The following is a 55,945-nucleotide window of genomic DNA, read 5'->3' on the forward strand; positions in this document are numbered from 1 at the left end:
TCGATCCAGTCAGGCCGCCGGTGCAACGCCAGCCTGCGGTTGCGGCGGTTGCCCGCCTGGGGCCGCATGGGCGGCCGGGTCCACTGCAGCCGCTTCGGCTGAAGGGTCTGTGGCAGCCGCTTCGGCTACCGTTAGAAGTGTTGCTGCGTGCGCCGCGAGATTCGCCTCGAGCCGCGCCGCCAGCGTGGCGGCCACATCGCGCCAACTCGCCGCCACACCCAGCGTGGCCATGTCGACGGTTTCGAGACCGGCGTATCCACACGGATTGATCGCGAGAAATGGGTTCAGATCCATCGACACGTTCAGGCTCACGCCGTGATAGCTGCAGCCGTTGCGGATCTTCAGCCCGAGGGCGGCGACTTTCGCGCCCGTGTGCGCGGCGCTCGCGCCGCTGGCGTCTTGCGGCACGTAAATGCCAGGCGCGCCGGCCTTGCGCTCGCCCGCGAGATTATACGCCGCGAGTGTTTCGATCACCGCGTCCTCGATGAGCGTGACGAGCTCGCGCACCATGAGCTTCCGGCGCCGCAAGTCGAGCAGCAGGTAGGCCACCACCTGGCCCGGACCGTGATACGTGATCTGGCCGCCGCGATCGATCTGCACGAGCGGGATGCCGCTGTTCTCAACCAGCAGGTGCTCGGGCTTGCCGGCCTGGCCAAGCGTGAACACTGGCGGATGCTCGACGAGCCAGATTTCGTCGGACGTATTCGCGTCACGGGCTGCCGTGAACTCGCGCATGGCATCGAAGCTCGTCTGATACGCCTCGTTGCCGCGCCAGCGCACGACGATGAGCGAATTTGCCGGTTGGCAGTCGGCCGCGGTTGTACCGGGGTCCGAAGGAATTTGCGAGGATGAAACCGGGGTGGCGCACATGATTCCGCGAGTTTACCGAATTCGGGACAAGCGCGCCGGGCATGCTGCGGATAACGGCGGCGGTGGGTTGCCCTCCCACCGCCGCGTTTGAACGATCGGCCATAAGGCCAAACCGAGGGTCAAACCGTGCGCCAGCCGTCGCCGATGTGAACGCCTGCGCGCTGTGCGGCGCGTGCGGCGAGATCGACCACGCGCTCACCCAGGCGCGCCGGCGCCGCGAACCCCACCCAGGCGGGCGCGCCGCCTTCTGCGCCGATCCACAGGCGCTCGCCGCGGCGCAGCCGCAGCGTGTGGCCGGGTTCGAGCCAGTAATCGGCGGTGTCGTCGCTGCGCGTGACCCAGACGGTGCCGCACTTCACGGTCAGCCGCGTGCTGCGCGTGACGCGCACAGAAGCCGTTTGATCGGCCGCCACTTCAAACGTGATATCCGAAGAAATTTCTCTCATTTTCGACTCCGAATGACCTGCTCCGATGGCTACAATCGTAGACACCATAAGGGGTCGAGCAAAACGATCAATTTTCACGGCTATGTGAGAAAAAATACGATATGGATCTGCGCCAGCTACCCGCGCTGAATGCGCTCAAGGCCTTCGAAGCCGCCGCCCGCCACGAAAGCTTCTCGCGCGCCGCCGACGAACTCTTCGTCACGCACGGCGCCGTGAGCCACCAGATCCGCGCGCTCGAGGCGGAGCTGGGCGTGGCGCTCTTCGCGCGCGACGGCAAGCGCGTGCGCGTGACCGACACCGGCCGCCGCTACGCCGGCCAGGTGCGCGACGCGCTCAACCAGCTCGCGCACGCCACCCAGGAAATTCGCGCAGGCGACCGCGACCGGCGGCTCGTGGTGTCGATGCTGTCGTCGTTCGCGGCGCGCTGGGTCACGCCACGCATCGGCCGCTTCATCGAGGCGCATCCGCAGTGGGACGTCGAGCTGCAATCCACGAATTCGCTCACCGACTTCGCGCGCGACGATGTCGATGTCGCCATCCGCTTTGGCTACGGGCACTATCCGGGGCTGCATGCCGAGCTGCTGCTCGACGAGATCTTCTTTCCGGCCTGCTCGCCCGATTTCAACGGCGGCAAGCTGCCGAGCGACCCGCGCGAGCTCGCGAAACTGCCGCTACTGCGCTCGGACGACGAACTCTGGCGCCCCTGGTTCGACGCCGCGGGCCTCGAGGACCTGCCCGAACCGAAGCGCGGCGTGCTCTACCAGGACTCGTCGAACCTGCTGCAGGCGGCCATGGACGGCCAGGGCATCGCGCTCGTGCGCCGCTCGCTCGCCATGCACGAGATCACGCTCGGACGCCTCGTGCGCCTCATCAAGGACGTCGACGGGCCGAGCCCTTGGCGCTACTACTTCATCTGCCCGCCGCAACGCATGCAGACCGAGCGCGTGCGGGCCTTTCGCGACTGGGTGTTCGACGAGGTCGCGCGCTTTCGGCGGCTCTACGAGGACGCCTGCGAAGCCGGTCCGCTGATGACGGCCGCCGCGGCGGCTCAACGCGCACGGTTGGGCGACGTGCCCTGAAACGCAAGCCCTGGAGGCAACGAGGGCCGCGTATGGCGGCCCTCGTCGTTCGAATCACTACCGGCGAAGCGCCAACGCTTACAGCACGATCTTCACCATCGGATGCCCAGTGAGGGCACGATAGATGTCGTCGAGGTGCGCCTGGCTTGTGGCGCGCACCGTCACGGTGAGGCCCGTGTAGTTGCCGCCGCTCGAGGGACGCGTCTCGATGGTCGTCGCGTCGAAGCCGCCGTCGAATTCGCGCAGCACCGTCACGATGGTGTCCTGGAATTCCGGATGCGTCTTGCCCATCACCTTGATCGGGAAGTCGCAGGGGAATTCGATCAGCGATTCTTTCGCTTCGGGGTTGCTTGTCTGCTGTGTCACGTTCGTCACGTTCATTTCTCCACTACCTGTAGCTCGGCGGCCGCTGCTCGCACAGCCTCCGCCTCGCGTTGCTTCGCGCGCTGATACGCCGCATAAAGCGCCGCGTAAACCGGGCCCGGCTTGCCGCCGCCCACCGGCTTGCCGTCGAGCGCGACGACCGCCAGCACTTCCTTCGTTGCCGAGGTCACGAGAATTTCGTCCGCTTGGCGCAGTTCGGCCTCGGCCACTTCACGGGCTTCGAAACGCACGCCGCACTCCGCGGCCAGTTCCTCGATCAGGCCGTACCGTATGCCTTCGAGAATGCGGTTGCTGCGCGGCGGCGCAAAGAGCGCGCCGCCCTTCACGACCCACACATTCGCCGACGATGCCTCGGTCAGCCAGCCGTCGCGCAGCTGGATCGTCTCGAACGCGTCGTTTTCCGCTGCGTGCTGCGCCATCAGCACGTTGCCGAGCAGCGAGGTCGACTTGATGTCGCAATTCAGCCAGCGTTTGTCTTCAGCGCTCACGCAGCGCACGCCGTGCTCGCGGTGCGCCTCGCCCGGCAGCTTGAGCGGATTGACCATCGCGAACACGGTGGGCGTGGCCGCTACGGGGAACGCGTGGCCGCGCGGCGCGACGCCGCGCGTGACCTGCACGTAGAAGTTGGCGTGAGCATCCCGCGCGAGCGCGCCCGCCGCTTCGTTCGCCTCGATCAGGCGCGCGACGAGCGCGCGCCAGCCCGCTTCGTCGAACGGATTCGCAATGCCGACCTTCTCGAGCGAGCGCTTGAGCCGCGCGAGATGGTGCGCCATGCGAAACGGCACGCGCATGTTGCCCTCACCACCGGCCGCGTTGAGCGCATAAACGGGCACGACCTCGTAGATGCCGTCGCCGAAGATGAAGCCGCGATCGAGCACGGGAATACGCGCTTCTGAAAGCGGCGTGAACTCACCGTTGAGCCAGACGAGCGGCTCGGCGGCTTGCGTCGCCGCTTGCGCCGCTGAAGTACCCGTCATCACTTCTTCTTGTTGACCATGAGCATGAGCGAATCCCACACGCGGCCAACGATACCGGCTTGGGGCACGGCTTCGAGCGCGACGAGCGGAATCTGCGCAAGCACCTTGCCGTCCGCGCCCACGAACTTCGCCGTGCCAACCTGCTGGCCAACCGCGAGCGGCGCGATCAGCGGGCTGTTGAGTTCGACCTGCGGCTTGGCCTTGTCGGCGGCGCCCTTGGGCAGCGTCACGTACTGGTCCTTCTGTACGCCGACCTTCACGGCGTCGAGCGTGCCCTTGTAGACGCGCGGCGTCGCGACTGCCTGGTTCGCCTGATAGATACGCGTCGTGTCGTACGCGCTATAGCCGTAGTTCAGCATCTTCAGGCTGTCCTGCACGCGGTCGTGTTCCTTCTGCTCGCCCATCATCACCGAGACGAGACGGCGGTTGCCGCCGCCCGCGAGCGGACGCTTGGCCGACGCGATCAGGCAGTAGCCCGCGGCTTGCGTGTGGCCGGTCTTCAGGCCGTCGACCGTCGGGTCGATCCACAGCAGGCGGTTGCGGTTCGGCTGCTTGATGTTGTTGTACTTGAATTCCTTGACCGAGAAGATGTCGTAGTACTCGGGAAAATCGCGGATCAGACGCGCGGAAAGCGTGGCGAGGTCGCCGGCCGTCGTGTAGTGATTCGGGTCGGGCATGCCGTTCACGTCGGCGAAGTGCGTGTGCGCCATGCCGAGCTTCTGCGCTTCGGCGTTCATCATGTTGACGAAGTTCGCTTCGCTGCCGCCCACCAGTTCGGCAAGTGCGATAGCCGCGTCGTTGCCCGACTGGATGATCATGCCGTACACGAGGTCGTGCACCGAGACGGGCTTGTTCGCTTCGATGAACATGCGCGACTCGTCGTTCTTCACGCGGCGCACGGCTTCGCTCGGCGTGACGATCTGATCCATCGTGATCTTCTTGCTCTGCAGCGCCTCGAACACGAGGTACGCGGTCATGAGCTTCGTGAGCGATGCGGGCTCGACGCGCTCATCGGCATTGCCGGATGCGAGGACCTGGTTCGCGGTGGCGTCGACGAGCACCCACGAGCGTGCATTCACGCCAGGAGGCGGCACCTGCGCGAACGCGCTCGCGCTCGCCAGGAGCGTGGCGGGCAAGAGCGCTGCGAGCGTGACATTGCGAACGATGGAAGAAGGAACGAAAGAAGACGGTTGGCCGGAGGAGAGAAAACGCATAGGTTCAGGTCGGGCTGAATGGGGACGGGATGAGCGTAGCGCGCCATGCGGCGCACGGTCGGAGAAAGCCGGAATGCGGGTGCCGTGCACGCGCCGATCGCAGCGCAGCAAGCACAAAATTGGCGAACATTATACGCGCCACGTCGTGGCGAATTTTCGCGATGTCACACGTTTGCGCATACCTGTCGTGCATTTTTCGCGCATTTCTCTCGCCGTACGCCAGTGACTGACGGCTTGCATCGGGCCCCGAAAGATAGACGAAACATCGGGGCCCGATGCGAATGAAATATCAGCGCCAGGCTTCGACGATGATGCGCTTCAGGATATGCAGCTTGCGATGCAGGAAGTGTTCTGCCCCCGGAATCACGACGATCGGCAATTCCTGCGGGCGCGCCCATTCGTACACCGAGACAATGGGCACGGTGTCGTCGAGTTCGCCGTGGATCACGAGCGTGTCGTCGCGCACCGGCGCGACTTCCCAACGGCTTGCAGCGGTGCCGACGAACACCATGCGCTCGATCGCGCCGCCGGCTTCCAGATAGCGCTTCGCAACGTGCGAAAGCACGAAGGTGCCGAAGGAAAAGCCCGCGAGCACGAGCGGCACGTCGGCCTGGCCCGGTTGCGCGCGCATATACGCGAGCAGTTCGAGCAGATCGTCCTGCTCGCCGATGCCGTCGTCGTGCGTGCCCGCCGTTTCGCCGACGCCGCGAAAGTTCGAGCGATATGTCGTGTAGCCGAGTTGCACCAGCGTGCGTGCGAGCGTTTGCGCGACCTTGTTGTCCATCGTGCCGCCAAAGAGCGGATGCGGATGCGCGACGAGCGCAATGCCGCGCGGCGTCGTGCCTGCGTCGGGCAAGTCGAGCGCGCATTCGATCTTGCCGACGGGACCGTCGATCTGGAATTTTTGTGTCTGGGCGTTCATCGTGCGGCAGTCCTTATTGGCCGTGCATTGGGTCGATCAGCGATCGATTTTCAGGCGCTCGACCACCTGCCCGTTCTGCAGATGCGAGACGACGATTTCGTCGATGTCGCTCTCGTCGATATACGTGTACCACGTGCCTTCCGGATACACGACGACGGCCGGGCCCTCCTCGCAGCGGTCGAGGCAACCCGCCTTGTTGATGCGCACCTGTCCCGGCCCTGCGAGGCCAAGCTGCTTCACGCGCTTTTTCGCGTACTCCTGCATGGCTTGCGCATTGCAATTCGCGCAGCTCGGGCGGTCCGCGCCTGGGTCGCGCTGGTTCAGGCAGAAAAAGACGTGGTACTTGTAGAACGAATCGGTCATGGCGTGGGGCACCGGTGAGTGTCGTGCAGTGAGCGCAGGCTTGCTGAAAGCGTGTGGCCCGCCAGAGGCATTGCATGCATTGCGTGTGCGCGGGCGTGGCTGCGCGGCGATCCGGTCGATTATAGCGAGCGCGGCGTGAACGCTCAGGCGAGCGCCGCGCGTCCTCACGCGTCGTGGCGAGCGCGCTTCGCGGCCCGGCGCGCGCGCCGCACGAGCCACGCGCGTTCGAGCGAGAACGCAGTCCACGCGAGCGCGGCCCAGGGCCACGTCCATGCGAGCCAGCGCGCGAGGCCGTTGAAGTGCAAATAGCGGCCCTGCCGCCAATCCGCGAGCACGACGTCGAAATACGGGTTCACGGGCAGCACATTCACGAACACGAGGGCCACAGCGAGCGCAAGCGTCGCCGCCGCAGCGCGCACAGCGCGCGGCAGACGCAATGCAAGAAACGCGAGCAACGTGCCCCACACGAGGCCCGCAAGCGCCCCCGGTGTCGCCCAGTCGAAGATGAGCCCGCTTTGCGACTGCAGAAAGGTCGCGCCCACCTTGACGATGAGCGTCACCGCAATGAGCGCGATGACGAGCCGCGCGCGCGGCGCGCGCGCTCGCATGGGGAGCGTCGCGAACGCCGCTGCGCCGAACAGGTTGAGCGTCGTGACGATCGCTTCCCAGCCGCTATCGGGCAGGCGCGCGGCGAGCATGTCGGGCAGCGTGCGCAGATGCCAGGCGGCGGGCGTCCAGGCGAGCACGACGTCCTGCATCGAGCCGTCGAGGCGCAGCCACAGCGCGCGCGCCCACTCACCCAGGCCAAAGAGCCGCGGCGTGGGGTACATCGTCGCGAACGGCCAGAGCGCCGCGAGCACCATCAAGACGGCCGCGTCGCGCTCGAACCAGCGAAAGCGCAGGCGGCGCAGGAAGCCGCGCTCTAGTAGCGCGCCGGTGGCGGGCGCCGCCACGAGCGCGCCGAGCAATGCGCCGAGTGCATTCGAGGCGAGATCGAGATTGGACGCCACGCGCGTGGGCAGCCAGGTCTGCACGGCCTCCATCACGCCCGAGAGCAGCGTGCCCGCAACCGCGGCGAGCAGCACCGCGCGCAAGCCTCGCCAGCGCGGCCACGCGGCAAGCACGACGAGCGCGCCGAACGGCATGTAGCCGAGCACGTTGGTGACGATGTCGAAAACTGTCCAGTAGCGCGGCCACGGATCGCCGAGATAGGCGAAGGGACCCAGGCCGAGCGAGCGCCAGCCGGAGAACGGATACCACGAGCCGTAGACGATCAGCGCCGTGTAAAGCGCGAGCGACTGGCGCGAGAGCGTCGAGGCCAGGCGCGGCAGGGGCTCGCGGGTGGCGGTCGGCGGTGGGGGTGTCGATGGCGTCGCGGGCGCGGGTGTAGCAGCGTCAGCGCGCGGAGCGGGCGTGTCGCCGCTGGCGATCGCGCCGCGCTCGTCGCCTGCGCTCTGACCACTGCTTTGGCCACCCTCGTCGCCGTCCGTCGCGCGCCGCCCGCCATGCGGGGCACGCAGCCGGAGCCGTCCCGCTTCGATCATGCCGCTATCCTGCCCTTGCCCCCAATGCCGCGCCGCGCGCCGCCATCGCGCAGCGCCGGTATGCGCCCCTCAATGTGCCGCTCAAGGCGTGCCCGCGAAGGACTGCGTGCTCAGCCACGCGCCCAGCTGGTTCGCAAAATCGTCGCTGGCTGCCTGCAACGCATGCACGCCGCCTGCGGCGTCCGGCGTGGCCGCCGGTGCGCGCGTGGCGAACGAGCGCTGCGCCAGCACCTTGCCGCCCTGCATGAGCGTTGCGCGCGCGGCCAGTACGCCTGCGCTTTGCGTCGGGCTCTCAAATACCTGTTCGAACTCATACAGTTCGACCTTGAGCACCGGCGCCTGCACGGCGTCCCCGCCCGCGAGCACCGTCGCATAGGCGCCAAGCGACGTGCGCAGGCGCTCCGTGAGCAACCGCGCGGGCGACATCATCCAGCGGCTGTTCGCGTAGCGCGCCGTGCGCTGAGAGTCGAAACTCATCCGGTAGAGGATGCCGTCGTTGTCGAGCGGCGGTGGCGCGTTGACCGCGAGCACTTTCAGCAGCGGCTTGGCGCCTGACGCGGCGGGAGCGGCTTGAGCACCCTGAGCACCCTGCGCCTCCTGCGACGACTGCAGCCCGAGGTCGTAGCGAACATCGTTGATCGAACCCGGATTGCCCGCGCAAGCGGCCAGAAGCGCACCGAGCGCAAGCGCCGCCAGCCAGGCTGAGCCGGCCGCTGCGGCGCGTTGCATCGATCGTGGCAGGCGTGATGTGCGTGACATTGCGTTTCCTTCTTTGGCGCGCGGCGGATGCGCCGCGCGTAAGTGCATCGAATGGTGTCGCGTACGGCCGTAAGACTGTGGCGCGGACTACCTCGCCCCCGCAGCGGACGGCCACGCAAAGCCCGGCTCGCCGGGCCCGGGCGCGGGCTGCGGCGCGCCGCCGAACAGCACACTGCGCGGGCTCGTGCTGAAGGTGCCCGCCGCGCGGTCCACGGCGCGCATGGCCGAGCGCACGTCGTCGGTGAGCGAATCGACGCGTGGCAGCGTGTCGTAGCCCACGCGCGCCGAAAGGTCCTGAATCGAGACATCGATCGAGCTGAGCGCCGCGCCCGCTTGGGCCGCCGCCGTGCCGGCCTTGTTCAGGTTGGTCTGGAACGGGCCATCCGGACGGTTCATGCTGGTGATGAGCGTGTTGGTCGATTGCAGCGTGTGCTGCAGCTCGGTCACCGCGCCGGGCAGTTGCTTCGTGGTGGGCTGGAGCTGCTGGGCGAGCACGTTCACGCTGCTCGCGGCCTGCTGCAGGCTGCTCACGGCCTGCATCACCTGCTTGCGGTTGTCTTCGGAGAGCATTGCGTCGATGTCGCTGGCGATGTTGTCGAGCTTGCGCAGGAGCGCGTCGCCGCGGCGCTGGAGCTGGTCGAGCAGGCCCGGGCGCAGCGGCAGCTCGGCCACATGCGCCGCGTTCGAATGCAGCGGCGAGAGGTCCACGCCGTTGTCGTCGAGTTGCACGAAGGCGATGCCCGTCACGCCCTGCAGCGCGAGCGAGCCGAAGGTGGAGCGCGTCATCGGCGCCTTCTGGTCGACGAGAATGCGAATGCGGATCTGGCCCGGATGCTGGGTATCGAACTTGATCGACTGCACCTTGCCCACGTCGATACCGCGAAAGCGCACCGCCGCATCCTGATACAGGCCCGTCACACTCGAGCGCGAGATGAGGTCGTACGGCACGCGCACGGTGTGGTCAGCGCTGAAGAAGATGACGACAAGCGCGATCACGATGAGCAGACCTATCGTGAACATGCCCGCCCAGAACGCATGCGGTTTGTTTTCCATCTTCAGATTCCTTCTTTGGCGGCCGCGAGGCGCTGGTTAAGCCGGTTGAGCCGGTCAAGCCGGATACAGGCGTGCGTGGCCCCTACCACGGCTTGTACCCCACGGCTGCGGGGGCGAGCGCCGCCGGCGGCAGCTTCGCGCGCCGATCGGGCGGCAGCGCCTGGAGCGCGCGGCGACCGCGCATGCCCAGGAAGTACTCGCGGATAAACGGATGATCGACGCTCGCCGCTTCCTCCACGGGCGCCGCCACGAGCACCCTGCGCTCGGCGAGCACGGCCACGCGCGTAGAGAGCGCGACCATGGCGTCGAGGTCGTGCGTGACGAGCACGACGGTGAGCCCAAGGGCCCGATGCAGCATGCTGATGAGCTCCACCACTTCGTCGGACGAGCGCGGGTCGAGTCCGGCCGTGGGCTCGTCGAGAAAGAGCAGCTCCGGCTCCAGCACGATCGCGCGCGCGAGGCCCACGCGCTTGATCATGCCGCCCGAGAGCGCGGCCGGCATTTTCGAGGCGTGCTTGCACGGCAGCCCGACCATTTCGAGCTTGAGCATCACGATGTCGCGCAGCAGCGCGGTCGGCACCTTGCCAAGCTCGCGCACCGGCTGGGCGATGTTGTCGAACACCGTGAGCGACGAAAACAGCGCGCCTTGCTGGAACAGCATGCCGGTGCGCGTGCGCATCAGGCGGGCGTGTTCGGGGTCGATGGTCGAGATGTTTTCGCCAAACATCTTGATGGTGCCCGAGGTCGGCTTTTCGAGCCCGAGGATCTGGCGTACGAGCGTGGTCTTGCCGGAGCCCGAGCCGCCCACGAGCGTGACGATCTCGCCGCGGCGAATTTCGAGGTTCAGATGCTGGTGGACGATGTTGCGCCCGTAGCGCTTCGAGAGGTTATGGACCTCGATCACCGGCTCGCCGATGGTCGGCAGCGGCAGATCCTGCGCGACCTCCTTCAGCGGCGTGGTCATCGTGCCGGTCGTTTTCGTCTCGATCGTCGTTACCGTCGTGCCAGTCGTGCTCATGAAAGCCCCACGTTCTGGAACAGGATCGCGAACACGGCGTCGGCGAGGATCACGATCGTGATCGACGTGACGACCGACGTGGTCGTGCCCTCGCCCAGGCTCTGCGAGTTCGCCTTGATGCGAAAGCCGAAGTGACAGCCCACGATCGCCACCAACATGCCGAACGCCACCCCTTTGCCGAGGCCGATCCACACGTTGGCGATCGGCACGACGCTGGGCAACGAGCGCATGAACCACGAAATGTCGATGCCCAGTACGATCTTCGCCGCGATCGCGCCGCCTAGCAACGCAATGATGTCGGTCCAGATCACAAGCAGCGGCATGGCGACGCCGAGCGCGATAACGCGCGGCAGGATGAGCCGCAGGCCGTGCGAGATGCCCATCACGCGCATGGCGTCGAGTTCTTCGGTTACGCGCATCACGCCGATCTGCGCGGTGATGGCCGAGCCCGAGCGCCCCGCCACGAGAATCGCCGAGAGCACAGGCCCCAGTTCGCGGATCACCGCGAGACCCAGAATGTTGACGATGAACTGGTTCGCGCCGAAGAGGCGCAATTGCTGCGCCGAGAGGTACGACAGCACGATGCCGATCAGAAACGCGACGAGCGCCGTGATGGGCAGCGCGCGCGCGCCGGCGTTGTAAATGTTCGCCGAAATCTCGATCCATGGCGTGACCTTGGGCTTGCGTAACACCAGCAGCAAGTCGAGGATCACGCGCCCGAACATGGCGATACCGCCATACAGGTGGTCGAAGAACGAGAAGATCGCGAGGCCGAGCTGCGTGACCGGGTCGATGCGCACGACGCGCTCCGCCGGCTCGCGCACGGAATCGAGCAGCGCGATGCGCTCGAAGATGTCGCGCTGCGTTTGCGTGAGGTCGACGAGATCGGCGGGCAGCTTGTGGCCCCAGGCGCGCCAGAGCGCCTGACCGCCCACGTGGTCCATGCGCTCCACGCGCGACAGATCCCAAACGCCTACCCGCTCTTCGGCGAGCGCCCGCAGACGCCCGGCCGCGCCGCCCTGGTCGCGGTCGCGCGCGAGCGCGAGCGCCGTCCACTGGCCAGACAGGCGCACGGTCTTTCCGTGGGTGCCGGCCGAGACTTCAAGGCCGGGCGGCGTCTCTTGATTCAAGGGTAAGCACTCGACGGGCAGGGTGAGCGAACATTGTAGCGAACGCGCCCCGTTTCGTCGGTCCGAAAGCGCATGGCCGGCATTCAGACTCGGGGCGAACTGTGGACAACTCTCTGGATAACTTGTGAACTGCCTGTGGGCGGCCTGTGAATTGCCTAAAGATTAAGCAAATTGCGCGGAAATCGGCGGCGAGATGATCATCTTCGGGCACCCTGGGTCCTGTGGATGATTCGGTGGATAACCTGTGGGCTGCCTGTGGGCGGCTTGTGGATACCCCGCATTTTGGGTCGAAACCGGCGTTGCGTCCTGCTGTTCACGCCCCAGCCACTACAATATGAGACATGAATGCGACGCCCCCCACCCCCGATACTCCGAGCGCCGGCGACTGGCGCATCGACCGCAACCGCGCGATCACGCTGTTCGGCCCGGCCGCGCACGACTGGCCCATCGAAATCGTCGAGGAAACCGGCTCGACCAACGCCGACCTCATGGCGCACCTGAAGGCGCTGCCGCAAAAGCGCGACGCGCTCGCGCGCCCGATCGTGCGCGTGGCCTATCTGCAAACGGCCGGCCGCGGCCGGCGCGGCCGCACCTGGGTCGCGCAGCCTGGCGACGCGCTGCTGTTCTCGATCGGCTGCGTGCTGCCGCGCCCGATCGAAGGGCTTGCGGGCTTGAGCCTCGCCATCGGCGCGGCGCTGGTGGACGGCCTGCGCACGCTGCCCGTGACCGCGCCGGGGCAAATCGCGCTCAAGTGGCCCAATGACGTGCTGCTCGAAGGTGACAAGCTGGTGGGGATTCTCGTGGAGACGGCCTGGACGACCGCCGACGCCACGGCGGTCGTGATCGGCATCGGCACGAACGTGCGCGGCGAAGACGCCCTCGCCGCCAAGGTCGAGGCGCTCAACGCCGCCCGCGGCAGCGCAGCGATCGTGCCCGGCACGACGCCCACGGCGCTCTCGCGTGCGTGGCCGAACGCCAACCTCACCGACACGCTCGCCGCCGAACTCAACGCGCTCGAAGCCGCACTGCAACGCTTTGGCGCCGCGGGCTTTGCGCCCTTCCAGGCACGCTGGAACGCGTGCCACGCGTACGCGGGCCGCGAGGTCGCCATCTACGAGCAAGGCAAGGAACTGCTGCGCGGCACAGCGGCCGGCGTGGACGAGCTCGGCCAGTTGCTCGTCGATACGCCGAACGGGCGCGAGACCGTCACGGCGGGCGACGTATCGCTGCGGCTCGCGGACAGCGGCGCATGAGCCGCGGCCCCTTACTCCTGATCGACGCAGGCAACAGCCGGATCAAATGGGCGCTCGTCGCGCCGGACGGGTCGCGCCTGCACGCGGGCGCGATGGATCATGTGCGCGATGACGGCGCGCAATCCACGCGCGCCGCTCGTGAAGCCGGGTGGGAGGAATGGGCGGCGCTGCCCCGGCCCGCTGGCGCGTGGATCTCGAACGTCGCGGGCGCGGCGGTCGGCGAGCGGCTCGACGCGCTGGTCGAGGCGCACTGGCCGGGCCTCTCACGCACCGTCGTGCGGGCCTGCGCGCAGCAATGCGGCGTGACGAACAGCTATGCCACGCCCGACGCGCTCGGCAGCGACCGCTGGGCCGGCATGATCGGCGCACACGCTGCGTATCCGGGCGAACCGCTCCTGATCGCGACATTCGGCACGGCCACCACGCTCGAAGCCCTGCGCGCCGACGGCACATTCGTGGGCGGCATGATCGCGCCGGGCTTCACGCTCATGATGCGCTCGCTCGGCGAGCACACCGCGCAACTGCCCGTGGTCGCCGGCGGCATGGCGAATGCTGCCCACCCGGGCATTGCCTTCGCCACCGACACGCGAAGCTCGATCTCGGCGGGCTGTGCGCTCGCGCAGGCGGCACTCGTCGAGCGCGCCTTGGCCGATTTACAGGACGCGTGGAGAATCCCGGTGCGGCTCGTGGTGAGCGGCGGCGCCGCGGCCGAAGTGACAGCGGCGCTCAAGGTGCCCCATACTCGCCACGATGCACTGGTGCTTGCGGGCCTGGCGCTCATCGCCGCGCAGTGCTGAGGCGCGTGCCGCCAAGGCGCGGCCTATACCCAGCCGATACCCGGCCCTGAAACTGAACGAACGATTTCGAAGGAGCTTCACACGATGCTGCGCTGGCTGATCGCCATTCTGATTCTCGCCAACGGGCTGGCTTTTGCGGCCATTGGCGGCGTGTTCGGCCCGACGCCCTCGTCGGGTACGCGCGAAACCCAGCACCTGAACCGGCAGATCCACCCAGAGCGGCTCGTGGTGAAGGCTATCCGGCCCTCCGAATCGGCCGACGTGCCGACCGTCGGCGGCCCGGTGGCGGACCCGGCGGTGCAGGCGTCGACCCTGTCGCAGTAAGCAGCGCTTCAAACGCAACCGGCCGGAGGTCGGGCGCGCCCCTCGGGCGGCCCGGCCTCCGGCCGGTTTTGCATTGCCCGCCCGCACGGTGTGAACGTGCGCCCGGATGCCGGTACTTACTTCGATCCTTCCTGCGCGCGCACTTTCTGCAACAGCTTCGTCGTGGAGCGGTCGTGCTCGAAGGCGATCGCGAGCGCCCGGCCGCCCCAGCCGCGCACCAGCGCCGACTCGGGCAGCGCGTCCATGTCGTAGTCGCCGCCCTTCACTAGAATGTCCGGACGCACGGCCTCGATCAGCTCAACGGGCGTTTGCTCGCCGAACTGCACCACCCAGTCCACGCTCTCCAGCGCCGCGAGCAGCGCCATGCGGTCGTTCTCGTTGTTGATGGGGCGGTCGTCGCCCTTGCCGAGCATCTTCACCGAAGCATCGCTATTCACGCCGACGATCAGCGTGGCGCCCAGCGCCTTCGCATCGCAGAGATAGGTGACGTGTCCGCGATGCAGGATGTCGAAGACGCCATTGGTGAACACCACGGGGCCGGGCAGCGAAGCGCGCAGTTGTGCGAGCGCGTCGCGGGTCGTGATCTTGCGTTCGAAGGAAGCGGGCATGGAATGAGGCTCGGATAAGAAAGTGGGCGCGGATTGAATCAGGCAAAGCCAAAAATGTGCGCGCCAATGAAAACGGCCCGTCACGCGAGAAGCGCTTCGGGCCGTCCCGATCGCGGCGCGCCACGAGGCCGCGCACGCGAGATGTCCCGGCGCGTCAGGCCGGCTGCTGCGTGCCTTGCTCGGCCTGCAGGCGCTGCACCACTTCCTTGCGATAGCGGTTCAGTTCCTGCGCCGTGGTGAACGTGCGCTCGAACAGGATCGAGAGGTTGTGCAGAATCCGCTCGATCACCTTCTTTTCCCAGCCGTCGTCGAAGCGGATCTGCTCGTCGAGCCAGCGCTCGAGCCATTCCGGGTCGGGCAGGCGCGATTGCACGGTGTCGCGCGGGAACAACGCCTGGTTCACGTGCAGGTTCGTGGGGTGCAGCGGCTTTTCGGTACGGCGCGCCGATGCCATCAGCACGCCGATCTTCGCGAACGCCGCGCGCGCGACGTCGCCGAAATTGTTGAGCGCCTTCTTCATGTAGCGCAGATACGCGCCGCCATGGCGCGCTTCGTCGCGCGAAATCGTTTCGTAGATGGCCTTGATGACCGGCTCCGTGTGCCATTCGGCGGCGCGGCGGTACCAGTGGTTCAGGCGGATTTCGCCGCAGAAGTGCAGCATGAGCGTTTCGAGCGGCGGCGCCGGATCGAACTCGAAGCGCACGGCGTGCAGTTCTTCTTCGGTCGGCACCATTTCCGGCTTGAAGCGGCGCAGGTATTCCATGAGCACGAGCGAATGCTTTTGCTCCTCGAAGAACCACACGCTCATGAACGCCGAAAAGTCGCTGTCGTGGTGGTTGTCGCGCAGGAACATTTCCGTGGCCGGCAGCGCCGACCATTCGGTGATCGCGTTCATCTTGATGGTCGCGGCCTGCTCATCGGTGAGGAGCGACGCATCGAACTTGTCCCAGGGGATGTCCTTTTCCATGTCCCAACGGACCGATTCGAGCGATTTGTAAAGTTCCGGATAAAGCATCGTGTTCATAGTCCCGCCCCTGATCTGCGCAAAACGCGCGCATGACGAATTCGTAGCGTGCCGCGTACCCGCGTAAAACGCGGCCGCGCAGGCAAAAAGCATTTAATTTTACGCGGTATCCGGCCCTCTGGACGCAATCGCAGTTCGGGCGACGCAACACGCGTTGCCCCACGACAATCCAGCCAACCGGAATGAAGGCGCCGTCGTGGATTCTGGGTAGCTGCTCCGTGCCTCGAACCCGGCCGCCTGATACCGCTGATCAATACCGACACCCGCGAGGCGTGCGAGCCATCGTCACGGGTCGATGCGACACAATGTCGCACTCTGGCGCCCCGCGCTCGACGCGCTTTTGCCGCACCTTGCCGGCTGATTTTCCAATGGGCAAACATCCCGCCCGTCAAGGCCGTGGAACCTGTGCGGCGAAGCACCGCAACGCCGACCGCAACTCCCACAAAGACCAGAAAAACCTTACACAATCATAGCATGCCGGTCTTTCAGTTCCGCCGCACCCCAAAATCCGTGATCGCGCCGTCTGTCGGAGCTTTGAGCCAAGTCAAAAGAACATCACTTTGAGCTAGCGTGTCGTGGTAACCCAACTCGATCAGCTCGCACGTGAATTCACGCTCGAACAGCAAATAGCTCGCGAATGCCGCGCCTGATGCGCGGTTGCCGCCCATCGCACCCAGCAGCATGCGCACCGAGCGCGGCAACTGCTGCAAATGACGCGCGGCGATCAACTCGATGCGCTCGCTCGGCGCGATGGCGAGCACCTCGACATACCGCCAGCCGCTTTCCGGCTCCACCGTGTGCGGCAGTTGCAGCACCATGCGGTTCACGTGCTCGATGCGCTCGATATCGGCGCCGAGCGAGTCGAGGAACACGCTCGCGAGCACCTGCTGGCCGATCTGCGCGAGCGTCGGATACGTGTCGATGTCGGCTCGCGCCGCGGGCACTTCCGGCGTGGGCGCGGCCGCGCCGAGCACGACGATGCGCTGCGCGCCGAAGTGGATGGCGGGCGAGAGCGGCGCGATCTGCCGGATCGAGCCGTCGCCGAAATATTCGTGGCGGCCGTCGAGTTCGAGGCGCACAGCCGGAAACACGAACGGAATCGCCGCCGATGCAAGCAGATGAGCCGGCGTGAGCGCGACCATGCGCGCGGTGCGCTGCGCGCGCCGCCACGCGGTGATCGGCTCGCACGCCTGGTAGAACGTGACGTGCCGCCCCGACGAATAGCTGAGCGCCGGGACGGCGAGCGCATAGAGCAGCCGCTCGTCGAGCATCTGCCCGATGCGGTGGAAGCTGAGCGCGTGTGGGAGCATCCGCGCGAGCGGCGTGCTGTCGAACAACGTGCGTGGCGCGGCGCGCGCGCCCACGCTGGAGGCGGCCCAGCCGAACGCGAGCGCGGCGAGCCAGCGCGCGCCCGCGGCCGCGACGCCCGGCCAGTCGGTGCGGTAGATCTGGCTTGCGCGCATGTCCGACCAGACCTCGACGAGGCGCGCTGCGCCCTGCGCGAACTGGTCGGCGTGACTTGCGATCGAGGTGGCGTTGATCGCCCCCGCCGAGGTGCCGCAGATGACCGTGAAGGGCATGGCGCGGCGCGCCGGCTCGGCCCGGCTGGCCAGTTCGGCGAGCGCGCGCAACGCGCCGGCCTGGTAGGCCGCACGCGCGCCGCCACCCATCATCACGAGCGCAAGCCGCATGATGCCGACGCTCCCCGCAGTTTTCCTGCCTTTGTCCTGCTTCTGTCCCGCAGTTGCCTTTCTGTTGCGTCTCGCGGGACGGTTCTTCGTGACGTGACGCCGCGCGCCTTATTCCGGCTGTGCCGGCGCCTTCTTCGCGCTGCGCGGCGCGCTGCGGCCCGCGCCGCTGCCGGTGCCATTGCCGCTACCGCGTTTGGCGGTGCTGCTGCGTTTGGCCGCCGCGGCTTCGGTCTTCGCCTGCGCCTCGCTCACCGCTTCGGCGGCGGCTTGCGCCACCTCTGCCGCAGCGGCCGGCTGCGCCATCGCGAACTGCGCGAGCTGGTTGAACTGCGCCTGCACGAGATTCCACCACGACCCCGCGTCGAAGCCCGGCGGCGCGGATGCCGCGCCCTCGGCCGCATCGCCTGCGCTCGCGCCTTCAGGCTCGGCGGCCCGCTCGCGCGAGACACCTGTTCTCGGCGCTTCGGACTCGGCGTGCGTCGGCGTCATCTGCGCCTGCGCGAACGCGCCGAACGCGCGCAGCGTGGAAAGCGTTGCGCGTTGCACTTCGAGCGCCTGGATGGCGGACTGCAGCATGCCGAGATTGAGCTTGAGCCACTGCTCGACGGCGCGCAGATCGGTGATGCGCTTGTCGAGCTCCTCGACGTTGGTGAGCGGCGTCATCATGTCGGACATCATCGAAAGCGACGGGCCGAATGCTTGCGCGACGCCCGGTTCGGTACCCGGAAATGCGCCGCCGAACGGCGTGAGGCGCATCATCCCCCACATGCGGTCGAGCATTTCGGCGGGCGGAAAGCCGGGAAAGCCCGGGAACGGCGGCATGGTGCCTGCTGGGTCGGTCATGCGGATCTCCCTCGCATAGATTGGTGGTCAAATGCGCGCGCGTGGGCGGCGCAAAACGATCTCTTCGATGATAGCGCGCGCAAAAGTAGAAATTGGCAGAAAGCGCGAATCAGAACGGATCGCCGCCCGGAAAATCCGGCGCGCGCCGCTCGCGTAGCGACTGTACGCCTTCGCGCACGTCGGGTCCCGCAAAACCCATGAATTCGAGCGCGAGCGACGTGTCGAAGGTCGGCCCCGCCATGCGCAGCCAGTTGTTGAGCGCGTACTTGGTCCAGCGCACCGCGGTTTGCGAACCGCCCGCAAGACGCTTCGCCACTTCGAACGCCTTCGGCAGCAGGTCGTTCTCGTCCACGGCAAGCGAAACGAGGCCGATGCGCTCCGCTTCCTCGCCGCTCACCGGCTCGCACAGCAGCAGGTAGTACTTCGCCTTCGCCATGCCGCACAGAAGTGGCCACACGATCGCGGCATGATCGCCCGCCGCGACGCCCAGGCGCGTATGGCCGTCGATGATGCGCGCAGTCTTCGTCGCAATGGAAATGTCGGCCAGCAGTCCCGCGACGAGCCCCGCGCCCACCGCAGGGCCATGCATGGCCGAGACGATCGGCTTGCCGCAGTTGATCACGTTGTAGACGAGGTCGCGCGCCTCGCGCCACACGCGCGCGCGCACGTCGAAATGCGTGGCCATGTCCTCGACGAGCTGCAGGTCGCCACCCGCCGAAAAGCCCTTGCCCTCGCCGCGAATCACGGCGACACGCGCGTCGGGATCGCGGTCCACGTCGCGCCAGATCTCGGCGAGTTCGCGGTGCATGTGGGCGTCGGCGGTCGCGAGGCCGCTCTTGTTCGCGCCCTCGCCGCTCATCACGATCTCGACGATGCCGTGCTCGTGTCGCCGCACGCGCAGAGCCTGATAGCGGGCGTAAAAAGGATCGTTCATGGGCGGACTCCTTTGCTTCGGATTGCTGATTACGTGAATGCGATGACAGTGCGGCTCATCAATGCGGCTGATACACCCACTTGCCATCGCGGATCTCGACCATCACGCGCGCTCGCGCGTCGAGGCCGAGGTGATCGGTGGCGCTCATGTTGACGACGCCATTGGTGTCGTGCAGCCCGCGCGTCGCTTCGAGCGCGTCGCGCAGCGCGTGGCGAAACGCGCTCGTACCGGGCGCAGCCGACTTGAGCGCAACGGGTATCGCGTTCTGGAGCAAGAGGCCTGCGTCCCACGTGTAAGCGCCGAACGCCGACACCGTGCCAGCGCCATTGCGTGCTTCGTACCGCGAAATATAGTCGAGCGCGAGGCGCCGGCCAGGCGCGTCCTCGGGCAGTTGCGCCGCCACGAGCACCTGGCTTGCGGGCAGGAACGTGCCGTTGCAGTCCGCGCCGCACACGCGCAGGAAGTCGCGGTTGCCCACGCCGTGGTTGTGATAGATGACGCCCTTGTAGCCGCGCTCCTTGAGCGCCTTCGGCGGCAGCGCGGCGGGCGTGCCGGCCGCGCCCACCACCACAGCGTCGGGGTGCGCCGCCACGATCTTGAGCACCTGCCCCGTCACACTCGGATCGGTGCGATTGAAGCGCTCGTTCGCGACGAGCTTGATGTTGTGCTGCTGCGCGGCCTTCGCGATTTCAGCGTAGAACGTTTCGCCGAGCGCGTCGGCCTGGCCGATATAAGCGAGCGTTTTCACGTTATGCGCGGCGGCGTGATCCATGATCGCGCCGGCCATCATCGCGTCGGTTTGCGGCGTCTTGAACATCCAGTGGCGCTTGTCATCAACGGGCTCGATGATCTTCGCCGACGAAGCGAGCGAGATAGCAGGCGTCTCGCCCTGCGCGATCACGTCGAGCATCGCGAGCGAATTCGGCGTGATCGACGAGCCGATGATCGCATCGACATGCTGTTCGTCGATGAGCTTCTTCGTGTCCTGCACGGCCTGGGTCGTGTCGGAGGCGTCGTCGAGCACGATGTACTGGACTTTCTGGCCCGCGATCTCAGTGGGGAACATCGCGGCGGTGTCGCGCGCGGGAATGCCGAGCGAGGCGGCCGGACCGGTAAGCGAAAGCACGAGGCCGATCTTGACCTGCGCGAGCGCAAGCGTGGGCGCACAGAGGCTGAAAAGCCAGACGATGCGTGCAGCAAGACGGCTGGGGCGAGAAGCGTTCACGGTGTCTCCTTGTCGTTATGCGTTCGTTTTGCGCTTTTTTCTGCATGCGGATGCTGCGTGCTTCTACGGCTCGTACTTTTACGTGTCTCCCCAGTTTCCCCTCGAAGAAAAAAGGGCGTTCGCCAGTGTAGCCGCACGCGGAGCGCGCGGCATCCGGCGAAACCCTTCAGCGCTTGCGTGTTGCTTGTGCGTCGCTTGTGGGTCACTGCTCTCCGTGAAGTGACGCCACGGCCTGATCGATCGCGCCGAAAATCGACTTGCCCGCTTCGTCGAGCATTTCGATCTTCACGCTGTCGCCGAACTTCATGAACTCGGTGCTCGCCTGTCCGCTTTCGATCATCTCGAGGCAGCGCTTCTCGGCGATGCAGCAGTAGCCGCGCTTTGCGTCCTTGTTCGAGACCGTGCCCGAGCCGACGACGGCGCCCGCGCGCAGATTGCGCGTTTTCGCGGCGTGAGCGATCAACTGGCCGAAGTGGAACACCATGTCCGTGCCCGCATCGGGCTGGCCGACCTTCTTGCCGTTCCAGTGCACGATGAGCGGCAGATGCACGCGCCCTTCGCGCCAGTGTTCGCCGAGTTCGTCGGGCGTGACCATCACCGGCGCGAACGCGCTGGCCGGCTTGCTCTGGAAAAAGCCGAAGCCCTTCGCGAGTTCCGCGGGAATGAGGTTGCGCAGCGAAACGTCGTTGACGAGCGTGACGAGCCGCACGGCCCTGAGCGCTTCGTCGGGGCTCGCGCCCATCGGCACGTCGCCGGTCACGACGGCAACTTCGGCCTCGAAGTCGATGCCGAACGCCTCGGATGCGCACACGATGTCGTCGCACGGCCCGATGAAGTCGTCGCTGCCGCCCTGGTACATGAGCGGGTCGATCCAGAACTCGGCGGGCATCTCGGCGCCGCGCGCGCGACGCACGAGTTCGACGTGATTCACGTACGACGAGCCATCCGCCCATTGGTACGCACGCGGCAGCGGCGCCATGCAGTTGCGCGCGTCGAAGCTGAACGCGTTGCGCGCCCGCCCTGAGTTGAGCGCGTCATACAGCTCGGCGAGCTGCGGCGCGTAGAAGCGCCAGTCGTCGAGCACGCGCTGCAGCGTGGGCGCGATCGCATCGGCGATGGCGGCGCTGCGCAGGTCGCGGGAAACGACGATCAGCTGCCCGTCGCGGGTGCCGTCCTTCAGCGTGGCAAGTTTCATGGAATCAGACGTGAGTGACGATAAGGGAAATGTATTCTACGATGGTGAATCGGCGGACCCCAAGCGGGCGCGCCGCATGCCCTCAGTTGCCGTACGTTTGAAGACCACAACGCATCCATGCCGCCTACCGTCCGCTCCGCCTCGCCACGCGCGAGCGCCACAGACGCCACGAACGCCGAAGATCTCGCCGACGCCCTCGACACCGCCGAAGCCTCGGAAGGCCCGGAAGCCGGTGAAGAAAAGCTGCGCTCCGGCATCCAGTCGATCGAAGTGGGCTTTCGCCTGCTCGAAGTGCTCACCAGCGAGCCGCGCGCGATGATGCTGCGCGACCTCGCGCAGCGTGCGGGCATGAGCCCGGCGAAGGCGCATCGCTATCTCGTGAGCTTCATGCGCCTCGGCGTCGTTGCGCAGGACCCGCTCTCGGGCCGCTACGAACTGGGCGGCTTCGCATTGCAGCTTGGCCTCGCGCGTCTTGCGCGCGTGGATGGCGTCAAACTCGCGCGTATCGCACTCACCGAATTGCGCGACGCGCTCGACATTACCGTGGGCATCGCCGTGTGGGGCAACCAGGGGCCGACCGTCGTGCATTGGCTGGAGTCGAGCCACCCGGCGAAAGCGTCGCTCAAGCTCGGCGACGTCATGCCGATGCTCAGTTCCGCCACGGGCCTGCTATTCGCCGCCTACCTGCCGCGCAGCAAGACCGCCCCGATGATCGAGCGCGAACTCGCGGGCGCGCAGCACTACTCATACGGCTCCACGCCGCGTACGGCAGAGGCGCTCGAACGCGCGCTCGCGGAGGTTCGCGAGCATGGCGCCGCCCGCGTGGAAGGCATGCTGCTGCCGACCATCCACGCGTTCTGCACGCCCGTGTTCGACGCGAGCGGCGAGTTCGCGCTCGGGCTCATCGCGCTCGGTCACGAAGGCGCGTTCGATATCGACTGGAATGGCGCTGTGGACACCGCGTTGCGCGCGTGCGCAGAAAAACTGTCGTACGAATTGGGGTACAGTCCGACGCCGCGCTGAACGCTGTACGCGTGGGTCGGCAGACATGTGACCCCGCCTCGCGCGGCGTCTGGCTTTCTGCGCGTTCGCGGCGGGTTGTGTCACAGTAACGTCCGACAGATACCGACCCACGAACCGCCGATGTCCACACCCGCCGCACCGCGCGAGGCACGCCGCCTCGACACCGACTCACGCAGGTCACAGCGCTCGCGCGCGTGGCGCTGGGTCGGTGTATTCGTCGCGGTCACGGCGCTCCATTGGCTCGCGGCCGAATGGTTCGAGCGGCACCACGGGGCGCCGCCGAGCGTCGCGCACGTGCGTGTGCCGGTGCAGGTGGCGCTCCTCAAACCCGAACGCATCGAACGCGAGGCACGGCCCGCGGGCCCAGCGGCAGCGCCCGCGCATGCCGAGCCCAAACCCGCGCAGAAGCCCGCCGAGCCGCATACGTTGCATGCAGTAGCGCCGCCAGAACCGCACCCCAAAGCGCCTGCCTCGCCGCCGGATACACAAGCGGCGTCCGCGCCCGCAGCCGCTTCGCAGGTCACAGCCGGCTCGAGTGGTACGAGCGGCACGGCAAGCGCAGCGCCCGGCAACGGCAAGCAGCCTTCGGCGCAAGCCGCGCAGGCCTCGCATGGGCTGAAGTTTTCGGTGCCCCCATCGGGCGAACTGCAATACGACACGTTCTATAACGGCGTGCGCAATCAGCCCGGCACGATCCACTGGTCAAGCGACGGGCAGCGCTACGAGATGGTCGTGCGCGTGCCCCTGCCCTTCGTCGGCGAATTCAGCTGGACGAGCAAGGGTCGCGTGGACGCCTTCGGCCTCGCGCCCGATCAGTACATCGAAAAGCGCGGCCATCGTCCTTCGGATGTGACGATTTTCAACCGCGCCGACAAGCAGATCGTGTTCACGCGCACGCCCAACTCGCTCGCGCTGCCCGATGGCGCGCAGGACCGCTTCAGCATGGTGATGCAACTCGCCAGCCTCGTGCGCGGCGACCCCGATGCGTACAAACCGGGCGTCACGCGCGAGTTCTATGTCGCGGACAACGACAGCGGCGAGACCTGGCCCATCACCACGATCGGCGACGAAACGGTGAGCACGGATCACGGCTATGTCACCGCGCGCCATTTCATGCGTCTGCCGCGCCGCGACGGCGACAAGCGGCGCATCGACGTGTGGCTCGCGCCAACGCTGGGCTGGTTGCCCGTGCGCCTCGTGCAGACCGAGCCGAATGGCAACCAGTTCGAGCTGGTGTGGCGTGGCGCGCTCACGGTGCCGGGCGCTGCGAACGCGCCCGCCCCGACGCCCGACTCCGCAACGGCCGCGGCCGCCACAACGCCCAACGCCGCACCCGACAGAACATCGGCACAATCCGCTACATCGGAAACTGCGCCGCAACCGCAATCGCCAGCGCAACCGGCGCCAACCGCCAATGCGCCCAATGCGCCCAATACGCCCGATACGCAGACAGAATCGCCGCCGCAAACGTCCGTGGATGACGAATCCTCCCCCACCTCGCCGGGCCCGGCACCCGAGCATCCCTGAGCGCGCAACCGCACGAATCGCGAGATCCAACCGGCCCGCTTCACGACACAAACTCGCGAAATAGCGCATACTGGAATCGAGCCGTGCGTCAAGGATCGCAAGGCATCGCGCGCATCATGAAGTGCCAAGAACAAGCAGACGAAACACGGCAACACGACACCGCGCGCAAATAGCGAATCAGCGAGCTGATCAGCACCAACAAACCGATGCAACGCTGCAAAAGATGGACAAAATCGGCACAACACAATAAATAACGCAGCAAACAGGGACGCGACACACAAGCTAACGAACATCGCATCGCGCATCGTCCGCGTGCCCCAGGCGCGCGGATTGCTCCACCAGCATCGCGTGCATGCAGTACCTCGCAAACGGCTTGACTCCCAGCCTGGAAGGCGAAGGAGGAACCCATGCAAGTGACTGTCAACGGCATCGATACGCACTATGTCTTCGACGACAGGAGCGGTGGGCCCGCGCTGGCGTTCATTCATCAACTGGGCGGCGACCTTAGTGTGTGGGACACGCTCGCCGGACATTTCCGCCATCGCCACAGCGTGCTGCGCTATGACGTGCGCGGGCATGGCGCAAGCGCGGTTGCAAGCAAGTCCTTCGGCTTTGCAGACCTCGCCGCCGATCTGGATGCGCTTTTAGACGCAACTGGCATCGAGCATGCGCATCTCGTTGGCATGTCGATGGGCGGCATGATCGCGCAGCAGTTCGCGCTCGATTATCCCGAACGCGTGGCGACGCTCACGCTTTGCGACACGGCTGGTCATACGCCGCCACAAGCGCGCGGAACATGGAACGAGCGCGCCGCCACGGTGCGCAGCGACGGTCTCGGGGCGCTCGCCGATGCGACGATGGCCCGCTGGTTCACCGCCGACTTCCGGCACACGCATGCGCCGACTGTCGAGCGAATTTGTGATGTTTTATTACGGACCCCTTCAGAAGGCTATGCGATGGCCTGTGAGGCGCTACGCGATTTCGACGTGGAAAACAGGCTCGCGCAATTGCGCGTGCCGACGCTCGCCGTGGCGGGCCGCCACGACAACGGCACGCCGATGGCCGTGACGCAAGCCCTGGCAAGAGCGATAGAAGGGTCGCATTTCGTGGTGCTCGATGCGGCGCATCTGGCCCCGGTAGAGGAGTCGCACCGTTTCACAGCGTTACTCGAAACGTTTCTCAAACAGTTGGTCTAAGTAGTTCGAAGTAAAAGCATCATGGCAGTGGCAGCAGACGCAGTTGAGAAGTGAAAGATAAAAAGGGAGAGCAGTCCACATAAGAGGTGATGCGGGACCCACCCCTTGAATTCCAGAACGAACGCTCCACGTATTGACCCAGAAGGTCAGGGAGCACAGGAAAAAGGAGTGTCGCCATGCAAATGATCTACAACAGTCCCAACTATTGCGTCGTCGAGTTTCCGCCGCAGGACGGCCACAGCGCCATGCGCGCAGGCGGCTACGAGATCGTCGACAAAAACGCACGCCGCGAGATCTTCATCGACGGCGTGATGGCGGCACGTTTTCGCGAAGACGTGCAAAAGCTGATGGACGAAGACCAGTCGCTCGACGAAGTCGACGAATTCCTCGGACAGTTCGATAGCCTCATGCAGCAACCCGTCGTGCTTCACTGACGCTAGCGCACCTCGCGGCACTCAACGCGCAGCGTCCTTCACACGAAACCCCGTCCGGCTTGGCCGGCCGGGGTTTTCTTTTGGGCGTCCTGCGCGCGACGCCGCGGGCAGCGGCCCGTTGCCGCAGCGGCTACAATGTGAGGTTTCCCAGTTCAACCGGCACCACGCCCGCCCGCGATCCATGAACCAGCCCGCAGCCCTTGCCTCGCGCCCCGCCGGGGACGCCAAATACACGCGCGGCGCAGCGCTTCCCGCGCTGCTCGCCTCGCGTATCGTGATCCTCGACGGCGCGATGGGCACGATGATCCAGCGCTACAAGCTCGACGAAGCAGCCTACCGAGGTGAGCGCTTCAAGGATTACCCGCGCGATATCAAGGGCAACAACGAACTGCTCTCGCTCACGCAGCCGCAGATCATCAGCGAGATTCACGAGCAGTATCTCGCGGCGGGCGCGGACATCATCGAGACCAACACGTTCGGCGCGACCACGGTGGCCCAGGACGACTACGGCATGGGCGAGCTCGCCATCGAGATGAACGTCGAGTCGGCGAAGCTCGCGCGCGCCGCGTGCGAGAAGTATTCGACGCCGGACAAGCCGCGCTTCGCCGCGGGCGCGATCGGGCCGACGCCGAAAACGGCGAGCATCTCGCCGGACGTGAACGATCCGGGCGCGCGCAACGTCACGTTCGAAGAGCTTCGCCACGCGTACTACGAACAGGCGAAGGCGCTCATGGACGGCGGCTGCGACCTCTTCCTTGTCGAGACGATCTTCGACACGCTCAACGCCAAGGCCGCGCTCTTCGCGCTCGACCAGCTCTTCGAAGACACGGGCGAGAATCTGCCGATCATGATCTCGGGCACCGTGACCGACGCCTCGGGCCGCATTCTCTCGGGCCAGACCGTCGAGGCGTTCTGGAACTCGCTGCGCCACGCGAAGCCGCTCACCTTCGGCCTGAACTGCGCACTGGGCGCCGCGCTCATGCGTCCGTACATCGCCGAGCTTGCCAAACTCTGCGACACGTACGTCTCGTGCTATCCGAACGCGGGCCTGCCCAATCCGATGAGCGACACGGGCTTCGATGAAACGCCCGCCGATACTTCGGCACTGCTCAAGGAATTCGCGAGCGCCGGTCTCGTGAACGTGGCGGGCGGCTGCTGTGGCACGACGCCCGAGCACATCGCGGCCATCGCAAAGGCGCTCGCCGAAGTCAAGCCGCGCCGCTGGCCCGGCCAGTACCGCGACGCTGCCTGACGACACGTTCGATCGCTGCTTCCGAACCCGCTCCAACAACATACGATCCAGTCCCACGCCATGACTGACCATACCTTGCGCCTTTCCGGCCTCGAACCCTTCAACGTGACCGAAGGCACGCTCTTCATCAACGTGGGCGAGCGCACCAACGTGACCGGCTCGAAGGCCTTCGCGCGGATGATCCTCAACGGCCAGTTCGACGAGGCGCTCGCGGTTGCGCGCCAGCAGGTCGAAAACGGCGCGCAGGTCATCGACGTCAACATGGACGAAGCCATGCTCGACTCGAAGGCGGCGATGGTGCGCTTCATGAACCTCATCGCCTCCGAGCCCGACATCGCGCGCGTGCCGATCATGATCGACTCGTCGAAGTGGGAGGTGATCGAGGCGGGCCTGCAGTGCGTGCAGGGCAAGGCCATCGTCAACTCGATCTCGCTCAAGGAAGGCAAGGAGCAGTTCGTGCATCACGCGAAGCTCATTCGCCGCTACGGCGCGGCGAGTGTGGTGATGGCGTTCGACGAGCAGGGCCAGGCCGACACGTTCGCGCGCAAGACCCAGATCTGCAAGCGCTCCTACGACATCCTCGTGAACGAAGTGGGCTTCCCGCCCGAGGACATCATCTTCGACCCGAACATCTTCGCGGTGGCCACAGGCATCGAAGAGCACAACAACTATGCCGTGGACTTCATCGAAGCCACGCGCTGGATCAAGCAGAACCTGCCCTACGCGAAGATCAGCGGCGGCGTGTCGAACGTGTCGTTCTCGTTCCGCGGCAACGACCCGGTGCGCGAGGCGATCCACACCGTGTTCCTCTACTACGCCATTCAGGCGGGCATGGACATGGGCATCGTGAACGCGGGCCAGCTCGGCGTGTATGCCGACCTCGACACCGAGTTGCGCGAGCGTGTGGAAGACGTGGTGCTCAACCGCCGCGACGACGCAACCGACCGTCTGCTCGAAATCGCCGACAAGTTCAAGACGGGCGCCGCGAAGAAGGAAGAGAACCTCGAGTGGCGCAACCAGAACGTGGAAAAACGTCTGGCGCACGCACTCGTGCTCGGCATCACGAACTTCATTGTCGAGGACACCGAAGAAGCGCGCGTGAAGATCATGGGCGCGGGCGGGCGGCCGATCAACGTGATCGAAGGCCCGCTCATGGACGGCATGAACATCGTCGGCGACCTGTTCGGCCAGGGCAAGATGTTCCTGCCGCAGGTGGTGAAGTCGGCGCGCGTGATGAAGCAGGCCGTGGCGCACCTGATTCCGTTCATCGAGGAAGAAAAGCGCCTGCTCGCCGAATCGGGCGCCGACGTGCGCGCGAAGGGCAAGATCGTCATCGCGACCGTGAAGGGCGATGTGCACGATATCGGCAAGAACATCGTGTCGGTCGTGCTCCAGTGCAATAACTTCGAAGTGGTCAACATGGGCGTGATGGTCCCGTGCAACGAGATTCTCGCGAAGGCGAAGGTCGAAGGCGCGGATATCGTCGGCCTCTCGGGGCTCATTACGCCCTCGCTCGAGGAAATGGCCTACGTGGCGAGCGAAATGCAGCGCGACGACTACTTCCGCATCAAGAAAATTCCGCTGCTCATCGGCGGCGCGACCACGTCGCGCGTGCATACCGCGGTGAAGATCGCGCCGCATTACGAAGGTCCGGTCGTGTACGTGCCGGACGCGTCGCGTTCGGTTTCGGTCGCGTCGAGCCTGCTTTCGGATGAGGGCGCGACGAAGTTCATCGACGATCTCAAGACCGACTACGACCGCATTCGCGATCAGCACGCCAACAAGAAGGCACAGCCCCTAGTGACGCTCGAAGAGGCGCGCGCGAACAAGACGAAGATCGACTGGGCGAACTTCCAGCCCGTGAAGCCGAAGTTCATCGGCCGTCGCGTGTTCAAGAACTTCGACTTGAACGAGCTCGCGAATTACATCGACTGGGGTCCGTTCTTCCAGACGTGGGATCTCGCCGGTCCCTATCCGCAGATCCTCAACGACGAGATCGTGGGCGAGTCGGCACGCCGCGTATTTTCCGACGCGAAGTCGATGCTTTCGCGCCTGATTCAGGGCCGCTGGCTGCAGGCCAATGGCGTAATCGCGCTGTTGCCCGCCAACACTGTCAACGACGACGACATCGAAATCTACACCGACGAATCGCGCAGCGAAGTCGCGCTCACGTGGCGCAATCTGCGCCAGCAGTCGGTGCGCCCCGTGGTGGACGGCGTGATGCGCCCGAACCGCTCGCTTGCCGACTTCATCGCGCCGAAAGACTCGGGCGTGGCCGACTACATCGGCATGTTCGCGGTCACGGCGGGCATTGGCGTGGACGTGAAGGAAGCGCAGTTCGAGAAAGACCACGACGACTACAGCGCGATCATGCTCAAGGCACTCGCGGACCGCTTCGCGGAAGCGTTCGCCGAAGCGTTGCACGCGCGCGTGCGCCGCGACCTGTGGGGCTATGCGGCCAGCGAAACGCTCGACAACGACGCGCTGATCGACGAGAAGTACGCAGGCATTCGCCCGGCTCCCGGCTACCCGGCCTGCCCGGACCACCTCGTGAAGCGCGACATGTTCGACTTCCTGCAAGCGGGCGAAGTCGGCATGAGCGTGACGGAATCGCTCGCCATGCTGCCGGCCGCGAGTGTTTCGGGCTTCTACCTCGCGCACCCGGACAGCACGTACTTCTCGGTGGGCAAGATCGCCCAGGACCAGCTCGCCGACTACGCGCGCCGCATGTCGCTCTCCGACGCCGACGCCCGCCGCGCGCTCGCGCCGCAGCTCTAAGCCGCGCTTCCAGGCCCCGCTTCCAGGCCGATTCTCAGCCGTACTGCGCGCCGCTTTGTGCGGCGCGCCTCCTCCCGTTGCGCTACCCCCGTTGTCATCGCCCGACATACGCTATCCGGCAAGGTGAAAATTACGCGCGCGCGATTTTTCGGCTTTGTAAGATGGCCCGGCAAGACCCCCGTATGACCCGGCAACACCTGCATGACGCCCGGCCACACGCGGCAACGCCGCGCCGGCTCGATCATCAGCAAATCCTTAAAACGCAAAATCGAAGCAACCTCGACGGAGAAATCGTATGAAGAAGCTGATGTTGATGTTGACCGCCTTCGGCGTCGCGGCGCTTGCGCAGCCGTCGTTCGCCCAGCCGGCCGCGCCGGAGCAGGCGAGCCCGGTGACGTCGTATTCGGCGCCCACCGAAAAGCACGTGAAGAAGCCGAAGAAGAAGAAAATGAAAAAGTCGGAGGCTTCCGCTGCCGAGCCGGCGGCCGCCAGCGAGTAACGTGCGCCGACGGCGAACAAAAGCAAAGAGCCCGCACATTGCGGGCTCTTTGCTTTTGGAATATCGGATCAGGCGGGGCCGCCCAGGCGGCCGTCACACGCTAGCCGGTGCGCGTATTGGACGCAGCACAACCACGCGCTTTGCCGCTCAGACCTCGAACGGGAACCTCAAAGGCCCCACAAAACGTCGTTATCTTCCTTTTTCGCGGCGCGAAGCATATCGAGGAAAGGAAACGCGCGTTGCGCGAGGCCGACCGGCAGTTCGTGATGGACGCGGTCATCTTCGCCTTCGTGAAAGTGGCCTTCCTGCTCGTGGCGCTCTTTCTTGTCCGTGGCGATAGCCGCTTCGAGCTTGGTGATGGCAGTGTCGAGTTCGTCGTGGGTAATCACCCCGCGCGGGCCGAGCCGCTTGCCAATGATGCCGAGAAGGTATTGTGCGAGGTTCTCCAGCATCGTGACGTCGGGCGCCGCGTGACATTTAAAAGTAACCAGCATGTCTGTTCCCTTTATGATTTTTTCGGATCTGCGCGTGACGCTCCGGCCTGCGAAGCCAGACGGGCCAAGGCAGCCCCTGTCGCGCTACCTCATTTCACATCTCATTTCACATATTAGCACCTGCTAAAATCCGTCAGGACGGAATTACCCGCAGGGCGCGGCGCCCGGAATTCTGGCGTCAAGGACGCCGCCACGCCGCCTGCCGCAACGAGGCCGCCCGCGCATTGGCGCCTGGTAGGTGGCCTGCCGCAAGGCTGGCGCGCCCTCACCCGTATTCGGCGGTCCGCGCCGGCAGCCAGAGGCCACACCCCTTGGCGCCGGCCCCGCATCCCATTACCCGCACAGGACTTGCAACCAGCATGCTGCCCGCACAGAAACACACCCTGGAGACCCTGCTCGCGCAAGCCGTAGCCCAGGTGGCGAAGGCCACCGAAGGCGCGAGCGAAGCCGCATTCGTCGTGCCCGCGATCACACTCGAGCGCCCGAAGGTCGCCGCGCACGGCGACGTCGCCTGCAACGTCGCGATGCAGCTCGCCAAGCCCATGCGCGCGAACCCGCGCCAGCTCGCCCAGCAGATCGTCGACGCCGTACTCGCCCAACCCGAGGCCGCAGGCCTCGTCGAGGCGGCCGAGGTGGCCGGCCCCGGCTTCATCAACCTGCGTATCACCGCGAACGCGAAGCGCGCCGTGATCGGCGCCGTGTTCGAGCAGGGCGAGGCATTCGGCCGTTCGCAGCGCGAAGCCGGCAAGCACGTGCTCGTCGAGTTCGTCTCGGCCAATCCCACTGGGCCGCTTCACGTGGGCCACGGACGTCAGGCCGCGCTCGGCGACGCCATCTCGAACGTGCTCGGCTCGCAGGGCTATGACGTGCACCGCGAGTTCTACTACAACGACGCGGGCGTGCAGATCGGCAACCTCGCCGTCTCCACCCAGGCGCGCGCACGTGGCTTCAAGCCCGGCGACGCCGAGTGGCCCGAGGCCGCCTACAACGGCGAATACATCGCCGACATCGCGCGCGACTATCTCGCGGGCGAGACCGTCGCGGCCAAGGACGGCGAGCCCGTCACGGGCGCGAAGGATCCGGAGAACCTCGAAGCGATCCGCCGCTTCGCCGTGGCCTATCTGCGCCACGAGCAGGATCTCGATTTGCAGGCGTTCGGCGTGAAGTTCGATCGCTACTACCTCGAGTCGTCGCTGTACACGGAAGGCCGCGTCGAGAAGACCGTCGAGGCGTTGGTCGCTTCGGGCGAAACCTACGAGCAGGAAGGTGCGCTGTGGCTCAAGACCACGGACTACGGCGACGACAAGGACCGCGTGATGCGCAAGTCCGACGGCACCTACACCTACTTCCTGCCCGACGTCGCCTACCACGTCACCAAGTGGGAGCGCGGCTTCACGAAGGTCATCAATATTCAGGGCTCCGACCACCACGGCACCATTGCACGCGTGCGCGCGGGCCTGCAGGCGCTTGGCGTCGGCATTCCGAAGGGCTATCCCGACTACGTGCTGCACAAGATGGTGACCGTGATGCGTGACGGCCAGGAGGTGAAGATCTCCAAGCGCGCGGGCAGCTACGTGACGGTGCGCGATCTGATCGAATGGTCGGGCGGCGCGAACCCCGGCAGCGAAGTCTCGCCCGACCTGCTCGACGAGGCCACCATCCGCCGCGGGCGCGACGCCGTGCGCTTTTTCCTCATCTCGCGCAAGGCCGACACCGAATTCGTGTTCGACATCGACCTCGCGCTGAAGGAAAACGACGAAAACCCGGTGTACTACGTGCAGTACGCGCACGCACGCATCTCGTCGATCCTCGGCGACTGGCAGGGCAAGTTCGGCGGCAATCTGGCCGCGCTGCCGAAGGTCGATCTCGCGCCGCTGTCGAGCGAACGCGCGCTCGCGCTCATCGCAAAACTCGGCGAATTCCCCGACATGCTCACGCATGCTGCCAGCGAACTCGCGCCGCACGCCGTGGCGTTCTACCTGCGCGAACTCGCCGCTGAGTTTCACTCGTTCTACAATGCCGAACGCGTTCTCGTCGACGACGTCGCCGAGCGCGACGCCCGCGTCGCCCTCCTCGCGGCCACGCGCCGGGTGCTCGCGAACGGCCTGGCCGTGATCGGCGTATCCGCGCCGGAGCGCATGTAACGAGACGCGCGAGACCCGCGCGCAGCAACATGTTTGGGGCCGCCGCCTCGCGCGGACGGCCATTCCAGGATTCTCTTGTTTGCAGGTGATTCAGACGATGGCAAAACCGCGCCGCACTACAAAACAGCAGTCGAAGCAGTCCGGGGGAACGTTTCTCGGCATCGTGCTGGGCCTGATTGTCGGCCTTGCGATCGCGGTGGTGGTGGCGCTCTACATCACGCGCGCGCCCACGCCGTTCGTCTCGAAGGTCGCGCCGCCGGCCGCCTCCGACGTCAGCCAGAGCAACGAGCAGGTCGACCCGAACCGCGCGCTGCAGGGCAAGTCGCCGGGTCAGCCTGTACCGCAGGCCGCGCAAAGCACGCCGCCCAACACCGCACCGGGCCAGACCACGAACCAGACGCAGTCCTCGGGCATGCTCGAAGAGCCGCAGATCGTCGAAGTGCCGCCCTCGGGTTCGAACAACAACAACAACGGCGTGGCTGTCGCGCCGCAACCGTCGACGGGTGAAAACGTCACTAGCGGCACGGCTATGGCGAAGAAGCCGCAGTCGGCCAGCAACTCGAACAACGCGACCAACCCGGCGCAGATCCTCGCGGGCAACCAGCCGCAGAAGCCTGCCAACGCGGTGCCCACGCCCCCGGCCGCCAAGCCCGGCAGCGCCACGCCCGCAGCGGGCGACGCCAACACCGGCTACTTCTTGCAGGTGGGCGCGTACAAGACCTCGGGCGACGCGGAGCAGCAACGCGCGCGCCTCGCGTTCCAAGGGTTCGAATCGAAGGTGACGCAGCGCGACGCCGGCGGCGTGACGTACTATCGCGTGCGCATCGGTCCGTTCACGAAGTTCGACGACATGAACTCGACGCGTCAGCGCCTGTCCGATGCCGGTATCGATACCGCCGTCATCCGCTTCACGAAGCAGTAATCGCCGTCCGCGCCGCGCACCCCGCGGCGCGGCGTCCTCAACGAGCAACACCCAGGCAACACCCGCGCAGCACCCGCACGCGCCGGGTTCGCGCCAACGGCGTCTTGCGGCAAACAACCGGCCGCGGCCGGTCCAAGAACAGTGGATTCCTTCGCCATGAAACGACTTCTCGGTACGCTTTTTCTCTCGCTTTCGCTGATCGCCGGTGTGGCTCACGCCTCCGCCGACGCACCCGTGGCCGGCAAGGACTACACGGTCCTGAAGACGCCCCAGGCGCTCGACGTGCCCGCGGGCAAGATCGAGGTGATCGAGTTCTTCTGGTACGGCTGCCCGCACTGCAACGCGTTCGACCCGTATCTCGAAGGGTGGATCAAGAAGCAAGGTCCGGATGTCGTGTTCAAGCGCGTGCCGGTGGCATTCCGTGACGATTTCATCCCGCATTCGAAGATGTACTACGCGCTCGACGCGCTCGGCCTTGCCCAGAAACTCACGCCGGTCGTGTTCCACGAGATCCACGTGAACAAGAACTACCTGCTCACGCCGGAAGATCAGGCGAAGTTCCTCGCCACTCAGGGCGTCGATCCGAAGAAGTACATGGAAGCGTACAACTCGTTCTCGACGCAGAGCGCGCTGCAGCGTGACAAGGCTCTGCTCGATTCCTACAAGATCGACGGCGTGCCGACCATCGCCATCCAGGGCAAGTACGAAACCGGCCCGGCCATGGTCCAGGGTCCGGAAGACAAGGCGCTGCCGGGCACGCTGCAGGTGATGGACTTCATCGTCTCGCAGATCCGCTCGAAGAAGATGTGATGCCGGATTCGACGCGCCAGGCCATGCAAGACGCCCCACTGAAGGTCTTCATCACCGGCGCGTCGAGCGGCATTGGCGCCGCGCTCGCCGCCGAATACGCGCGGCAGGGCGCCGTCCTCGGGCTCGTCGCACGACGCGGCGAGGCCCTTGCCGGCTTCCGGCAATCCCACCCCGATCACACCATCTCCATCTATCCCGCCGACGTGCGCGACGCCGATGCGCTCGCCGCCGCCGCGCGCGACTTCATCGCACAGCACGGCATGCCCGACGTCGTCATCGCCAATGCGGGTGTGAGCCGCGGCGTCTTGACGGGCGAAGGCGACCTCGCCACGTTCCGCGACGTGATGGACACCAACTACTTCGGCATGGTCGCCACCTTCGAGCCGTTCGCCTCGGCGATGGCGAAAGCCAAACGCGGCACGCTCGTGGGCATTGCGAGCGTGGCGGGCGTGCGCGGGCTGCCGGGCTCGGGCGCATACAGCGCCTCGAAGGCCGCGGCGCTCGCCTATCTCGAAGCGCTGCGCGTGGAAATGCGCCCATTCGGCGTGCCCGTGGTCACGATCGCGCCCGGCTATATCCGCACGCCCATGACGGCCAAGAACCCCTACCGCATGCCCTTTCTGATGGACGCGGACCAGTTCGCGGCGAAGGCCGCGCAAGCCATCGCGCGCGGCACCGCGTTCGCGGTGTTCCCCTGGCCGATGCGCGTGGCCGCCACGATGCTGCGCGCGCTGCCGCGCTGGGTCTACGACCGCGTGTTCGAAAAGGCGCCGCGCAAGCCGCGCACGGCGAGCCACTAAGGTCCTCCAGCGTGGCGTGCGGAGTCTGCGAAGCCGCACGCCGCGCCCGCATGCCATATGGGTATGTGGATTAAATTGTTGTCTCGACAAATTCCCTTCGCTAAGCTTGGCTCGTCCGGGCGCCCCGCCTGGCCTTCTCGCTTCTCCCGCATCGAACAACACCGCGAACAAAACGGGGCGCCGCCCGCCACCGAAGAACTACGGAGATCCCATGCGCTTCACCTCGCCCACCGCGCGCGCGCTTGTACCTGGCGTCCCTGCACTCGTGCTCGCGACCGCGCTTGGCGCCGCTTGCGCGTTCGCGGCCACGCCCGCGCTCGCCAGGCCGCTGACGGTCTGCACCGAGTCGAGCCCTGATGGCTTCGACGTCGTGCAGTTCAACTCGCTCGTCACGACCAACGCGTCCGCCGACGTCATCTTCAATTCGCTCGTGACCTACGACGAAGCGCAAAAGAAGGTCGTGCCCTCGCTCGCGGACAAGTGGGAAGTGAGCGCCGACGGCCTGACCTACACGTTCCATCTGCGGCCCAACGTGGCGTTCCAGACGACCGAATGGTTCAAGCCCACGCGCACGCTCAACGCCGACGACGTGGTCTTCACGTTCGATCGGATGCTCGACGCGAACAATCCGTGGCACAAGGTGGCAGGCGCGAGCGGCTTCCCGCACGCGCAGTCGATGGGTCTCGTGAAGCTCGTGAAGTCGGTCTCGAAGGTCGATGCGAACACGGTGAAGTTCGAGCTCAACGAGCCGAACGCCACCTTCCTCTCGATCCTCACGATGGGCTTCGCGTCGATCTATTCGTCCGAGTACGCCGACCAGTTGCTCAAGGCCGGCAAGCAGGTCGACCTCAACGCGAAGCCGGTGGGCACGGGAGCGTTCGCGCTCAAGAGCTACACGAAGGACGCGCTGATCCGCTACGACGTGAACCCGGCCTACTGGGGGCCGAAGCCGAAGGTGGACCGCCTGATCTACGCGATCACGCCCGACGCCGCCGTGCGCGCGCAGAAGGTGAAGGCCGGCGAATGCCAGATCGCGCTCTCGCCCAAGCCCCAGGACGTGGCCGCGGCGAAGGACGACAAGTCGCTCAAGGTGGTGGAAACGCCCGCGTTCATGACAGCGTTCGTCGCGCTCAACACGCAGAAGAAGCCGCTCGACAACCAGAAAGTGCGCCAGGCGCTGAACATGGCGTTCGACCGCACGACCTACCTGAAGGCGATTTTCGATAACACGGCGACGCCCGCGGCGAACCCCTGGCCGCCCATCACCTGGGGATACGACAAGTCGATCCAGCCGTATCCGTATGACCCGGCGAAGGCGAAGCAACTGCTCGCCGACGCCGGTTACGCCAACGGCTTCTCGACGACGATCTGGGTGCGCCCGAACGGCAGCGTGCTGAACCCGAACCCGCGCGCGGGCGCCGAGCTGCTGCAGTCCGATTTCGCGAAGATCGGCGTGAAGGCCGAGATCAAGGTGATCGAGTGGGGCGAGCTGATCAAGGAAGCGAAGCAAGGCCAGCACGACACGCTCTTCATGGGCTGGGCCGGCGACAATGGCGACCCCGACAACTATCTCTCGCCGCTCTTTAGCTGCAATGCGGTGCAGTCGGGCATCAACTTCGCGCGCTTTTGCGATCCGCAACTCGACAAGCTGATCGCCGACGGCAAGGCCACTGCCGATCAGGCCAAGCGCGTGAAGCTCTACGAAGCCGCTCAACAGATCATCCACGACCAGGCGCTGTGGATTCCGCTTGGCTACCCGACCGCCGCCGCAATCACCCGTACGAACGTGAGCGGCTATCAGGTGAGCCCGTTCGGACGCCAGAACTTCGCGAGCGTCGCGGTGCAGTAACACCAGACGTCACGGCGGGAGCGTGCCGGGCGTTTGGCGCCCGGCGCGCCGATTACAGACCTGCCCTGACGATCACGAATTGAAACACCGCCGCACGCGCGAAACCTGCGAGTGCCCCGTCCCAGGCGGCCGAACGCCCTTTCCTCCCATTACCGCCGGTAAAATTCACGCGCAGTTTGTTGCAGTTTGGTAACTCAAGGAGGCGAGCGCCTGGCTACATTGAAGCCATCGAATCTTCAACCGAAGGGGCTCAAAATGAAAACCAAACTCTTTGCCGCGCTGGGTGCTGGAGCGCTCGTCCTGGCCGCCTCGCAAACCGCGATGGCCGGTGTGGTAGTCGGCCTGAACGTCGGCGTGCCCGCTCCGGTTTATGTTGCGCCCGCGCCTGTCTATGTCGCGCCACAGCCGGTGTATGTCGCGCCGCCTGTGCGGGTGGCGTACGCGCCGGCTGTCGTGATCGGCTGGCATGGCGACCGCTACTGGGACGGTCATCGCTGGTACGGCCGCCGCGAATGGTACGGCCATCGCGGCTGGAACTAAGCCGGTTTAGCGCCTTAAACGGCGCCGCAAACGAAAACGCCTCGCAGACGATTTGCGAGGCGTTTTTCCATGCGTGGTTAAACGCGCGTTACTTGCGGTCCGCGACGATCTGATCGAACGTCCCGCCATCGGCGAAATGCGTGGCCTGCGCGTTCTGCCAGCTGCCAAATACCTGCTCGACCGTGAAAGTCTTGATCGACTTGAACTCGTTTGCGTGCTTCGCGAGTACGGCGGCATCGCGCGGACGCAGATGGTGCTGCGCGATGATCTCCTGCGCGGCGGGCGAATACAGATAGTCGAGGTACGCCTGCGCGGTCTTGCGCGTGCCGCGCTTGTCCACGACCTTGTCGACGATCGTCACCGGCGGCTCCGCCAGCAAGCTCACCGAGGGATAGACTGCTTCGAAGTCCTTCGCACCCACGCCCGTATCGATCAGCGCCACTTCGTTTTCGAAGGTCACGAGCACGTCGCCGATGTCGCGCTGCGTGAACGTCGTCGTCGCTCCCCGGCCGCCCGCGTCCAGCACCGGAACGTTCTTCAGCAGTGCGCGCTCGAAGTCGAGCGCCTGCGCATCGCTCGCGCCTTGCTGCTTGCGGTAGCCCCACGCGGCCAGATACGCATAGCGGCCATTGCCCGAGGTCTTCGGGTTCGCGATCACGACCTGCACGCCCGGCTTCGCCAGATCGTCCCAGTCCTTGATGTGTTTGGGGTTCCCCTTGCGCACGAGGAACACCATCGTCGTCGTATAGGGCGCGCTCGCGTCGGGCAGGCGCGTGCGCCAGTTGGCGGGCACGAGATGGCCCTGCTGCGCGAGCAGGTCGATGTCGTTGGGCTGGTTCATCGTCACGACGTCGGCTTGCAGGCCTTGCAGCACCGACAGCGCCTGCGCGCTCGACGCGCCGTGCGACTGCTTGATCGACAGGGTCTCGCCGGTCTTCTTCTGGTAGTCGGCGATGAAGCTCGCGTTGATGTCCTTGTACAGCTCGCGCGTGACGTCGTACGAGACGTTCAGCAGCGACGTTTCGGCATGCGCCGCCGCCGCGCTCAATGCGATGATGCCCACGCCGAGCCAGCGCGCCGTGCGTCCCAAACCTGCCATGGTGATCCCCGTCTGTCGTTGAAAGGCTTTTCGGGCTGCCTGCATGATTTTCGTAAGCAGACCGAACGCTCGATTCTAGCGAGCCGAGGCGCACGGCTTATACCGATGCGAGCTTTGCTATTCGGCTTTCGTGCTAAGCGCGCTTTTACGCCATGATGTGCGCGCCGCCGTCGATGTACACGGTGTTGCCGCTCATGCGGCGCGCGTAGCGTGTGGCGAGGTAGGCGGTTGCGTAACCCACATCCATGATGTCGACGAGTTCGCCAAGTGGTGCGCGGTCCACGGCCTCCGCGAGCATGCGGTCGAAGTCGGGCAGGCCCGAGGCCGCGCGCGTCTTGAGCGGCCCCGGCGAGATGGCGTGCACGCGAATGCCAAGCGGCCCGAGCTCATACGCGAGATAGCGGCACGACGCTTCGAGCGCCGCCTTCACTGGGCCCATGAGGTTGTAGTTGGGCACGACGCGGTTTGCTCCGTCGTAGCTCATTGCGAATAGCGTGCCGCCGTGCGGCATGAGCGGCGCTGCGCGCTTGGCCATGCGGATGAACGAGTGGCACGACACGTCCATCGCAAGGGCGAAGCCCTGCGCCGACGAATCGAGCAGACCGCCCTGCAGATCCTCCTTCGGCGCATAAGCGATGGAGTGCAGCGCGATGTCGAGCGCGCCCCACGTGTCGCGCACCGCATCGAACACGGCGTCCAGTTGTCCGTCTTCCTCGACGTTCAGCGGCAGCAGCAATTGCGCGCCCAGTTCGTTGGCGAGCGGTTCGACGTAGTGCCTGGCCTTGTCGTTGAGATAGGTGATGGCGAGTTGCGCGCCGAGATCGGCGAACGCGCGGGCGCAGCCGTAAGCGATTGAATCGGCGTTCGCCACGCCGGTGACGAGCGCGCGCATGCCGGCAAGCGGCCGTTCGGGAGGAGTATGCATGGCTGACCTCGCAGTGGATGACGGTCGGTGATGGCCGCGGATGCAGTTGCCAATCGGGCGGCCGATGGGTCGACATCAAAACGACGCGCCGCATCGGCAGGGATGCGGCGCGTCCAGGGTGGCACGGGAATGGACTGCTTTGCTCGTCCCTGTATTCGTCCCTCTGCTCGCCCCTTTACTCGCCCGCGCTACGCGTTGCGCGGCGGCGCGAGGCCGTCGTGCCCGCAGCCCGCGTCGATGTGGGCGTCGACGCCGCGCGCGAGCGGCGCGCCGCCGTTTTGGCGGCAGCCGGCGTCTTCTTCGCTTCGGCCGGTTCCGCGGCCTTCACCTTCACGCCGGCGCGCGCCGCGCGAATGTGTTTCGCGGGGGCGGCGCTTTCGCTCGCTGCGGCCGCCTTCGTGCGCGCGGCCTTCGCGGTAGCCGCCGGGGCATCAGGCTGCGCAGCCGGTACGGCGGCGGATGCTTCGATGCCCGGCTCCAGGCTGCGGTCACCAGCCATACCGCCGCCCGCGCCAGAAACACCGCCACCATCCGAAGACGACCCGCCGTCATCGAGCGGCGGCAAGCCCGACTTCTCGCTGCCCGGCTCGACGCCCAGCGCACGCTGAACGTGGCGATAGCGCTCGCGCCGCTCGCCTTCGAGCGGCCCGGACACGGTCGCGATGCGGTACACGGCCGCGAGCAGCGCACGGCGCAACTTCATGTCGGGCACGATTTCGGGCAAGGCGTCGATTGCCGCTTGCGGGTCGAGCTGCACGATCGCGCCCTGGCGGCGCGCCGCTTCCTTGAGCTCGGCGATGCTCGGCTGGCGATCGCCGAGATACTCGCGCGCGAGCTCGCGCATGCGCTGGAACGGGCGGTACTGCACGGTATGCATTTCGTCGACGATGTACGCGGCAATGCGCATGAACGCGTCGACGAGCGTGCCCTTCGTGAGATGCGCGCGCGCCGCGCGCAGGCGGTACTGCGCGAGTTCCTTGCGCAGCGCCATGAGCGGCGGCGCGATGGGCTCGAGCGGCTGGTTCGGCGTCACGCCCACCCAGGCCTGCACCCACGGCGCGGTGTACATGCTGTAGAACGTGCTTTCGACCCAGGCGTCGCGCGCATCGCGGTATGCGTCCCACGAAGCCTCGATGGTGGCCGAAGCCTGCTTTTCGAGCAGCGTGAACGGATTGTCGGGTGCGACCGGCTTGCGGTGCCCGCGCACCGCTTCCGCGATGGCGGGCAGCACGCCCAGCGCCGGGTTCGCGTCGCTTAACACGCTGCGCTCCACGCGCGACGGGTGCGATTCGCGCAGCGCATGCGCGCTGAACGCATTGCTCGACGCGCGCACGAACGGCGAAACGAACAGGTCATAGAGACGCTGATTGTTCTCCGCGAAACGGCGCACCACCTCGAAGGGCTGCTCGTCGTCGCGGCCGTCGTCGAGCGCGAGAATGTCGTCGATCGTACGGCGCTCGAAGCGGATCTCGTAGCGCCCTTCGAGCGCTTCGAGGCGCGCGGCTTCCGGCGTCGAGTCAGTGATCTTCGCTTCGTAGAGGCCAGGCGGCAGCACATCGATCAGGTCGAGCGCCGAAAATAGTTCGGTGTGCTCCTTATTGGCCACGCTCGCCGAAACGAAGATGCCGAGGTGCCCCACCTTGTCGTGCAGGCAGTACACGATCACCTGCTCGTTGGCGACAATTTCGTCGACACTCGCGTACAGGTCGGGAATCCAGTTGAGCGCCTGCTGCGGGGGCGTGATGTTGTCACCCCAGGAGGCGAGCACGATGATCGGTGTGCGGATGTTGCGCAGGTCCACCGGCGAGCGCGCGTTCTTCGCGAACACCTCGTTGCGCGTGAGGTGATTGCCCACGAAGAGGCTCTGCACGATCCAGTCGATCTCGGCGCGGTTCAACAGGAAATGGCCGCCCCACCAGCGTTCGAATTCGAGGAAGCGCTCGCGCTCGGAGTCGACCTTCGAATAAAGGTTGTAGAGCTTGCCCCAGTACGTGTTGGCCGGATTCAGGTACTCGAAGTTCTGCACGAGATACGCGCCGTCGAAGCGGCCATCGCCGAGATCCGCGGCGAGCGAGGACATCCACGAGCCGCCCAGCATGCCGCCCGAGTAGCGCATCGGGTTCTTGCCGCGCACGCCGGCCCAATACGACAGCGGCGAGCCCGCGAGCATGAGCGGGCCGACCAGCGCGGGCGCGGAAGCCGCGAGCAATGCTGCGGCCCAGCCGCCCTGGCAGTTGCCGATGATGAACGGCAGGCCGTCCGCGTCGGGATGCAGGTCGCGTACGCGTTGCACGAACACCGCTTCGGCCTGCGCGACGGACTGGATCGTCTGCGTTTCGCAGGGCACCGGGAAGAACGTCACGAAGTAGCACGGGTGCCCCTTGCGCAGCGCGATGCCCACTTCGCTGTCCATCTTGAACCCGGCAATGCCCGGGCCGTGGCCCGCGCGCGGATCGATCACGACGAACGGGCGCATACGTGGGTCAGTCGGCGCGCCCTCTTCGGGCTTGATGCGCAGGAGTGCGTAATTGCAGGGATCGGCGAGTTCGCGGCCATCGACGACCACTTCGTAGTCGAACGCGAGCACCGGCGGCATGCCCGCCTGCTCATGCACATAGGTCTGATTGCCGCGCTCGCGCAGCACGTCGAGGAACAGGACGCTGCGCTGCCAGGCGTCGTAGAGGTATTCGTAGAGCGGCTGCGGGGCCCCAGGCGCGGCTTGCGCCGATTGGATTACCCGGGTCACAGCCGAAGACACAGCCGAAGCCGCCTCGGTCAACGGCGTGCGGGGCGATGACTCCTCGTCGGACGCGCCCGCGAGGGGCCAGAAAGGCGCAAAGGGCCAAAAAGACGCGCCCGATGCGAGCGTGGGCAAATAGGAAAACGGCGACGAAAGCTGCGGCGAGGAGGTGGAAACTACCACGAGACGAATCTCCTTTAAGAGCGCGCCTGCTCGCCTCGCGGTAAGCAAGCGCCAGGCCGGCGCGGGCCGTGGACGCGCCATCACGACGAATGGCGCGCGAAGCCTCGCCGTTTGCCCACGCCGCCCTCGCGTGGGCGGCATTGCGGGCAACGGGGCCGGCAAAAGATATTCGCGGCCGTGTGCGCGCTTCTTGCGCCTCGCGGCCGCGACATGAAAAGAGCCAGATCATGCTGCACTGCGGCATCTAAAAAGTTAGGCTGCGACCTGACGAAAGTCAAGACACACCGCGGCCCCAAGTGCCTGCCCCATGATCACCGCGCGCTGTGAACGAGGCGTGACAGGCATGCCGGCCAACCCGTCGTGTGGCGTGTCACGATGTCGCGGCAAGCTGGCGCGCACCTGGCCGACTGCCTCATTCGCGCTGGTCTACACTGTTAGCGCTTTGCGCGCCGCAGCATGGTTCAAATGCAGGCCCTCGTGGAGACCGCCATGACGTCATCGCCCGACAAGTATTCGGTTCTGCTCGCCCGTTGCGGCGGCCTCGCGCCCGTGCCCACCGCCGTGGCGCATCCCTGCGACGTGTCCTCGCTCACCGGCGCGCTCGACGCCGCAAACCTCGGCTTGATCGTGCCGATCCTGGTTGGCCCCGAAGCGAAGATCCGCGCGGTGGCCGAGGAAGCCGACCTGCGCCTCGACGGCATCACCATCATCGACGCGCCGCACAGCCACGCCTCCGCCGAACTCGCGGTGCGCGCCGTGCGCGACGGCACGGCCGAACTGCTCATGAAGGGCAGCCTGCACAGCGACGAGCTGCTTCACGAAGTCGCGCTCGGCGCGAACGGCCTGCGCACCGAGCGCCGCCTCTCGCACGTGTTCGCGATGGACGTGCCGACGTACCACAAGCCGCTCTTCATTACGGACGCGGCCGTCAACATCTTCCCGAAGCTCGCCGACAAGGCCGACATCGTGCGCAACGCGATCGAGCTCGTGCAGGCGCTCGGCATCGCCACGCCCAAGGTCGCGATTCTCGGCGCGGTGGAAACCGTATCCGAAAAGATGCCCTCCACCATCGACGCCGCCGCGCTCTGCAAGATGGCCGACCGCGGCCAGATCACGGGCGGCCTGCTCGACGGCCCGCTCGCCTTCGACAACGCGATCAGCGCCGAAGCCGCGCGCATCAAGGGCATTACCTCGCCCGTGGCCGGCGACCCCGACATCCTGCTCGTGCCCGACCTCGAAGCGGGCAACATGCTCGCCAAACAGCTCACCTTCCTCGCCGGCGCGGAAGCGGCCGGCATCGTCCTCGGCGCGCGCGTGCCGATCATCCTCACGAGCCGCGCCGACAGCGTGCGATCGCGCATCGGCAGTTGCGCGATCGCCGTGCTGCTCGCGCACGCACGGCGCGCGCGCAAAGCAACGGAGATCCTGTGAGCAGCGTCCAAGCCCAACCGGTCGATCAGGGCCATGTCGTGCTCGTCGTGAATGCCGGCTCGTCGAGCATCAAGTGTTCGGTATATCGCGTGATCGAAGACGAACATGTCGAAGGCGGTGCGCGCGCGCTGCATGGCGCGGGCGGGCAGATCGAGGGCATCGGCGTCGCGCCGCGCGTGGTCGCGCATATGGCCGACGGCCGTCTGATCGTCGACGAAAAGTTTCCCGTCGCCCAGGTCGCCGATCACGACGCTGCGTTTCGCCTCTTGCGCCTCGTGCTCGCCGTGGGCCTGCGCGACACGCCACCCGCCGCGATCGGCCACCGCGTGGTGCACGGCGGCGCGCGCTACGCCGACGCCGTGCTCATCGACGACGAAGTGATCAAAGAGCTGGACGCGCTCACGCCGCTCGCGCCCCTGCATCAGCCGCACAATCTCGCCGCGATTCGCGCGGTGCGTCAGGCCGCGCCCGAACTGCCGCAGGTCGCGTGCTTCGACACCGCGTTCCACGCGGGCAACGACATCCTGGCGCAGCTCTTCGCACTGCCCTACAGCTATTACGGCGAGGGCGTGCGGCGCTATGGCTTTCACGGCCTCTCATACGAGTACATCGCCAAACACATGCATCAGGTCGCGCCCGACATTGCGCGCGGGCGCGTCGTCGTCGCGCATCTGGGCAATGGCGCGAGCCTGTGCGCGATGAAGGACGGCAAAAGCGTCGAGACGACCATGGGCCTCACCGCGCTCGACGGCCTGCCCATGGGTACGCGCTGCGGCGCGCTCGACGCGGGCGCCGTGCTCTGGATGATGGCGAAAGGCATGGATTACCACGCCATCGAGAAGGTGCTGTATCAGGAGTCGGGCCTCAAGGGCCTGTCGGGACTGAGCAGCGACATGCGCGAACTGCTCGCAAGCGGCAGCGACCGGGCGAGGCTCGCGATCGACTTCTATACGTATCGCATCGCGCAGGACGTGGGCAAGCTCGCGGTGGTGCTGGGCGGGCTCGATGGCCTCGTGTTCACGGCGGGCATCGGCGAGCATGCCGCGCCCATTCGCGCGCAGGTGTGCGAACGGCTCGCGCCTATTTTCGGCACCGTGCTCGATGCGCAAGCCAACGAGGTGGGCAGTAGTCAGGGTAATGAGCGTGTGAGCGCGCGCGAAAGCCGCGTGCCTGTCTTCGCGATCCGCACCGATGAAGAAGGGATGATCGCGCTCCACACGGCACGGTTGTTGCGGGCGGCGTTCAAGCACTGAGCGGGCCTTGGTCGTGCGTTGCACGGCGCGCAAGGCACGCTGAGCCGCACGGCGCGGCGGTTCACCTCAGGATTCGCCTCAGGCGTACGCCGGACCGCTCTGGTCGAACGCCTCGTCACGCAACCGCCCCGGCGCTGCGCCATGGACCAGCGTATCGACGAAATACTTGGCGCGCGGCCACGGGCCGAAGCCTGCCGCCGTGTTGATGTGTCCTGCATCGCCGAGATTCACGAACGTGCTGCCCAATTGCTGCGCGAGCGTGCGGGCGCCTTCGAGCGGCATCCACGGATCGGTTTCGCTGCCTATCAGGATGGACGGCACGGGAAGCTGCCGCGCCTCGAACGCGCCGGCAAAGCGGAACTTCTCGGGACTCGCGGGCGCGACGAACAGCGCGCCCGCAATATCGGCTCCGCTTTCACCCAGCACGCCCGTATGCAGCGCATGCGCCGCCACGAGGCAGCCGAAGCTGTGCGCCGCCAGCAGGAACGGCCCACGCTCGCCCGCCAGGCGCCGCGCGAGCGCCGCGCCCCAGACCGCGAGATCGGGCGCGTCCCAGTCGTCCTGCTCCACGCGCAGCGAGCGCGCGAACTGGCGTTCGAGCCAGCTTTGCCAGTGAGCGCCGTCGCTGCCGTGCAGGCCCGGCACGGTGACGAGGCGGGGCGGCCAACGCATTTGCGCGCACGAAAGCATGATTTTTTCCTCGCTGGAACACGGCGTGAATCGATTGTGGCTTGCAAGCCGCGCGCGCCGAACCAATTTTTTTTGCTTAGCTTTTCGGCACCTCGGCGCGGTCCGGCGCGAGACACGCCGCAGCCTTGGGCGCCGCGATTTGCCCGGCGGCCGCGGGCCTGAAAAAGTAGAATGGTGCCAGTGCAAGCGGCGCAATCCAGCCGCCACCAGCCACACCCGCATACCAGGGACAGGTTCACCCATCATGAAGATCATTTTCTGGTTCCCGCAGACCGACGCCTCCACGTGGCTGCACGGCCTCGCGCGCGCCCTGCCCGACGCCGAGCTGCGCGAGTGGCAGCCCGGCGACACCGCCCCCGCCGATTACGCGGTCGTCTGGCACCCGCCGCGCGAGCTTTTCGGCGTGCCGGGCCTTCGCGCCATCTTCAATCTGGGCGCGGGCGTCGACGCGATCCTCGCTCACGAACGCGAGCGGCCGGGCACGCTGCCCGGCACCGCCATGCTCGTGCGGCTCGAAGACTCGGGCATGGGCCGGCAAATGAGCGAGTACGTGCAGCACGCCGTGCTGCGCTACCTGCGCCGCTTCGATGAATACGCGCTCGCGCAGGCGCGCCGGGAATGGCACGTGTTGGCGCCGCATCCGCACGAAACCTTCACGGTCGGGGTGCTCGGCCTTGGCGTGCTGGGCGCGCAGGTCGCACACGCAGTCGCGTCGCTTGGCGTGCCGGTGCGCGGCTTTTCGCGCAGCATGAAGACGATCGAGGGCATCGAAACGTTTTCGGGCGAGCTGCATGGCGAGCAGTTCGACGCCTTCCTCGACGGCGTCAAGGTGCTCGTGAACCTGCTGCCGGCCACGCCCGACACCGAAAGCGTGCTCAACGCGCGCACCTTCGGCAAGCTCTCGCGTGGCGCGTATCTCGTGAACGTGGCGCGCGGCACGCATCTGGACGAACAGGACCTGCTCGACGCGCTGGGCAACGGCACGCTCGCGGCGGCCACGCTCGACGTGTTCCGCGAAGAGCCGCTGCCGCCCGATCACCTCTTCTGGCACGAGCCGCGCATCACGATCACGCCGCACAGTTCGGCGCTCACATTGCGCGAGGAAGCGATCTCGCAGGTCGCCGACAAGATCGGCGCGTTGGCTCGCGGTGAAACCGTGAGCGGCGTGGTGCATGTCGGACGCGGCTACTGAACATCGGAACCTCGCATCGGAACATCGCGAAGCATTTCAAATATTCGTTGGAGACACGGCAATGGCATCAATGGCACTACCCACCGCAGTGAAGATCGTCGAAGTCGGCCCACGCGACGGCCTGCAAAACGAGAAGGAATTTGTTGCCACCGCAACGAAGATCGAGCTCATCAACCGGTTATCGGCCGCAGGCTTTCCGAACATCGAAGCCGCCTCGTTCGTCTCGCCCAAGTGGGTCCCGCAGATGGCCGACGGCGCCGAAGTCATGGCCGGGATCGAGCGCCGCGCGGGCGCGATCTACTCGGTCCTCACACCGAATTTGCGCGGCTTCGAAGGCGCACTCGCCGCGCGTGCGGACGAAATCGTGATCTTCGGCGCCGCGAGCGAGGCGTTCTCGCAGAAGAACATCAACTGCTCGATCGCGGAAAGCATCGAGCGCTTCGCGCCCGTGGCGCATGCCGCGAAGGAGCACGGCGTGCGCATTCGCGGCAGCGTGTCGTGCGCGCTCGGTTGCCCGTATCAGGGCGAAGTGCCGGTCGCTTCGGTCGTCGATGTGGTGGAGCGCTTCGCCGCGCTCGGCTGCGACGAGATCGACATTGCCGACACCATCGGCGTGGGGACGGCGAAGCGCGTGCACGAAGTGTTCGAAGCGGTGACGAAGGTCTTTCCGCGCGAGCGGCTCTCGGGCCACTTCCACGACACCTACGGCCAGGCGCTCGCCAACATCTACGCGGCGCTCGAGGAAGGCATCGCCATTTTCCACGCCTCGGTGGCGGGTCTTGGCGGCTGCCCGTATGCGAAGGGCGCCACGGGCAACGTCGCGACCGAAGACGTGCTGTACCTCATGAACGGCCTTGGCATTCACACCGGCATCGATCTGAACCAGGTCGTGGCGGCGGGCGACTTCATCTCGAACGCCATCGGCCGGGCGAACGTCTCACGTGCGGGCAAGGCGTTGCTCGCGAAAGCGCGCAGCGAAGCCGCTTGCTCGTGAAACGCGATCCATCGATTATCGAATCGCAGTACGAAGGAAATCAACTCATGACGGAATCCCTCGACAACCTCGACGCCCTGCCCGACTCTGCGCGCCGTGTCGCCCTGATGCTGCGCGAGCGCGGCCACGCCAAGCCGGTCGTGATGCTGCCGGAAACCGGCAAGACTTCAGCCGAAGCCGCCGCAGGCCTTGGCTGCGAAGTTGCGCAGATCGCCAAGTCGATCCTGTTCCGCCGCCGTAAAGACGATGCGCCCGTGCTCGTGATCGCGAGCGGCGCGAATCGCGTGGACGAAAAGAAAGTCGCTGCGCACGTGGGCGAAATCGGCCGCGCAGATGCCAGGTTCGTGCGCGAGAAGACTGGCTACGCCATCGGCGGCGTGTGCCCGATCGGCCACGCCACGACGCCCGTCACGCTGATCGATGCCGATCTGTTCGAACTCGAAAGCCTGTGGGCCGCGGCGGGCCATCCGCATGCGGTGTTCAACCTCTCGCCACAGGAACTGGAAGCGCTGACCGGCGCGCCCGTGGTGGACGTCGCGCTGCGCGACGCGTGAGCATGACCGCGCTTCACGACAGCGTAACGCCGCCGCCCTCGCCTTGCATCAACCTCTGCCGCATGGATGAGCGCAGCGGCTTGTGCGAGGGGTGTCTGCGCACCATCGACGAAATTGCTGGCTGGTCGACACTCGACGACGCGCAAAAGCGCGCCGTCTGGGACTCGATCGAAACGCGGCACGCCGAATGGGTCGCGAAACGCTTCGAATCACAAGAGCGCACGCAAGGAGAAAAACAATGAACGCGCCCGCTCGCGTCGTCACCCCCGGCGAGACGTTCCGCTCGACGCTTCAGCTCACGCCCGAATCGGTAAAATCGTTCGGACTGCTCGTGAATGATCTGAACCCGTTGCATCATGACGAAGCCTACGCCGCGCAAAGCCGCTTTGGCGGCCTGATCGCTTCGGGCACGCAACCCACTGCACACTTCATGGCGCTGCTCGCCACGCACTACTCGCAATACGCGCAGCCGCTCGGGCTCGAATTCGACATGAAGCTCAAGCGCGCCGCACACGCGCACGACACGATCACGTTCGAATGGCGCGTCGAGCAGGCGTGGTGGAAACCGAGCCTGAATGGCGATCTCGTGAAGCTCGCGGGCGAGGCCGTGAACCAGAAAGGCGAACTGCTCGTAGTGGGCCGTGCGACGATCCTCGTCATGCCCAAGCCCGAGCACGCACAGGCATGAGTGCAGCGAGCGCACTCCCCGAATCGATCCGCGTATTCGAGCGCGGCTGGCTCTCGTCGAACAATGTGCTGCTCGTCGACAAGGCGCGCGCCGCACTCGTCGATACCGGCTACGCCACCCACGCCGAGCAAACCCTTGCGCTCGTGCGTCACGCGCTGGGCCCGCGAGCGCTCGACCTGATCGTCAACACACACCTGCATTCGGACCACTGCGGCGGCAACGCGCGGCTGCAGGCGCACTGGCCTTGCGCGACGCTGATCCCTGCGGCGAGCGCGACGATCGTGCGCGACTGGGACGAGCCGCGTTTGAGCTTTCTCGCCACCGGGCAGACCTGCGAGCGATTCGCGTTCACAGGCACGCTCGCGGCGGGCGAACGGCTCACGCTAGGCGGCGTCGAATGGGAGGTGATTGGCGCGCCGGGGCACGACCCCGACTCCGTGATGCTCTATGCCGCCGAACCGCGCCTGCTCATCAGCGCCGATGCGCTTTGGGAATACGGCTTCGGCGTGATTTTTCCCGAGCTCGAGGGCGAAAGCGGCTTCGCCGAGCAGCAAGCGGTGCTGGAAGCCATTGCGAAGCTCGATGTGCGCACGGTCATTCCCGGTCACGGCAAGCCGTTCGCTAACGTCGAGGCGGCGCTGGAGCGCGCGTTTTCGCGCCTCGCCTGGCTGCGCGCCGACCCCGCCCGCAACGCGAAGAACGCGCTCAAGGTGCTGATCGTGTTCAAGCTGCTGGAAGTGCGCGCGATGACCCTCGACTCGCTCATGGCGATGCTCGAAAGCGCCGCGTCCCTGCGCGCCGCGGCGCAGCAGCTCGCCCCGCGCAGCGCATGGCCGGCGCTACTGCGCGAACTGGTTGGGGAACTGGCGAAGAGCGGCGCGCTGGTCGTGAATGGCGAGCGCCTCGAAGCCCCGGCGGCTGCGGTCTAGCCACGCTGCATAGAAGAAAGAAGCACGAAAAAAAACGCTCGTCCGTTTCCGGACGAGCGTTGGAATTAGCTCTGACGTGATCAAACTGTCGAGGGCATGATACTCGCGCCAGAATTCCCGAAGCATCGGTGATTTCCCTACAGATGACCTACGGCCGCGGCCCCGCGTACCTCTGCATGGATCATTAATCTGGAATGCGAATCAAATCAGTAGCCCATCTTCAGCCGCACAAGCTCGAACAGATGCGAGCACAGATAGAGCCCCAAGCCGATCGCGCCGCCAATCACCGTGCCGTTCACGCGAATTTCCTGCAGATCCTTGCCTATTTTTAGCTCGATGAGCCGCGCCGTCTCGCGCGTGTCCCAGTTCTGCACGGTGTCGCGAATGTGATGCGTCAGGTAGCGCGCGAAGTCCGGCGCCATGGCGCGCGCGGCGTCTTCGAGGTGAGCGTTGAGCGAGGCGCGCAGCTCGGCGTCGGCGGCGAGCGTCTCGCCCAGCCACCGGCCCGTCGCGGCCACCTTCGCGTGCAGTTCGGAGTCCTCTCGCGTGAGATCGTCGCGCAGCCACGCGCGCAGGCTGTCCCACAGCGCGCGCGTGTACTCGTTGAGCGCGCTGCCCTCGCGCAGGCTCGCCTTCAGCTCCTCGCCTTTGCGCAGGAAGGCCGGATCGCTCTTGAGCTGCACGATCAGCTTTTGCACCACCTCGTCGAACTTCTGACGCAGATGATGCTCGCGATCCTCGCCCACCTGCAGCAGCAGCCGGTTCACCGCGCTCTCCAGCACCCGCGCGCCGCTCTCGCCTATCCATTCCGAAGGCAGAAACTTCTCGGTCTTCGGAAACTCGCCCTTGAGGCCATCGACGATGCGCCCTGCCACGAATGCGCGCGTGCCCTCGTCGCGCAGCAGCGCGCCGAGCTGATCGAGCATCTGGTCGAGCAGTTCCTGGTGGCGGCCGTCTTTGGTGAGCGTGTCGAGAATCGCGCCCGCCGACTTCGAGAGATCGACGCGCTCGAGCGCCGCATGCAGGCCCTCGCGGATGAAGTTCTGGATACGCGCGTCGTCGGTGAGGCCGAGCACGCCCGACATCATGCGCACCGCGTAATCGCCCAAGCGCTTCGCGTTATGCGGCGCGCTCAGCCACGTGGCAAACCGCTCGACCGGATCGTGGCGGCGGATCAAACCGACGAGCGAGCCCACGTCGAGAAATTTGTCGCGCACGAAGTTGGCGAGTTCGTCGGCGATGCGGTCCTTGTTGCGCGGAATCACACCCGTGCGCGCCGAAACGAACGGAATCGGCACGCGGCGAAACAGCGCGACCACGGCGAACCAGTCGGCCAGCGCGCCGACCATGGCGGCTTCGCTCACGGCCTTCACGCCATCGATCACGATGCCGGGCGGCGACAGCGCCGTGCCCACGAACACGACTGCCGCACCCAGCAGCAACAGTAGCGCGCGACGTTTGGCGCGCGCGAGTTCAGCTTCGTCCTGGCTGGCGTGAGGTTGCGTCATGCGGGAAAAAGGTCGCGGGTTCGAACCGCGACATTATGCGGCCAGCCCGCATGACGAAGCGCAGGTGCGGCCGGCGGCGCGAAGCGCCCCTCAGTCGTCGGTCACGCCGAACGCGGGTTGCGCCGCTGCGGCACGATCCGCCAGCCGAGGTTCACGCCCGCCGCCGCGACCAGGATGAGCGCGGCGCCCACCACCTGGATCCACGCGAGGCGCTGGCCGAACGCGAACCAGTCCACGAGGATCGCGACCACGGGGTAGATGAACGAGAGCGCGCCCGTCATCGCCGTGGGCAGCTTCTGGATCGCGCCGTAGAGCAGCACGTACATGATGCCCGTGTGCACGATGCCGAGCGTGACGAGCTGCGCCCAGTGCAGCGGGGTGGCCGGCAGCGTGCCGTAGTGGATGAACGGCGCGAGCGCGAGCGCGCCGAAGGCGAGCTGCACGAGCGCGATGAGATGCGGCGGCGTGCCCTTCAGGTGCCGTGTGATGATCGACGAGATCGCGTAGAGAAACGCCGCGCCCGCCGCGTAGGCGACGCCTTGCAGATACTCGCCGGGCACCGCGAGCACGGCGGGCTGCACCTCGACCACGCACACGAGGCCAAGGAAGGCCACCGCGAGCCACGCGATCGTCGAGGCGCTCACGCGCTCGCGCAGAATGACCACGCCGAGCCCGACCAGCATGAAGGGCTGCGTGTTGTAGACGGCCGTGGCCATGGAAATCGATGCGCGCGAGTAGGCGGCGAACAGCAGCACCCAGTTCGCGACGATCGCTGCGCCCCCCAGCACAGCGAGCGCAAGCGTGCGCGGCGGCAGGTGCTTGCGGCGCAGGAGGCCGAGCGCGGCGCACACGAGCGTGAGCGTCGCGCCGCCCAGCACGCAGCGCAAAAAGGCGATATTGATCGGCGCCTGTCGCGAGGCGACCACGAGCCAGCCGATGGTGCCGGACATCAGCATTGCGACGATCATCTCGGCCGCGCCGCGGCGAATCTCAGGAGTGGTGGAAGACATGGGCTTGCATCCTCTTTATGGCGGACGAAGGGCGCGCAGCCCTTCGCATCTGCACGCCAGTTTATCGGCTGCAAGGCGGGGAATACATGGCTAAACTTAGGCGAGAGGCAACACTTGCCTTCGATTGAAAGGCCAACCAGGCGGAGCACCCGAGCAATCATGAACCGACGTCCCAACCCAACGCCCGCCGCCGCCCCGCTCGACGACATCGACCGCATGTTGCTCGCGGCGCTCGCCGAGGACGCCCGGGCGAGCGCCGCCGAACTGGCCAGGCACGTGGGGCTTTCGGCGCCAAGCACGTCCGAGCGGCTGCGCCGGCTCGAAGCGCAAGGCGTGATCGGCGGCTACACGGTGCAGATCGATCCGCGCGCGCTCGGCTACACGCTGCAGGCCATCGTGCGCGTGAAGCCGCTCCCCGGGCAATTGCATCTGGTGGAGGAGGTGTTACGGCGCATTCCCGAATTCGTGGAGTGCGACAAGGTCACGGGCGATGACTGCTTCATTGCCCGGCTTTATCTGCATTCCATCGAACAACTCGACGAGATTCTCGCGAAAGTCACCGAGCGCGCCGAAACCAGCACGGCCATCGTCAAATCCACACCGGTACCGCGCCGCCTGCCGCCGCTGCGCTGACGTTCAGGTGCGACGGCCAGAGGCCGCCGCCACTCATGGCTCCGTGGTCTCGAAGAACGCCAGCATCTCCTCGACCAACGCCTCGCTCGCCTCCTCGGGAATGTAATGGCCGCACGGCAGCGCGCGCCCGCTCACGTCGCGCGCCACCTTGCGCCATTCGGCGAGCGGGTCGAAGCAGCGCTCGATCACGCCTTCCGCTCCCCACAGCACCCGCAGCGGGCACGCCACCTTGTTGCCGCGCTCGAGATCGGCGCGGTCGTGCTCCAGATCGATGGTCGCGGAGGCGCGGTAATCCTCGCACATCGCGTGCACCGCGCCCGGCTGGCGCAGCGCCGCGCGGTAGGCGCCGAGCGCCTTCGGCGCGAAGGGTGCGAGACCCGCATGACGGCTGCCCATGACGCGCTCGATATAGACGTCGGGGTTCGCTTCGATGAGCGTTTCCGGCAACGGCTCGGGCTGGATCAGGAAGAACCAGTGGAAATAGAGCGTGGCGAATTCGCGGTCGGTTTGCTCGTACATGGCGAGCGTGGGCGCGATGTCGAGCAGCATGAGCCGCTCGACGGCGTTCGGGTGGTCGAGCGCCATGCGGTGCGCGACGCGCGCGCCGCGATCGTGCGCGCAGACGAGAAAACGCTCGTGGCCGAAGTGGCGCATGACCTCGACCTGGTCGGCCGCCATCGCGCGCTTCGAATAGGCGGCGTGGGTGTCGTCGCTGGCCGGTTTCGAGGAGGCGCCGTAGCCGCGCAGATCCGTCGCGATGACGGTGAAATGCTGTGCGAGCGCGGAGGCGCACCGGTGCCAGATCATGTGAGTCTGCGGATGGCCGTGGAGCAGCAATAGCGGCGGTCCGTCGCCGCCCTTCACGCCGCAGATGTCTACGCCGCCCGCAGTGCGAACGGTGAAAGGCTGGAATCCGTCGAAGGGCATGGGGCTAGTCTCTTGTGTTTGTTGGTCTGCGGTCATTGTATGAGGCGAGCGCGACTCGAAAACGTGCTTTTGGGCCCACAACGGTAGAAACCGAGCACTCCCTCGAATGCCGCACGAGCGATGCCCGAATGACCCCAAGCCTATAATCGGACGGCCGTTTGCGCGATCGGATCTCGTCGCGGATTTCCTGTGCGGCTGCGCTTGATCAAGCTAAAACGCGCTCAGTCGACACCGGCACCGGATTCGCGTGCGAGCGTCCCGCCATCTATCGAAGCGCCGCAAGGAGACCTCCCCCATGGCACTCCCCGCCGTCCTGCAAAATCTCTCGCTGCCCGTCGTGGGCTCGCCGATGTTCATCGTCAGCTACCCGGAGCTGGTGCTCGCGCAGTGCAAGGCGGGCATCGTCGGGTCGTTTCCGGCGCTCAACGCGCGCCCCGCCGAGGAACTGGGCGTTTGGCTCACGCAGATCCGGGAGGAGCTCGCCGCGCACAAGGCCGAGAATCCCGAAGCCGTCATTGGGCCGATCGCCGTCAACCAGATCGTGCATCAGTCGAATGCGCGGCTCGAGCACGACGTGCGCGTGTGCGTCGAGCACCACGTGCCGATCTTCATCACGAGCCTGCGCGCGCCGCCGCGAGAACTGCTCGACGCGGTGCACAGCTACGGCGGCATCGTGCTGCACGACATCATCAACTTGCGCCATGCCGCCAAGGCGCTCGAAGCGGGCGTGGACGGCCTGATCCTCGTGGCCGCGGGCGCAGGCGGCCATGCGGGCACGACCTCGCCGTTCGCGCTGGTGGGCGAAGTACGGCGCATCTTCGACGGCCCGATCGTGCTGTCGGGCGCTATCGCCAACGGCGGCTCCATCCTCGCCGCGCAGGCCATGGGCGCGGATCTCGCCTATATGGGCACGCGCTTCATCGCGACGAAAGAGGCGCACGCGGTGGACGACTACAAGCACGCCATTCTCGAAGCGAAGGCCGCCGACATCGTCTACACGAACCTCTTCACGGGCGTGCACGGCAACTACATCCGCGAGAGCATCGTGAACGTCGGGCTCGATCCGGATGCGCTGCCCGAGTCGGACAAGTCGAAGATGGATTTCGGCGCGGGCACCTCCAAGGCAAAGGCCTGGAAAGACGTGTGGGGCGCAGGCCAGGCCGTGGGCCTGATGGACGACGTGCCCTCCGTGGCCGACCTCGTTGGGCGCTTGAAGCGCGAGTACGAAGAGACGAAGGCGCGGCTCGGCGTGAACCGCTGAGCGCAGA

54 protein-coding genes are annotated in these 55,945 nt (G+C 66.2%); 27 read left to right on the forward strand and 27 right to left on the reverse strand.

Features of this window, described 5'->3' with window-relative positions:
• Positions 1-9: 9 nt before the first annotated feature.
• Together lipB and JMY28_RS03470 are read right to left on the reverse strand one after the other, a co-directional pair.
• Positions 10-870: a lipoyl(octanoyl) transferase LipB gene (gene lipB / locus JMY28_RS03465; protein ID WP_201694487.1), complete on the reverse strand. Its 861-nt coding sequence runs from the start codon at positions 868-870 to the stop codon at positions 10-12.
• A gap of 119 nt (positions 871-989) precedes the next feature.
• Entirely contained in the window at positions 990-1,316 is a 327-nt protein-coding gene (locus JMY28_RS03470; RefSeq protein WP_201694488.1) for a DUF2917 domain-containing protein, read from the reverse strand.
• A gap of 101 nt (positions 1,317-1,417) precedes the next feature.
• Between JMY28_RS03470 and JMY28_RS03475 the strand changes: the two genes are divergently transcribed.
• Positions 1,418-2,395, forward strand: a complete 978-nt coding sequence (locus JMY28_RS03475) for a transcriptional regulator GcvA (protein WP_201694489.1) — start codon at positions 1,418-1,420, stop codon at positions 2,393-2,395.
• A 78-nt stretch (positions 2,396-2,473) separates the two neighbouring features.
• Here JMY28_RS03475 and JMY28_RS03480 read toward each other — a convergent pair whose 3' ends face one another.
• The 10 genes from JMY28_RS03480 to JMY28_RS03525 form a co-directional block, all read right to left on the reverse strand.
• Entirely contained in the window at positions 2,474-2,776 is a 303-nt protein-coding gene (locus tag JMY28_RS03480) for a DUF493 family protein (protein ID WP_201694490.1), read from the reverse strand.
• Positions 2,773-3,756 (reverse strand): aminotransferase class IV, encoded by a 984-nt coding sequence (locus tag JMY28_RS03485; protein WP_201694491.1) that lies wholly within the window; start codon positions 3,754-3,756, stop codon positions 2,773-2,775. Before JMY28_RS03485 ends, JMY28_RS03480 begins: the two co-directional genes overlap by 4 nt.
• Entirely contained in the window at positions 3,756-4,970 is a 1,215-nt protein-coding gene (locus tag JMY28_RS03490) for a D-alanyl-D-alanine carboxypeptidase family protein (protein WP_201694492.1), read from the reverse strand. The genes JMY28_RS03485 and JMY28_RS03490 overlap by 1 nt, the downstream gene beginning before the upstream one ends.
• Positions 4,971-5,259: 289 nt before the next feature.
• Entirely contained in the window at positions 5,260-5,892 is a 633-nt protein-coding gene (locus JMY28_RS03495; RefSeq protein WP_201694493.1) for an alpha/beta hydrolase, read from the reverse strand.
• Between the two features lie 36 nt (positions 5,893-5,928).
• Positions 5,929-6,255: a (2Fe-2S) ferredoxin domain-containing protein gene (locus tag JMY28_RS03500; RefSeq protein WP_069265095.1), complete on the reverse strand. Its 327-nt coding sequence runs from the start codon at positions 6,253-6,255 to the stop codon at positions 5,929-5,931.
• Between the two features lie 164 nt (positions 6,256-6,419).
• The gene (locus JMY28_RS03505) at positions 6,420-7,799 is read right to left on the reverse strand and encodes a VanZ family protein (protein ID WP_201694494.1); all 1,380 of its coding nucleotides are present in this window, start codon (positions 7,797-7,799) and stop codon (positions 6,420-6,422) included.
• Positions 7,800-7,880: 81 nt separating this feature from the next.
• Positions 7,881-8,540 carry an ABC-type transport auxiliary lipoprotein family protein gene (locus JMY28_RS03510; protein WP_407945466.1) on the reverse strand — a complete coding sequence of 220 codons (660 nt, stop codon included), beginning with the start codon at positions 8,538-8,540 and terminating at the stop codon, positions 7,881-7,883.
• Positions 8,541-8,645: 105 nt separating this feature from the next.
• Positions 8,646-9,611, reverse strand: a complete 966-nt coding sequence (locus JMY28_RS03515) for an MlaD family protein (protein ID WP_201694496.1) — start codon at positions 9,609-9,611, stop codon at positions 8,646-8,648.
• 82 nt (positions 9,612-9,693) lie between these two features.
• On the reverse strand, positions 9,694-10,575 hold the full coding sequence (locus JMY28_RS03520; RefSeq protein ID WP_201694609.1) for an ABC transporter ATP-binding protein: 882 nt from the start codon (positions 10,573-10,575) through the stop codon (positions 9,694-9,696).
• 50 nt (positions 10,576-10,625) lie between these two features.
• On the reverse strand, positions 10,626-11,759 hold the full coding sequence (locus JMY28_RS03525) for an MlaE family ABC transporter permease (RefSeq protein WP_201694497.1): 1,134 nt from the start codon (positions 11,757-11,759) through the stop codon (positions 10,626-10,628).
• Between the two features lie 341 nt (positions 11,760-12,100).
• Here JMY28_RS03525 and JMY28_RS03530 point away from each other — a divergent pair, with 341 nt between their 5' ends.
• The 3 genes from JMY28_RS03530 (at position 12,101) to JMY28_RS03540 (ending at position 14,133) form a co-directional block, all read left to right on the forward strand.
• Entirely contained in the window at positions 12,101-13,012 is a 912-nt protein-coding gene (locus tag JMY28_RS03530) for a biotin--[acetyl-CoA-carboxylase] ligase (RefSeq protein WP_201694498.1), read from the forward strand.
• Entirely contained in the window at positions 13,009-13,809 is an 801-nt protein-coding gene (locus JMY28_RS03535; protein ID WP_201694499.1) for a type III pantothenate kinase, read from the forward strand. Before JMY28_RS03530 ends, JMY28_RS03535 begins: the two co-directional genes overlap by 4 nt.
• Before the next feature lie 84 nt (positions 13,810-13,893).
• Positions 13,894-14,133 carry a hypothetical protein gene (locus JMY28_RS03540; protein ID WP_042265646.1) on the forward strand — a complete coding sequence of 80 codons (240 nt, stop codon included), beginning with the start codon at positions 13,894-13,896 and terminating at the stop codon, positions 14,131-14,133.
• Positions 14,134-14,249: 116 nt separating this feature from the next.
• Here JMY28_RS03540 and rfaE2 read toward each other — a convergent pair whose 3' ends face one another.
• The 7 genes from rfaE2 to JMY28_RS03575 all read right to left on the reverse strand — a co-directional run bounded on the left by rfaE2 (position 14,250) and on the right by JMY28_RS03575 (position 21,653).
• Positions 14,250-14,741, reverse strand: a complete 492-nt coding sequence (gene rfaE2, locus JMY28_RS03545; protein WP_201694500.1) for a D-glycero-beta-D-manno-heptose 1-phosphate adenylyltransferase — start codon at positions 14,739-14,741, stop codon at positions 14,250-14,252.
• Positions 14,742-14,895: 154 nt separating this feature from the next.
• Complete coding sequence (locus tag JMY28_RS03550; RefSeq protein WP_028201777.1) at positions 14,896-15,765, reverse strand: ferritin family protein; 870 nt, start codon at positions 15,763-15,765, stop codon at positions 14,896-14,898.
• 485 nt (positions 15,766-16,250) lie between these two features.
• Positions 16,251-17,456 carry a patatin-like phospholipase family protein gene (locus tag JMY28_RS03555; RefSeq protein WP_201694501.1) on the reverse strand — a complete coding sequence of 402 codons (1,206 nt, stop codon included), beginning with the start codon at positions 17,454-17,456 and terminating at the stop codon, positions 16,251-16,253.
• 108 nt (positions 17,457-17,564) lie between these two features.
• Positions 17,565-18,299 carry a PhaM family polyhydroxyalkanoate granule multifunctional regulatory protein gene (locus JMY28_RS03560; RefSeq protein WP_201694502.1) on the reverse strand — a complete coding sequence of 245 codons (735 nt, stop codon included), beginning with the start codon at positions 18,297-18,299 and terminating at the stop codon, positions 17,565-17,567.
• Positions 18,300-18,408: 109 nt separating this feature from the next.
• Positions 18,409-19,233 (reverse strand): enoyl-CoA hydratase/isomerase family protein, encoded by an 825-nt coding sequence (locus JMY28_RS03565; RefSeq protein ID WP_201694503.1) that lies wholly within the window; start codon positions 19,231-19,233, stop codon positions 18,409-18,411.
• Between the two features lie 58 nt (positions 19,234-19,291).
• On the reverse strand, positions 19,292-20,458 hold the full coding sequence (locus JMY28_RS03570; protein ID WP_201694504.1) for an ABC transporter substrate-binding protein: 1,167 nt from the start codon (positions 20,456-20,458) through the stop codon (positions 19,292-19,294).
• 202 nt (positions 20,459-20,660) lie between these two features.
• Positions 20,661-21,653 carry a fumarylacetoacetate hydrolase family protein gene (locus JMY28_RS03575; protein ID WP_201694505.1) on the reverse strand — a complete coding sequence of 331 codons (993 nt, stop codon included), beginning with the start codon at positions 21,651-21,653 and terminating at the stop codon, positions 20,661-20,663.
• Between the two features lie 117 nt (positions 21,654-21,770).
• Between JMY28_RS03575 and JMY28_RS03580 the strand changes: the two genes are divergently transcribed.
• The 7 genes from JMY28_RS03580 to JMY28_RS03610 all read left to right on the forward strand — a co-directional run bounded on the left by JMY28_RS03580 (position 21,771) and on the right by JMY28_RS03610 (position 30,362).
• Positions 21,771-22,676: an IclR family transcriptional regulator gene (locus tag JMY28_RS03580; protein WP_201694506.1), complete on the forward strand. Its 906-nt coding sequence runs from the start codon at positions 21,771-21,773 to the stop codon at positions 22,674-22,676.
• Between the two features lie 120 nt (positions 22,677-22,796).
• Positions 22,797-24,203 (forward strand): DUF3108 domain-containing protein, encoded by a 1,407-nt coding sequence (locus JMY28_RS03585; protein ID WP_201694507.1) that lies wholly within the window; start codon positions 22,797-22,799, stop codon positions 24,201-24,203.
• Between the two features lie 407 nt (positions 24,204-24,610).
• Positions 24,611-25,399: a 3-oxoadipate enol-lactonase gene (gene pcaD, locus JMY28_RS03590; RefSeq protein ID WP_201694508.1), complete on the forward strand. Its 789-nt coding sequence runs from the start codon at positions 24,611-24,613 to the stop codon at positions 25,397-25,399.
• Between the two features lie 176 nt (positions 25,400-25,575).
• On the forward strand, positions 25,576-25,833 hold the full coding sequence (locus JMY28_RS03595) for a BTH_I0359 family protein (protein ID WP_028201771.1): 258 nt from the start codon (positions 25,576-25,578) through the stop codon (positions 25,831-25,833).
• Positions 25,834-26,014: 181 nt separating this feature from the next.
• The gene (locus tag JMY28_RS03600; RefSeq protein WP_201694509.1) at positions 26,015-27,085 is read left to right on the forward strand and encodes a homocysteine S-methyltransferase family protein; all 1,071 of its coding nucleotides are present in this window, start codon (positions 26,015-26,017) and stop codon (positions 27,083-27,085) included.
• Between the two features lie 15 nt (positions 27,086-27,100).
• Positions 27,101-29,863: a methionine synthase gene (metH, locus tag JMY28_RS03605; protein WP_328809367.1), complete on the forward strand. Its 2,763-nt coding sequence runs from the start codon at positions 27,101-27,103 to the stop codon at positions 29,861-29,863.
• Positions 29,864-30,158: 295 nt separating this feature from the next.
• The gene (locus JMY28_RS03610; protein WP_110383055.1) at positions 30,159-30,362 is read left to right on the forward strand and encodes an acid-shock protein; all 204 of its coding nucleotides are present in this window, start codon (positions 30,159-30,161) and stop codon (positions 30,360-30,362) included.
• Between the two features lie 167 nt (positions 30,363-30,529).
• Here JMY28_RS03610 and JMY28_RS03615 read toward each other — a convergent pair whose 3' ends face one another.
• Complete coding sequence (locus JMY28_RS03615) at positions 30,530-30,856, reverse strand: DUF1840 domain-containing protein (RefSeq protein ID WP_201694511.1); 327 nt, start codon at positions 30,854-30,856, stop codon at positions 30,530-30,532.
• A gap of 359 nt (positions 30,857-31,215) precedes the next feature.
• On the opposite strand from JMY28_RS03615, the gene argS reads away from it, so the two are divergent.
• The 6 genes from argS to JMY28_RS03645 all read left to right on the forward strand — a co-directional run bounded on the left by argS (position 31,216) and on the right by JMY28_RS03645 (position 37,921).
• Positions 31,216-33,000 carry an arginine--tRNA ligase gene (gene argS / locus JMY28_RS03620; RefSeq protein ID WP_201694512.1) on the forward strand — a complete coding sequence of 595 codons (1,785 nt, stop codon included), beginning with the start codon at positions 31,216-31,218 and terminating at the stop codon, positions 32,998-33,000.
• Positions 33,001-33,097: 97 nt separating this feature from the next.
• Positions 33,098-33,922 carry an SPOR domain-containing protein gene (locus JMY28_RS03625; protein ID WP_407945460.1) on the forward strand — a complete coding sequence of 275 codons (825 nt, stop codon included), beginning with the start codon at positions 33,098-33,100 and terminating at the stop codon, positions 33,920-33,922.
• 156 nt (positions 33,923-34,078) lie between these two features.
• Entirely contained in the window at positions 34,079-34,732 is a 654-nt protein-coding gene (locus JMY28_RS03630; protein ID WP_201694514.1) for a thiol:disulfide interchange protein DsbA/DsbL, read from the forward strand.
• A gap of 23 nt (positions 34,733-34,755) precedes the next feature.
• Complete coding sequence (locus tag JMY28_RS03635; RefSeq protein ID WP_201694515.1) at positions 34,756-35,532, forward strand: SDR family oxidoreductase; 777 nt, start codon at positions 34,756-34,758, stop codon at positions 35,530-35,532.
• Positions 35,533-35,743: 211 nt separating this feature from the next.
• A complete protein-coding gene (locus JMY28_RS03640) occupies positions 35,744-37,381 on the forward strand; it encodes an ABC transporter substrate-binding protein (protein WP_201694516.1) in 1,638 nt (545 codons plus the stop codon).
• A 255-nt stretch (positions 37,382-37,636) separates the two neighbouring features.
• Positions 37,637-37,921, forward strand: a complete 285-nt coding sequence (locus JMY28_RS03645; protein ID WP_201694517.1) for a hypothetical protein — start codon at positions 37,637-37,639, stop codon at positions 37,919-37,921.
• Positions 37,922-38,009: 88 nt separating this feature from the next.
• Here the strand turns inward: JMY28_RS03645 and JMY28_RS03650 are convergent, their stop codons facing one another.
• From JMY28_RS03650 to JMY28_RS03660, 3 genes are all read right to left on the reverse strand, one after another.
• Entirely contained in the window at positions 38,010-39,020 is a 1,011-nt protein-coding gene (locus JMY28_RS03650; RefSeq protein WP_201694518.1) for a sulfate ABC transporter substrate-binding protein, read from the reverse strand.
• 145 nt (positions 39,021-39,165) lie between these two features.
• Positions 39,166-39,945 (reverse strand): enoyl-ACP reductase FabI, encoded by a 780-nt coding sequence (fabI, locus tag JMY28_RS03655; RefSeq protein ID WP_201694519.1) that lies wholly within the window; start codon positions 39,943-39,945, stop codon positions 39,166-39,168.
• Between the two features lie 175 nt (positions 39,946-40,120).
• Complete coding sequence (locus tag JMY28_RS03660; protein WP_328809365.1) at positions 40,121-42,868, reverse strand: DUF3141 domain-containing protein; 2,748 nt, start codon at positions 42,866-42,868, stop codon at positions 40,121-40,123.
• Between the two features lie 489 nt (positions 42,869-43,357).
• Between JMY28_RS03660 and JMY28_RS03665 the strand changes: the two genes are divergently transcribed.
• Complete coding sequence (locus JMY28_RS03665; RefSeq protein ID WP_236596665.1) at positions 43,358-44,299, forward strand: bifunctional enoyl-CoA hydratase/phosphate acetyltransferase; 942 nt, start codon at positions 43,358-43,360, stop codon at positions 44,297-44,299.
• A complete protein-coding gene (locus JMY28_RS03670) occupies positions 44,296-45,552 on the forward strand; it encodes an acetate/propionate family kinase (RefSeq protein WP_201694521.1) in 1,257 nt (418 codons plus the stop codon). Before JMY28_RS03665 ends, JMY28_RS03670 begins: the two co-directional genes overlap by 4 nt.
• A gap of 78 nt (positions 45,553-45,630) precedes the next feature.
• On the opposite strand, the gene JMY28_RS03675 is transcribed toward JMY28_RS03670, so the two are convergent.
• Entirely contained in the window at positions 45,631-46,242 is a 612-nt protein-coding gene (locus JMY28_RS03675; protein ID WP_201694522.1) for an RBBP9/YdeN family alpha/beta hydrolase, read from the reverse strand.
• Positions 46,243-46,486: 244 nt separating this feature from the next.
• Between JMY28_RS03675 and JMY28_RS03680 the strand changes: the two genes are divergently transcribed.
• The 6 genes from JMY28_RS03680 (at position 46,487) to JMY28_RS03705 (ending at position 50,599) form a co-directional block, all read left to right on the forward strand.
• A complete protein-coding gene (locus JMY28_RS03680; protein ID WP_201694523.1) occupies positions 46,487-47,434 on the forward strand; it encodes a 2-hydroxyacid dehydrogenase in 948 nt (315 codons plus the stop codon).
• Between the two features lie 70 nt (positions 47,435-47,504).
• Complete coding sequence (locus JMY28_RS03685; RefSeq protein ID WP_201694611.1) at positions 47,505-48,428, forward strand: hydroxymethylglutaryl-CoA lyase; 924 nt, start codon at positions 47,505-47,507, stop codon at positions 48,426-48,428.
• Positions 48,429-48,475: 47 nt separating this feature from the next.
• Positions 48,476-48,982 carry a YbaK/EbsC family protein gene (locus JMY28_RS03690; RefSeq protein ID WP_201694524.1) on the forward strand — a complete coding sequence of 169 codons (507 nt, stop codon included), beginning with the start codon at positions 48,476-48,478 and terminating at the stop codon, positions 48,980-48,982.
• A 2-nt stretch (positions 48,983-48,984) separates the two neighbouring features.
• The gene (locus JMY28_RS03695; protein ID WP_201694525.1) at positions 48,985-49,224 is read left to right on the forward strand and encodes a DUF1289 domain-containing protein; all 240 of its coding nucleotides are present in this window, start codon (positions 48,985-48,987) and stop codon (positions 49,222-49,224) included.
• Positions 49,221-49,670: a MaoC family dehydratase gene (locus JMY28_RS03700; RefSeq protein WP_201694526.1), complete on the forward strand. Its 450-nt coding sequence runs from the start codon at positions 49,221-49,223 to the stop codon at positions 49,668-49,670. Before JMY28_RS03695 ends, JMY28_RS03700 begins: the two co-directional genes overlap by 4 nt.
• On the forward strand, positions 49,667-50,599 hold the full coding sequence (locus JMY28_RS03705; protein ID WP_201694527.1) for an MBL fold metallo-hydrolase: 933 nt from the start codon (positions 49,667-49,669) through the stop codon (positions 50,597-50,599). The genes JMY28_RS03700 and JMY28_RS03705 overlap by 4 nt, the downstream gene beginning before the upstream one ends.
• Positions 50,600-50,805: 206 nt before the next feature.
• Here the strand turns inward: JMY28_RS03705 and JMY28_RS03710 are convergent, their stop codons facing one another.
• The gene (locus JMY28_RS03710; protein WP_201694528.1) at positions 50,806-52,107 is read right to left on the reverse strand and encodes a DUF445 domain-containing protein; all 1,302 of its coding nucleotides are present in this window, start codon (positions 52,105-52,107) and stop codon (positions 50,806-50,808) included.
• A gap of 101 nt (positions 52,108-52,208) precedes the next feature.
• Positions 52,209-53,117: a DMT family transporter gene (locus tag JMY28_RS03715; protein ID WP_201694529.1), complete on the reverse strand. Its 909-nt coding sequence runs from the start codon at positions 53,115-53,117 to the stop codon at positions 52,209-52,211.
• A 159-nt stretch (positions 53,118-53,276) separates the two neighbouring features.
• Here JMY28_RS03715 and JMY28_RS03720 point away from each other — a divergent pair, with 159 nt between their 5' ends.
• The gene (locus JMY28_RS03720) at positions 53,277-53,750 is read left to right on the forward strand and encodes an Lrp/AsnC family transcriptional regulator (RefSeq protein ID WP_201694530.1); all 474 of its coding nucleotides are present in this window, start codon (positions 53,277-53,279) and stop codon (positions 53,748-53,750) included.
• 33 nt (positions 53,751-53,783) lie between these two features.
• On the opposite strand, the gene JMY28_RS03725 is transcribed toward JMY28_RS03720, so the two are convergent.
• Positions 53,784-54,677 (reverse strand): alpha/beta fold hydrolase, encoded by an 894-nt coding sequence (locus tag JMY28_RS03725; RefSeq protein ID WP_201694531.1) that lies wholly within the window; start codon positions 54,675-54,677, stop codon positions 53,784-53,786.
• A gap of 295 nt (positions 54,678-54,972) precedes the next feature.
• Here JMY28_RS03725 and JMY28_RS03730 point away from each other — a divergent pair, with 295 nt between their 5' ends.
• On the forward strand, positions 54,973-55,938 hold the full coding sequence (locus JMY28_RS03730) for an NAD(P)H-dependent flavin oxidoreductase (RefSeq protein WP_201694532.1): 966 nt from the start codon (positions 54,973-54,975) through the stop codon (positions 55,936-55,938).
• The last annotated feature ends 7 nt before the right edge of the window (positions 55,939-55,945 follow it).

Source organism: Paraburkholderia hiiakae, assembly GCF_904848665.1.
GTDB classification, from domain to species: Bacteria; Pseudomonadota; Gammaproteobacteria; order Burkholderiales; family Burkholderiaceae; genus Paraburkholderia; species Paraburkholderia hiiakae.

What these genes read in the sequence shown, in the direction of transcription:
- lipB (WP_201694487.1), bottom strand. Translation starts at nt 870, where the DNA reads ATGTGCGCCACCCCGGTTTCATCCTCGCAAATTCCTTCGGACCCCGGT.
- JMY28_RS03470 (WP_201694488.1), bottom strand. Translation starts at nt 1,316, where the DNA reads ATGAGAGAAATTTCTTCGGATATCACGTTTGAAGTGGCGGCCGATCAA.
- JMY28_RS03475 (WP_201694489.1), top strand. Translation starts at nt 1,418, where the DNA reads ATGGATCTGCGCCAGCTACCCGCGCTGAATGCGCTCAAGGCCTTCGAA.
- JMY28_RS03480 (WP_201694490.1), bottom strand. Translation starts at nt 2,776, where the DNA reads ATGAACGTGACGAACGTGACACAGCAGACAAGCAACCCCGAAGCGAAA.
- JMY28_RS03485 (WP_201694491.1), bottom strand. Translation starts at nt 3,756, where the DNA reads ATGACGGGTACTTCAGCGGCGCAAGCGGCGACGCAAGCCGCCGAGCCG.
- JMY28_RS03490 (WP_201694492.1), bottom strand. Translation starts at nt 4,970, where the DNA reads ATGCGTTTTCTCTCCTCCGGCCAACCGTCTTCTTTCGTTCCTTCTTCC.
- JMY28_RS03495 (WP_201694493.1), bottom strand. Translation starts at nt 5,892, where the DNA reads ATGAACGCCCAGACACAAAAATTCCAGATCGACGGTCCCGTCGGCAAG.
- JMY28_RS03500 (WP_069265095.1), bottom strand. Translation starts at nt 6,255, where the DNA reads ATGACCGATTCGTTCTACAAGTACCACGTCTTTTTCTGCCTGAACCAG.
- JMY28_RS03505 (WP_201694494.1), bottom strand. Translation starts at nt 7,799, where the DNA reads ATGATCGAAGCGGGACGGCTCCGGCTGCGTGCCCCGCATGGCGGGCGG.
- JMY28_RS03515 (WP_201694496.1), bottom strand. Translation starts at nt 9,611, where the DNA reads ATGGAAAACAAACCGCATGCGTTCTGGGCGGGCATGTTCACGATAGGT.
- JMY28_RS03520 (WP_201694609.1), bottom strand. Translation starts at nt 10,575, where the DNA reads ATGACCACGCCGCTGAAGGAGGTCGCGCAGGATCTGCCGCTGCCGACC.
- JMY28_RS03530 (WP_201694498.1), top strand. Translation starts at nt 12,101, where the DNA reads ATGAATGCGACGCCCCCCACCCCCGATACTCCGAGCGCCGGCGACTGG.
- JMY28_RS03535 (WP_201694499.1), top strand. Translation starts at nt 13,009, where the DNA reads ATGAGCCGCGGCCCCTTACTCCTGATCGACGCAGGCAACAGCCGGATC.
- JMY28_RS03540 (WP_042265646.1), top strand. Translation starts at nt 13,894, where the DNA reads ATGCTGCGCTGGCTGATCGCCATTCTGATTCTCGCCAACGGGCTGGCT.
- rfaE2 (WP_201694500.1), bottom strand. Translation starts at nt 14,741, where the DNA reads ATGCCCGCTTCCTTCGAACGCAAGATCACGACCCGCGACGCGCTCGCA.
- JMY28_RS03550 (WP_028201777.1), bottom strand. Translation starts at nt 15,765, where the DNA reads ATGAACACGATGCTTTATCCGGAACTTTACAAATCGCTCGAATCGGTC.
- JMY28_RS03555 (WP_201694501.1), bottom strand. Translation starts at nt 17,456, where the DNA reads ATGCGGCTTGCGCTCGTGATGATGGGTGGCGGCGCGCGTGCGGCCTAC.
- JMY28_RS03560 (WP_201694502.1), bottom strand. Translation starts at nt 18,299, where the DNA reads ATGACCGACCCAGCAGGCACCATGCCGCCGTTCCCGGGCTTTCCCGGC.
- JMY28_RS03565 (WP_201694503.1), bottom strand. Translation starts at nt 19,233, where the DNA reads ATGAACGATCCTTTTTACGCCCGCTATCAGGCTCTGCGCGTGCGGCGA.
- JMY28_RS03575 (WP_201694505.1), bottom strand. Translation starts at nt 21,653, where the DNA reads ATGAAACTTGCCACGCTGAAGGACGGCACCCGCGACGGGCAGCTGATC.
- JMY28_RS03580 (WP_201694506.1), top strand. Translation starts at nt 21,771, where the DNA reads ATGCCGCCTACCGTCCGCTCCGCCTCGCCACGCGCGAGCGCCACAGAC.
- JMY28_RS03585 (WP_201694507.1), top strand. Translation starts at nt 22,797, where the DNA reads ATGTCCACACCCGCCGCACCGCGCGAGGCACGCCGCCTCGACACCGAC.
- pcaD (WP_201694508.1), top strand. Translation starts at nt 24,611, where the DNA reads ATGCAAGTGACTGTCAACGGCATCGATACGCACTATGTCTTCGACGAC.
- JMY28_RS03595 (WP_028201771.1), top strand. Translation starts at nt 25,576, where the DNA reads ATGCAAATGATCTACAACAGTCCCAACTATTGCGTCGTCGAGTTTCCG.
- JMY28_RS03600 (WP_201694509.1), top strand. Translation starts at nt 26,015, where the DNA reads ATGAACCAGCCCGCAGCCCTTGCCTCGCGCCCCGCCGGGGACGCCAAA.
- JMY28_RS03610 (WP_110383055.1), top strand. Translation starts at nt 30,159, where the DNA reads ATGAAGAAGCTGATGTTGATGTTGACCGCCTTCGGCGTCGCGGCGCTT.
- JMY28_RS03615 (WP_201694511.1), bottom strand. Translation starts at nt 30,856, where the DNA reads ATGCTGGTTACTTTTAAATGTCACGCGGCGCCCGACGTCACGATGCTG.
- argS (WP_201694512.1), top strand. Translation starts at nt 31,216, where the DNA reads ATGCTGCCCGCACAGAAACACACCCTGGAGACCCTGCTCGCGCAAGCC.
- JMY28_RS03625 (WP_407945460.1), top strand. Translation starts at nt 33,098, where the DNA reads ATGGCAAAACCGCGCCGCACTACAAAACAGCAGTCGAAGCAGTCCGGG.
- JMY28_RS03630 (WP_201694514.1), top strand. Translation starts at nt 34,079, where the DNA reads ATGAAACGACTTCTCGGTACGCTTTTTCTCTCGCTTTCGCTGATCGCC.
- JMY28_RS03635 (WP_201694515.1), top strand. Translation starts at nt 34,756, where the DNA reads ATGCAAGACGCCCCACTGAAGGTCTTCATCACCGGCGCGTCGAGCGGC.
- JMY28_RS03640 (WP_201694516.1), top strand. Translation starts at nt 35,744, where the DNA reads ATGCGCTTCACCTCGCCCACCGCGCGCGCGCTTGTACCTGGCGTCCCT.
- JMY28_RS03645 (WP_201694517.1), top strand. Translation starts at nt 37,637, where the DNA reads ATGAAAACCAAACTCTTTGCCGCGCTGGGTGCTGGAGCGCTCGTCCTG.
- JMY28_RS03650 (WP_201694518.1), bottom strand. Translation starts at nt 39,020, where the DNA reads ATGGCAGGTTTGGGACGCACGGCGCGCTGGCTCGGCGTGGGCATCATC.
- fabI (WP_201694519.1), bottom strand. Translation starts at nt 39,945, where the DNA reads ATGCATACTCCTCCCGAACGGCCGCTTGCCGGCATGCGCGCGCTCGTC.
- JMY28_RS03665 (WP_236596665.1), top strand. Translation starts at nt 43,358, where the DNA reads ATGACGTCATCGCCCGACAAGTATTCGGTTCTGCTCGCCCGTTGCGGC.
- JMY28_RS03675 (WP_201694522.1), bottom strand. Translation starts at nt 46,242, where the DNA reads ATGCTTTCGTGCGCGCAAATGCGTTGGCCGCCCCGCCTCGTCACCGTG.
- JMY28_RS03680 (WP_201694523.1), top strand. Translation starts at nt 46,487, where the DNA reads ATGAAGATCATTTTCTGGTTCCCGCAGACCGACGCCTCCACGTGGCTG.
- JMY28_RS03685 (WP_201694611.1), top strand. Translation starts at nt 47,505, where the DNA reads ATGGCACTACCCACCGCAGTGAAGATCGTCGAAGTCGGCCCACGCGAC.
- JMY28_RS03690 (WP_201694524.1), top strand. Translation starts at nt 48,476, where the DNA reads ATGACGGAATCCCTCGACAACCTCGACGCCCTGCCCGACTCTGCGCGC.
- JMY28_RS03695 (WP_201694525.1), top strand. Translation starts at nt 48,985, where the DNA reads ATGACCGCGCTTCACGACAGCGTAACGCCGCCGCCCTCGCCTTGCATC.
- JMY28_RS03700 (WP_201694526.1), top strand. Translation starts at nt 49,221, where the DNA reads ATGAACGCGCCCGCTCGCGTCGTCACCCCCGGCGAGACGTTCCGCTCG.
- JMY28_RS03705 (WP_201694527.1), top strand. Translation starts at nt 49,667, where the DNA reads ATGAGTGCAGCGAGCGCACTCCCCGAATCGATCCGCGTATTCGAGCGC.
- JMY28_RS03710 (WP_201694528.1), bottom strand. Translation starts at nt 52,107, where the DNA reads ATGACGCAACCTCACGCCAGCCAGGACGAAGCTGAACTCGCGCGCGCC.
- JMY28_RS03715 (WP_201694529.1), bottom strand. Translation starts at nt 53,117, where the DNA reads ATGTCTTCCACCACTCCTGAGATTCGCCGCGGCGCGGCCGAGATGATC.
- JMY28_RS03720 (WP_201694530.1), top strand. Translation starts at nt 53,277, where the DNA reads ATGAACCGACGTCCCAACCCAACGCCCGCCGCCGCCCCGCTCGACGAC.
- JMY28_RS03725 (WP_201694531.1), bottom strand. Translation starts at nt 54,677, where the DNA reads ATGCCCTTCGACGGATTCCAGCCTTTCACCGTTCGCACTGCGGGCGGC.
- JMY28_RS03730 (WP_201694532.1), top strand. Translation starts at nt 54,973, where the DNA reads ATGGCACTCCCCGCCGTCCTGCAAAATCTCTCGCTGCCCGTCGTGGGC.